General features: G+C 71.3%; 59 protein-coding genes and 1 pseudogene (2 of these 60 cut by a window edge). 20 read left to right on the top strand and 40 right to left on the bottom strand.

All coding sequences use genetic code 11. The features are described 5' to 3' along the window. The 7 genes in view from IE244_RS33020 to IE244_RS32990 are tightly spaced (at most 13 nt apart) and all read right to left on the bottom strand, a layout consistent with a single transcriptional unit that may run on beyond the window. Window positions 1-1069, bottom strand: partial view of an NADH-quinone oxidoreductase subunit G gene (locus tag IE244_RS33020; RefSeq protein WP_191877242.1) — the 5' end (the start) only. It extends 1436 nt beyond the left edge of the window; only the first 1069 of its 2505 coding nucleotides appear in the window; the start codon lies at window positions 1067-1069; its stop codon lies off the left edge, out of view. Beyond that, window positions 1066-2412, bottom strand: a complete 1347-nt coding sequence (gene nuoF / locus IE244_RS33015; RefSeq protein WP_373305801.1) for an NADH-quinone oxidoreductase subunit NuoF — start codon at window positions 2410-2412, stop codon at window positions 1066-1068. The genes IE244_RS33020 and nuoF overlap by 4 nt, the downstream gene beginning before the upstream one ends. Continuing rightward, the gene (gene nuoE / locus IE244_RS33010) at window positions 2412-3278 is read right to left on the bottom strand and encodes an NADH-quinone oxidoreductase subunit NuoE (protein ID WP_031166884.1); all 867 of its coding nucleotides are present in this window, start codon (window positions 3276-3278) and stop codon (window positions 2412-2414) included. Before nuoE ends, nuoF begins: the two co-directional genes overlap by 1 nt. Continuing rightward, window positions 3275-4600: an NADH-quinone oxidoreductase subunit D gene (locus tag IE244_RS33005; protein ID WP_031166882.1), complete on the bottom strand. Its 1326-nt coding sequence runs from the start codon at window positions 4598-4600 to the stop codon at window positions 3275-3277. Before IE244_RS33005 ends, nuoE begins: the two co-directional genes overlap by 4 nt. Then, a complete protein-coding gene (locus IE244_RS33000; RefSeq protein WP_373305800.1) occupies window positions 4597-5388 on the bottom strand; it encodes an NADH-quinone oxidoreductase subunit C in 792 nt (263 codons plus the stop codon). Before IE244_RS33000 ends, IE244_RS33005 begins: the two co-directional genes overlap by 4 nt. Further along, on the bottom strand, window positions 5385-5939 hold the full coding sequence (locus tag IE244_RS32995; RefSeq protein WP_009190037.1) for a NuoB/complex I 20 kDa subunit family protein: 555 nt from the start codon (window positions 5937-5939) through the stop codon (window positions 5385-5387). The genes IE244_RS33000 and IE244_RS32995 overlap by 4 nt, the downstream gene beginning before the upstream one ends. A 13-nt stretch (window positions 5940-5952) precedes the next feature. Continuing rightward, window positions 5953-6312 (bottom strand): NADH-quinone oxidoreductase subunit A, encoded by a 360-nt coding sequence (locus tag IE244_RS32990; protein ID WP_003992243.1) that lies wholly within the window; start codon window positions 6310-6312, stop codon window positions 5953-5955. 750 nt (window positions 6313-7062) lie between these two features. Between IE244_RS32990 and IE244_RS32985 the strand changes: the two genes are divergently transcribed. Beyond that, a complete protein-coding gene (locus IE244_RS32985; protein WP_191877240.1) occupies window positions 7063-7887 on the top strand; it encodes a C40 family peptidase in 825 nt (274 codons plus the stop codon). 150 nt (window positions 7888-8037) lie between these two features. After that, the gene (gene def, locus IE244_RS32980) at window positions 8038-8664 is read left to right on the top strand and encodes a peptide deformylase (RefSeq protein ID WP_191877239.1); all 627 of its coding nucleotides are present in this window, start codon (window positions 8038-8040) and stop codon (window positions 8662-8664) included. Between the two features lie 26 nt (window positions 8665-8690). Here def and IE244_RS32975 read toward each other — a convergent pair whose 3' ends face one another. After that, window positions 8691-9983 (bottom strand): geranylgeranyl reductase family protein, encoded by a 1293-nt coding sequence (locus IE244_RS32975; RefSeq protein ID WP_191877238.1) that lies wholly within the window; start codon window positions 9981-9983, stop codon window positions 8691-8693. A 97-nt stretch (window positions 9984-10080) separates the two neighbouring features. Between IE244_RS32975 and IE244_RS32970 the strand changes: the two genes are divergently transcribed. Continuing rightward, window positions 10081-10608, top strand: a complete 528-nt coding sequence (locus IE244_RS32970; protein WP_191877237.1) for a GNAT family N-acetyltransferase — start codon at window positions 10081-10083, stop codon at window positions 10606-10608. Between the two features lie 109 nt (window positions 10609-10717). Continuing rightward, a complete protein-coding gene (locus IE244_RS32965; RefSeq protein ID WP_229854501.1) occupies window positions 10718-11026 on the top strand; it encodes a PASTA domain-containing protein in 309 nt (102 codons plus the stop codon). Between the two features lie 30 nt (window positions 11027-11056). Here IE244_RS32965 and IE244_RS32960 read toward each other — a convergent pair whose 3' ends face one another. From IE244_RS32960 to IE244_RS32935, 6 genes are all read right to left on the bottom strand, one after another. Next, complete coding sequence (locus IE244_RS32960; RefSeq protein ID WP_191877235.1) at window positions 11057-11752, bottom strand: demethylmenaquinone methyltransferase; 696 nt, start codon at window positions 11750-11752, stop codon at window positions 11057-11059. Between the two features lie 162 nt (window positions 11753-11914). Continuing rightward, on the bottom strand, window positions 11915-12514 hold the full coding sequence (locus IE244_RS32955) for a hypothetical protein (RefSeq protein ID WP_191877234.1): 600 nt from the start codon (window positions 12512-12514) through the stop codon (window positions 11915-11917). A 17-nt stretch (window positions 12515-12531) separates the two neighbouring features. Then, window positions 12532-13731: a cyclic dehypoxanthinyl futalosine synthase gene (gene mqnC, locus IE244_RS32950; RefSeq protein ID WP_191877233.1), complete on the bottom strand. Its 1200-nt coding sequence runs from the start codon at window positions 13729-13731 to the stop codon at window positions 12532-12534. Window positions 13732-13803: 72 nt separating this feature from the next. Next, window positions 13804-14604: a prepilin peptidase gene (locus IE244_RS32945; protein ID WP_191877232.1), complete on the bottom strand. Its 801-nt coding sequence runs from the start codon at window positions 14602-14604 to the stop codon at window positions 13804-13806. A gap of 31 nt (window positions 14605-14635) precedes the next feature. Beyond that, window positions 14636-16582 (bottom strand): serine/threonine-protein kinase, encoded by a 1947-nt coding sequence (locus IE244_RS32940; RefSeq protein WP_191877231.1) that lies wholly within the window; start codon window positions 16580-16582, stop codon window positions 14636-14638. A gap of 132 nt (window positions 16583-16714) precedes the next feature. Continuing rightward, on the bottom strand, window positions 16715-17563 hold the full coding sequence (locus IE244_RS32935; protein WP_191877230.1) for a menaquinone biosynthetic enzyme MqnA/MqnD family protein: 849 nt from the start codon (window positions 17561-17563) through the stop codon (window positions 16715-16717). 286 nt (window positions 17564-17849) lie between these two features. Here IE244_RS32935 and IE244_RS32930 point away from each other — a divergent pair, with 286 nt between their 5' ends. Further along, a complete protein-coding gene (locus tag IE244_RS32930) occupies window positions 17850-18053 on the top strand; it encodes a cold-shock protein (protein WP_003992177.1) in 204 nt (67 codons plus the stop codon). A 142-nt stretch (window positions 18054-18195) separates the two neighbouring features. Here IE244_RS32930 and IE244_RS32925 read toward each other — a convergent pair whose 3' ends face one another. Next, on the bottom strand, window positions 18196-18759 hold the full coding sequence (locus tag IE244_RS32925; protein ID WP_191877229.1) for a helix-turn-helix domain-containing protein: 564 nt from the start codon (window positions 18757-18759) through the stop codon (window positions 18196-18198). Between the two features lie 68 nt (window positions 18760-18827). Between IE244_RS32925 and IE244_RS32920 the strand changes: the two genes are divergently transcribed. Continuing rightward, entirely contained in the window at window positions 18828-19517 is a 690-nt protein-coding gene (locus tag IE244_RS32920; protein ID WP_031166849.1) for an AzlC family ABC transporter permease, read from the top strand. Beyond that, entirely contained in the window at window positions 19514-19828 is a 315-nt protein-coding gene (locus IE244_RS32915; RefSeq protein WP_191877228.1) for an AzlD domain-containing protein, read from the top strand. Before IE244_RS32920 ends, IE244_RS32915 begins: the two co-directional genes overlap by 4 nt. Here IE244_RS32915 and IE244_RS32910 read toward each other — a convergent pair. After that, window positions 19825-21441, bottom strand: a complete 1617-nt coding sequence (locus IE244_RS32910; protein WP_191877227.1) for a serine/threonine-protein kinase — start codon at window positions 21439-21441, stop codon at window positions 19825-19827. The genes IE244_RS32915 and IE244_RS32910 overlap by 4 nt on opposite strands. 84 nt (window positions 21442-21525) lie before the next feature. Between IE244_RS32910 and IE244_RS32905 the strand changes: the two genes are divergently transcribed. Next, window positions 21526-22176 (top strand): class I SAM-dependent methyltransferase, encoded by a 651-nt coding sequence (locus tag IE244_RS32905; protein ID WP_191877226.1) that lies wholly within the window; start codon window positions 21526-21528, stop codon window positions 22174-22176. Between the two features lie 17 nt (window positions 22177-22193). Here the strand turns inward: IE244_RS32905 and IE244_RS32900 are convergent, their stop codons facing one another. Together IE244_RS32900 and IE244_RS32895 are read right to left on the bottom strand one after the other, a co-directional pair. After that, window positions 22194-23084: a LysR family transcriptional regulator gene (locus IE244_RS32900; RefSeq protein WP_191877225.1), complete on the bottom strand. Its 891-nt coding sequence runs from the start codon at window positions 23082-23084 to the stop codon at window positions 22194-22196. Window positions 23085-23279: 195 nt separating this feature from the next. Beyond that, on the bottom strand, window positions 23280-25220 hold the full coding sequence (locus IE244_RS32895) for an AMP-dependent synthetase/ligase (protein WP_191877224.1): 1941 nt from the start codon (window positions 25218-25220) through the stop codon (window positions 23280-23282). A gap of 334 nt (window positions 25221-25554) precedes the next feature. On the opposite strand from IE244_RS32895, the pseudogene IE244_RS32890 reads away from it, so the two are divergent. Next, a pseudogene (locus tag IE244_RS32890) lies at window positions 25555-26388 on the top strand (MaoC family dehydratase); the annotation flags it as partial. A gap of 66 nt (window positions 26389-26454) precedes the next feature. On the opposite strand, the gene IE244_RS32885 reads toward IE244_RS32890, so the two are convergent. The 9 genes from IE244_RS32885 to IE244_RS32845 all read right to left on the bottom strand — a co-directional run bounded on the left by IE244_RS32885 (window position 26455) and on the right by IE244_RS32845 (window position 33572). Continuing rightward, window positions 26455-27102, bottom strand: coding sequence for a TetR/AcrR family transcriptional regulator (locus tag IE244_RS32885; RefSeq protein ID WP_191877223.1), 648 nt, complete (start codon window positions 27100-27102; stop codon window positions 26455-26457). Window positions 27103-27150: 48 nt separating this feature from the next. Further along, window positions 27151-27450 (bottom strand): DUF4229 domain-containing protein, encoded by a 300-nt coding sequence (locus tag IE244_RS32880; RefSeq protein WP_031166831.1) that lies wholly within the window; start codon window positions 27448-27450, stop codon window positions 27151-27153. A 75-nt stretch (window positions 27451-27525) separates the two neighbouring features. Then, a complete protein-coding gene (locus IE244_RS32875; RefSeq protein WP_191877222.1) occupies window positions 27526-28050 on the bottom strand; it encodes a GNAT family N-acetyltransferase in 525 nt (174 codons plus the stop codon). Between the two features lie 16 nt (window positions 28051-28066). Next, complete coding sequence (locus IE244_RS32870) at window positions 28067-28729, bottom strand: UdgX family uracil-DNA binding protein (protein WP_191877221.1); 663 nt, start codon at window positions 28727-28729, stop codon at window positions 28067-28069. 31 nt (window positions 28730-28760) lie between these two features. Continuing rightward, a complete protein-coding gene (gene mqnE / locus IE244_RS32865) occupies window positions 28761-29924 on the bottom strand; it encodes an aminofutalosine synthase MqnE (RefSeq protein ID WP_191877220.1) in 1164 nt (387 codons plus the stop codon). A 38-nt stretch (window positions 29925-29962) separates the two neighbouring features. After that, on the bottom strand, window positions 29963-30418 hold the full coding sequence (locus tag IE244_RS32860; protein ID WP_031166822.1) for an Lrp/AsnC family transcriptional regulator: 456 nt from the start codon (window positions 30416-30418) through the stop codon (window positions 29963-29965). Between the two features lie 76 nt (window positions 30419-30494). Continuing rightward, window positions 30495-31142, bottom strand: coding sequence for a UbiX family flavin prenyltransferase (locus IE244_RS32855; protein ID WP_191877300.1), 648 nt, complete (start codon window positions 31140-31142; stop codon window positions 30495-30497). 79 nt (window positions 31143-31221) lie between these two features. Next, window positions 31222-32124 carry a menaquinone biosynthesis prenyltransferase MqnP gene (gene mqnP, locus IE244_RS32850; protein ID WP_191877219.1) on the bottom strand — a complete coding sequence of 301 codons (903 nt, stop codon included), beginning with the start codon at window positions 32122-32124 and terminating at the stop codon, window positions 31222-31224. Next, window positions 32121-33572 (bottom strand): menaquinone biosynthesis decarboxylase, encoded by a 1452-nt coding sequence (locus tag IE244_RS32845; protein WP_191877218.1) that lies wholly within the window; start codon window positions 33570-33572, stop codon window positions 32121-32123. Before IE244_RS32845 ends, mqnP begins: the two co-directional genes overlap by 4 nt. A gap of 88 nt (window positions 33573-33660) precedes the next feature. Here IE244_RS32845 and IE244_RS32840 point away from each other — a divergent pair, with 88 nt between their 5' ends. Then, on the top strand, window positions 33661-34227 hold the full coding sequence (locus IE244_RS32840) for a TlpA family protein disulfide reductase (RefSeq protein ID WP_191877217.1): 567 nt from the start codon (window positions 33661-33663) through the stop codon (window positions 34225-34227). 7 nt (window positions 34228-34234) lie between these two features. On the opposite strand, the gene IE244_RS32835 is transcribed toward IE244_RS32840, so the two are convergent. Continuing rightward, on the bottom strand, window positions 34235-34723 hold the full coding sequence (locus IE244_RS32835) for a DUF3515 family protein (RefSeq protein WP_191877216.1): 489 nt from the start codon (window positions 34721-34723) through the stop codon (window positions 34235-34237). Window positions 34724-34837: 114 nt separating this feature from the next. On the opposite strand from IE244_RS32835, the gene IE244_RS32830 reads away from it, so the two are divergent. Next, entirely contained in the window at window positions 34838-35116 is a 279-nt protein-coding gene (locus IE244_RS32830) for a PLD nuclease N-terminal domain-containing protein (RefSeq protein WP_031166810.1), read from the top strand. Window positions 35117-35234: 118 nt separating this feature from the next. Here the strand turns inward: IE244_RS32830 and IE244_RS32825 are convergent, their stop codons facing one another. Further along, window positions 35235-35558: an ArsR/SmtB family transcription factor gene (locus IE244_RS32825; protein ID WP_191877215.1), complete on the bottom strand. Its 324-nt coding sequence runs from the start codon at window positions 35556-35558 to the stop codon at window positions 35235-35237. Window positions 35559-35680: 122 nt separating this feature from the next. On the opposite strand from IE244_RS32825, the gene IE244_RS32820 reads away from it, so the two are divergent. The 3 genes from IE244_RS32820 (at window position 35681) to IE244_RS32810 (ending at window position 37844) form a co-directional block, all read left to right on the top strand. Continuing rightward, the gene (locus IE244_RS32820; RefSeq protein ID WP_191877214.1) at window positions 35681-36655 is read left to right on the top strand and encodes a quinone oxidoreductase family protein; all 975 of its coding nucleotides are present in this window, start codon (window positions 35681-35683) and stop codon (window positions 36653-36655) included. Between the two features lie 131 nt (window positions 36656-36786). After that, a complete protein-coding gene (locus IE244_RS32815) occupies window positions 36787-37494 on the top strand; it encodes a DUF6232 family protein (protein WP_229854499.1) in 708 nt (235 codons plus the stop codon). After that, on the top strand, window positions 37491-37844 hold the full coding sequence (locus tag IE244_RS32810; RefSeq protein ID WP_191877213.1) for a hypothetical protein: 354 nt from the start codon (window positions 37491-37493) through the stop codon (window positions 37842-37844). Before IE244_RS32815 ends, IE244_RS32810 begins: the two co-directional genes overlap by 4 nt. A 20-nt stretch (window positions 37845-37864) precedes the next feature. Here the strand turns inward: IE244_RS32810 and IE244_RS32805 are convergent, their stop codons facing one another. Continuing rightward, window positions 37865-39793 (bottom strand): serine/threonine-protein kinase, encoded by a 1929-nt coding sequence (locus tag IE244_RS32805; protein WP_229854497.1) that lies wholly within the window; start codon window positions 39791-39793, stop codon window positions 37865-37867. A 40-nt stretch (window positions 39794-39833) separates the two neighbouring features. After that, a complete protein-coding gene (locus IE244_RS32800) occupies window positions 39834-40574 on the bottom strand; it encodes an LppU/SCO3897 family protein (RefSeq protein WP_229854494.1) in 741 nt (246 codons plus the stop codon). 87 nt (window positions 40575-40661) lie between these two features. Here IE244_RS32800 and IE244_RS32795 point away from each other — a divergent pair, with 87 nt between their 5' ends. The 4 genes from IE244_RS32795 (at window position 40662) to IE244_RS32780 (ending at window position 44298) form a co-directional block, all read left to right on the top strand. Continuing rightward, the gene (locus IE244_RS32795) at window positions 40662-41255 is read left to right on the top strand and encodes a TetR/AcrR family transcriptional regulator (RefSeq protein ID WP_191877212.1); all 594 of its coding nucleotides are present in this window, start codon (window positions 40662-40664) and stop codon (window positions 41253-41255) included. 51 nt (window positions 41256-41306) lie between these two features. Next, window positions 41307-41756, top strand: coding sequence for a nucleoside deaminase (locus IE244_RS32790; RefSeq protein WP_191877211.1), 450 nt, complete (start codon window positions 41307-41309; stop codon window positions 41754-41756). Next, complete coding sequence (locus IE244_RS32785) at window positions 41749-42714, top strand: isopenicillin N synthase family dioxygenase (protein ID WP_191877210.1); 966 nt, start codon at window positions 41749-41751, stop codon at window positions 42712-42714. Before IE244_RS32790 ends, IE244_RS32785 begins: the two co-directional genes overlap by 8 nt. A gap of 168 nt (window positions 42715-42882) precedes the next feature. Beyond that, window positions 42883-44298: a condensation domain-containing protein gene (locus tag IE244_RS32780; protein ID WP_191877209.1), complete on the top strand. Its 1416-nt coding sequence runs from the start codon at window positions 42883-42885 to the stop codon at window positions 44296-44298. 16 nt (window positions 44299-44314) lie between these two features. Here IE244_RS32780 and IE244_RS32775 read toward each other — a convergent pair whose 3' ends face one another. The 8 genes from IE244_RS32775 to hemL all read right to left on the bottom strand — a co-directional run bounded on the left by IE244_RS32775 (window position 44315) and on the right by hemL (window position 52503). Continuing rightward, window positions 44315-44791, bottom strand: coding sequence for an SRPBCC domain-containing protein (locus IE244_RS32775; RefSeq protein WP_229854488.1), 477 nt, complete (start codon window positions 44789-44791; stop codon window positions 44315-44317). A 25-nt stretch (window positions 44792-44816) separates the two neighbouring features. After that, window positions 44817-45899, bottom strand: coding sequence for a c-type cytochrome biogenesis protein CcsB (gene ccsB / locus IE244_RS32770; protein WP_191877208.1), 1083 nt, complete (start codon window positions 45897-45899; stop codon window positions 44817-44819). Then, entirely contained in the window at window positions 45896-47602 is a 1707-nt protein-coding gene (resB, locus tag IE244_RS32765; protein WP_191877207.1) for a cytochrome c biogenesis protein ResB, read from the bottom strand. The genes ccsB and resB overlap by 4 nt, the downstream gene beginning before the upstream one ends. A 3-nt stretch (window positions 47603-47605) precedes the next feature. After that, window positions 47606-48373, bottom strand: coding sequence for a cytochrome c biogenesis CcdA family protein (locus IE244_RS32760; RefSeq protein ID WP_031166783.1), 768 nt, complete (start codon window positions 48371-48373; stop codon window positions 47606-47608). 1 nt (window position 48374) lies between these two features. Beyond that, window positions 48375-48965 carry a TlpA family protein disulfide reductase gene (locus tag IE244_RS32755; protein ID WP_191877206.1) on the bottom strand — a complete coding sequence of 197 codons (591 nt, stop codon included), beginning with the start codon at window positions 48963-48965 and terminating at the stop codon, window positions 48375-48377. Window positions 48966-49068: 103 nt separating this feature from the next. Then, on the bottom strand, window positions 49069-50331 hold the full coding sequence (locus IE244_RS32750) for a polysaccharide deacetylase family protein (RefSeq protein ID WP_191877296.1): 1263 nt from the start codon (window positions 50329-50331) through the stop codon (window positions 49069-49071). 148 nt (window positions 50332-50479) lie between these two features. Further along, window positions 50480-51139, bottom strand: a complete 660-nt coding sequence (locus IE244_RS32745; RefSeq protein WP_191877295.1) for a histidine phosphatase family protein — start codon at window positions 51137-51139, stop codon at window positions 50480-50482. 47 nt (window positions 51140-51186) lie between these two features. Further along, window positions 51187-52503 (bottom strand): glutamate-1-semialdehyde 2,1-aminomutase, encoded by a 1317-nt coding sequence (gene hemL / locus IE244_RS32740; protein WP_191877294.1) that lies wholly within the window; start codon window positions 52501-52503, stop codon window positions 51187-51189. A gap of 571 nt (window positions 52504-53074) precedes the next feature. Here hemL and IE244_RS32735 point away from each other — a divergent pair. Both IE244_RS32735 and IE244_RS32730 read left to right on the top strand, forming a co-directional pair. Beyond that, complete coding sequence (locus IE244_RS32735) at window positions 53075-53512, top strand: hypothetical protein (RefSeq protein ID WP_003974483.1); 438 nt, start codon at window positions 53075-53077, stop codon at window positions 53510-53512. A gap of 121 nt (window positions 53513-53633) precedes the next feature. Continuing rightward, window positions 53634-54488, top strand: a complete 855-nt coding sequence (locus IE244_RS32730) for a patatin-like phospholipase family protein (protein WP_191877205.1) — start codon at window positions 53634-53636, stop codon at window positions 54486-54488. A gap of 81 nt (window positions 54489-54569) precedes the next feature. Here IE244_RS32730 and IE244_RS32725 read toward each other — a convergent pair whose 3' ends face one another. After that, window positions 54570-55509: the 3' portion of an NAD(P)H-quinone oxidoreductase gene (locus IE244_RS32725; RefSeq protein ID WP_191877204.1), read on the bottom strand. The gene runs 26 nt beyond the window's last position; only the last 940 of its 966 coding nucleotides appear in the window; the start codon falls outside the window, past its right edge — the gene reads right to left on this strand; its stop codon occupies window positions 54570-54572.

Raw genomic sequence — 55509 nt, 5'->3', positions numbered from 1 at the left:
TGTCGAGCGCCACGCGCGCGAACTTGCTGTACGCGTAGGCGTCCTCGACGGTCAGCCGGCCGCCGACGAGCACGCCGGCCCGGGAGCGGGCGGCGCCGAGGCCGCGCGCGGCCGCCTCCAGCGCCTCCGGCCACGAGGCGGGCTCCAGGACCCCGTCGGCGCTGCGGACCAGCGGGGTGTCGAGGCGGTCTTTGAGCTGCGCGTAGCGGAACGCGAAGCGTCCCTTGTCGCAGATCCACTCCTCGTTCACCTCGGGGTCGCTGGCCGCGAGGCGCCGCATGACCTTGCCACGCCGGTGGTCGGTGCGGGTGGCGCAGCCACCGGAGCAGTGCTCGCACACCGACGGGGAGGAGACGAGGTCGAAGGGGCGGGAGCGGAATCGGTAGGCCGCCGAGGTGAGCGCGCCGACCGGGCAGATCTGGATGGTGTTGCCGGAGAAGTACGACTCGAACGGGTCGCCCTCGCCGGTGCCGACCTGCTGCAGGGCGCCCCGCTCGATCAGCTCGATCATCGGGTCGCCCGCGATCTGGTTGGAGAACCGGGTGCAGCGGGCGCACAGCACGCACCGCTCGCGGTCGAGCAGGACCTGGGTGGAGATCGGTACGGGCTTTTCGTAGGTCCGCTTCTTGCCGTCGAAGCGGGACTCGGGGTTGCCGTGCGACATGGCCTGGTTCTGCAGCGGGCACTCGCCACCCTTGTCGCAGACCGGGCAGTCCAGCGGGTGGTTGATGAGCAGCAGCTCCATCACGCCGTGCTGGGCCTTCTCGGCGACCGGCGAGGTGAGCTGGGACTTCACCACCATGCCGTCGGTGCACGTGATGGTGCAGGACGCCATGGGCTTGCGCTGGCCCTCGACCTCGACGATGCACTGACGGCAGGCGCCGGCGGGATCGAGCAGGGGGTGGTCGCAGAACCGGGGGATCTCGATGCCGAGCTGCTCGGCGGCCCGGATGACCAGGGTGCCCTTGGGCACGCTGATCTCGGCGCCGTCGATCGTCAGCGTGACGAGGTCTTCCGGCGGGACCGCCGCCTCTCCGCCACCCGCGGGAGCGTTGGTGGTCACGGTCATGCGTTCACCTCCGGGCGGTCCGCCCAGGCCGTCGACTTGGCCGGGTCGAAGGGGCAGCCCCGGCCCGTGATGTGCTGCTGGTACTCCTCGCGGAAGTACTTCAGCGAGGAGAAGATCGGGGACGCGGCGCCGTCGCCGAGGGCGCAGAAGGACTTGCCGTTGATGTTGTCGGCGATGTCGGCGAGCTTGTCGAGGTCGGACAGGGTGCCCTTGCCGGCCTCGATGTCCCGCAGCAACTGCACCAGCCAGTACGTCCCTTCGCGGCACGGCGTGCACTTGCCGCAGGACTCGTGGGCGTAGAACTCCGTCCAGCGGGTCACCGCCCGCACCACGCACGTCGTCTCGTCGAAGCACTGCAGCGCCTTGGTGCCGAGCATCGACCCGGCGGCGCCGACGCCCTCGTAGTCGAGGGGGACGTCGAGGTGCTCGTCGGTGAACATCGGCGTCGAGGAGCCGCCGGGCGTCCAGAACTTCAGCCGGTGGCCGGGCCGCATGCCGCCGCTCATGTCCAGGAGCTGGCGGAGCGTGACGCCGAGCGGGGCCTCGTACTGGCCGGGGCTGGCGACGTGGCCGCTGAGCGAGTAGAGCGTGAAGCCCGGGGACTTCTCGCTGCCCATCGACCTGAACCAGTCTTTCCCGTTTTGCAGGATGGCGGGAACCGACGCGATCGACTCGACGTTGTTCACAACAGTCGGACAGGCGTAGAGGCCTTCCACCGCAGGGAAGGGGGGACGCAGCCGCGGTTGACCACGGCGGCCTTCGAGCGAGTCGAGCAGTGCGGTCTCCTCACCGCAGATGTACGCGCCGGCGCCGGCGTGCACGGTGAGGTGGAGGTCGAGCCCGCTGCCCAGGATGTTCTCGCCGAGGTAGCCCGCCGCGTAGGCCTCGCGCACGGCCTCGTGCAACCGCCGCAGAACGGGAACGACTTCACCACGCAGATAGATGAAGGCATGCGACGACCTGATGGCATAGCAAGCGATCACCATGCCCTCGATGAGGCTATGCGGGTTCGCGAAGAGGAGCGGGATGTCCTTGCAGGTCCCGGGCTCCGATTCGTCGGCGTTGACAACTAGATAGTGCGGTTTTCCATCACCCTGCGGAATGAACTGCCACTTCATTCCGGTCGGGAATCCCGCGCCGCCGCGGCCGCGCAGCCCGGAGTCCTTGACGTACGCGATCACGTCGTCCGGTGACATGGCGAGCGCCTTGCGGAGCCCCTCGTACCCCTCGTGCCTCCGGTAGACGTCCAGGGTCCAGGACCGGTCCTCGTCCCAGAAGGCCGACAGCACGGGTGCGAGCAGCTTCTCCGGGCTCGTGTCCTTCACCTCGGGTACCACGGTCATCACTCCCCCTCCTCGGCGGTAGGCCCTGCCGGGTGGGCTGGGTCGGAGGCCGATGTCTCCTGCGGCGCGTCATGGGAGCTGAGGTGCTCGGCCGGCGACGGCTCGTGCACCCTGTCCTGCTGCTCCTCATGCGGACCTCCGCGCGGATGGACCACGCGCGCGGGTGCGGCCTCTCCCCTTGCCAGGCGAAGGCCCACCAGTGACGCCGGTCCCGCACTGCCGCCCTCCTCGACGGCCCCTGGCCGCTCGTCGGGGAAGCCGGCCAGAATCCGCGCGGTCTCCTTGAAGGTGCACATCCGCGCCCCGCGCGTGGGCTGCACGGGCCGGCCCGCGCGCAGATCGTCGACCAGGTGCTTGGCGCTCGTCGGCGTCTGGTTGTCGAAGAACTCCCAGTTGACCATCACGACCGGCGCGTAGTCGCAGGCCGCGTTGCACTCGATGTGCTCCAGGGTGACCTTGCCGTCGTCGGTGGTCTCGCCGTTGCCGACGCCCAGGTGCTCCTGGAGGGTCTCGAAGATCGCGTCGCCGCCCATCACCGCGCACAGCGTGTTGGTGCACACGCCGACCTGGTAGTCGCCGGACGGCTTGCGCCGGTACATCGTGTAGAAGGTGGCGACGGCGGTGACCTCGGCCGTGGTCAGGTCCAGCATGTCCGCGCAGAACCGCATTCCGGTGCGCGTGACATGGCCCTCCTCCGCCTGCACGAGGTGGAGCAGCGGCAGCAGCGCGGACCGGGAGTCCGGGTAGCGCGCGATCACCTCGCGCGCGTCCGCCTCCAGCCGGGCCCGGACGTCGTCCGGGTAGGCGGGCGCGGGCAGTTCGGGCATGCCCAGGCTGACGCCCCGCTCCGAAGAAGAGGTGGTCACCGGTCGACGCCTCCCATCACGGGGTCGATGGACGCGACGGCGACGATGACGTCGGCGACCTGGCCGCCTTCGCACATCGCCGCCATGGCCTGCAGGTTGGTGAAGGACGGGTCGCGGAAGTGGACCCGGTAGGGGCGGGTGCCGCCGTCGGAGACGACATGCACGCCGAGCTCGCCCTTGGGGGACTCGACGGCCGCGTACGCCTGTCCCGGTGGGACGCGGAAGCCCTCGGTGACGAGTTTGAAGTGGTGGATCAGGGCCTCCATGGAGGTGCCCATGATCTTCTTGATGTGGTCGAGGGAGTTGCCGAGTCCGTCCGGTCCCAGGGCGAGCTGGGCGGGCCAGGCGATCTTCTTGTCGGCGACCATGACCGGGCCGGGTGCGAGCCGGTCCAGGCACTGTTCGACGATCCTGAGCGACTGGCGCATCTCCTCCAGGCGGACCAGGAAGCGGCCGTAGGCGTCGCAGGTGTCGGCGGTCGGGACGTCGAAGTCGTACGTCTCGTAGTCGCAGTACGGCTGTGCCTTGCGCAGGTCGTGCGGCAGGCCGGTGGAGCGCAGGATGGGGCCGGTGGCGCCGAGGGCCATGCAGCCGGCCAGGTCGAGGTAGCCGATGTCCTGCATGCGGGCCTTGAAGATGGGGTTCCCGGTGGCGAGCTTGTCGTACTCGGGGAGGTTCTTCTTCATCTTCTTCACGAACTCGCGGATCTGGTCCACGGCGCCGGGCGGCAGGTCCTGGGCCAGTCCGCCGGGGCGGATGTACGCGTGGTTCATCCGCAGGCCCGTGATGAGCTCGTAGAGGTCGAGAATCATTTCACGATCACGGAAGCCGTAGATCATGATCGTGGTGGCGCCCAGCTCCATGCCGCCGGTGGCGATGCACACCAGGTGGGAGGACATCCGGTTCAGCTCCATCAGGAGGACCCGGATGATCTTGGCGCGCTCGGTGATGTCGTCCTCGACGCCGAGGAGTTTCTCGACGGCGAGGCAGTAGGCGGTCTCGTTGAAGAACGACGTCAGGTAGTCCATGCGCGTGACGAAGGTGGTGCCCTGCGTCCACGTGCGGTACTCGAGGTTCTTCTCGATGCCGGTGTGCAGATAGCCGATGCCGCAGCGGGCCTCGGTGACCGTCTCGCCCTCGATCTCCAGGATCAGGCGGAGCACTCCATGGGTGGAGGGGTGCTGGGGACCCATGTTGACGACGATGCGTTCGTCGTCGGCGCGGGTCGCGGACTGGACGACCTCGTCCCAGTCGCCACCGGTGACCGTATATACGGTGCCCTCGGTGGTTTCCCGGGCGGCTGCTGACTGGGTGCTGCTCACGAGTACGACCTCCGCTGGTCCGGAGCCGGGATCTGGGCGCCCTTGTACTCGACGGGGATGCCGCCGAGGGGGTAGTCCTTGCGCTGCGGGTGGCCCTGCCAGTCGTCCGGCATCATGATCCGGGTCAGGGCCGGGTGACCGTCGAAGACGATGCCGAAGAAGTCGTAGGTCTCGCGCTCGTGCCAGTCGTTGGTCGGATAGACCTGGACCAGCGACGGGATGCGCGGGTCGCTGTCGGGGGCGCTGACCTCCAGGCGGATCAGCCGGTTGTGGGTGATCGAGCGCAGATGGTAGACGGCGTGCAGCTCACGGCCCTTGTCGTGCGGGTAGTGGACGCCGCTGACCCCGGTGCACAGTTCGAAGCGCAGGGCCGGGTCGTCGCGCAGGGTGCGGGCGACGCGGACCAGGTGCTCGCGTTCGATGTGGAAGGTCAGCTCGCCGCGGTCGACGACCGTCCTCTCGACGGCGTTGTCCGGGACGAGGCCCTGTTCCTCCAGGGCGCCCTCCAGCTCGTCGGCGACCTCGTCGAACCAGCCTCCGTAGGGACGGGTCGCGGGTCCCGGGAGCCGGACCGAGCGGGTCAGGCCACCGTAGCCGGAGGTGTCGCCGCCGTTCTCGGCGCCGAACATGCCGCGCTGGACGCGGATCTCCTCGCCGCCCTGGCCGCGCTGACCGGGGAGGTTGGAGGCGGAGAGGTCCTTCTCGGGGTTCACCCCGTTCGCGGAGCCGTTCACCCCGTTCGCGGAGCCGTTCACGCCGCCCGCGCCGTTGCCGTTCGCGTCGCTCACCGCAGCAGCCCCTTCATCTCGATCGTGGGCAGGGCCTTGAGCGCCGCCTCCTCCGCCTCGCGGGCCGCTTCCTCGGCGTTGACGCCGAGCTTGGTGGACTGGATCTTCTGGTGGAGCTTGAGGATCGCGTCCATCAGCATCTCGGGGCGGGGCGGGCAGCCCGGCAGGTAGATGTCGACCGGGACGATGTGGTCGACGCCCTGGACGATCGCGTAGTTGTTGAACATGCCGCCGGAGGAGGCGCAGACGCCCATGGAGATCACCCATTTCGGGTTCGGCATCTGGTCGTAGACCTGCCGGAGCACCGGCGCCATCTTCTGGCTGACCCGGCCGGCGACGATCATCAGGTCCGCCTGGCGCGGCGAGCCGCGGAAGACCTCCATGCCGAAGCGGGCCAGGTCGTAACGGCCGGCGCCGGTGGTCATCATCTCGATGGCGCAGCAGGCGAGGCCGAAGGTGGCCGGGAAGACGGACGCCTTGCGCACCCAGCCCGCGGCCTGCTCGACGGTGGTCAGCAGGAAGCCGCTCGGCAGCTTTTCTTCGAGTCCCATGTCGTAAGGCCCCTCAGTCCCATTCCAGGCCGCCGCGCCGCCATACGTACGCGTACGCGACGAAGACGGTGAGCACGAAGAGCAGCATCTCCACGAGCCCGAAGATCCCCAGGGCGTCGAAGGTGACGGCCCAGGGGTAGAGGAAGACGATCTCGATGTCGAAGACGATGAAGAGCATCGCCGTCAGGTAGTACTTGATGGGGAAGCGCCCGCCGCCGGCCGGCGTGGGGGTCGGCTCGATACCGCACTCGTAGGCCTCGAGCTTGGCGCGGTTGTACCGCTTCGGACCGATCAGCGTGGCCATGACCACGGAGAAGATCGCAAAGCCTGCCCCGAGGGCTCCCAGTACGAGGATGGGCGCATACGCGTTCACCGCTCCTCGCTCCTCTCAGTCGGCGCTGACTGCTGGCGGTTGCACTGGTGCACTGCGCTCACTTCCGCCTCACCGGTCCCACGAGTCCCGTCATCCCCAGCGAAGATCGAGAACATGTGAAGCAGGTCACAAGCCCAGTTGCCACGCATCTTATGCCCGTCGCTCTGTGATCTGCGACACGGGGTATTCCACAAGCTTTGTGATCTCCACCACCTGACGAAGGATCATGAAGTCGGATGATGAGTGATCTTCATACGCGAAGCGTTCAGTTGATCACCAGAAGTGACATTTTTGCTCGTCATCGCAGGCCGGAGGGGTCGTCTCAATATCAAGAGACTTCCGCTGCATGCAAATTGGCGCTGGACGCCGGTGCCTGGTAGAGGGCGGCGTTCACACATCAGTGGGAGGCGAGGGAGCGGTGTGGACGGGGGTGTGGGCACGTGCACGCGTTCACGAGCGCCGCGCGCACGGACGCCGCGGTTCCGGTGACCGTTCCGTGACCTCCGCCACATCGATGAGAGGTCCCTGAGAACCGGGCTTGGCCAACGACCGCAACCAGTGGTAGGTGGGGGGCAATCCGGACGTAATGATCAAAGGCCGTGATCAAGGCCTTGATCACCGACGTCCGGTTTGTCCGTTACGGCGTCAATAAAGAGCGACGCGCCCGGGATTCACGGTCTCGATTGAGCAACTGTGGCGCAGCACACGTTTCTTGAAGATATGAAGGAGCCCCTGGTACCGGTTGTTCCCATGTCCCACACCGCTCACATACGCAGCCACCGGAAGCCCCGCCGCAGCGCGTCGACCCTCGCGATGCGGGCCGGAGTTGCCGGTGGCGTCCTCAGCACCCTGGCAGTCGCCGGGGCGTCCGGCTCGGCGAACGCGGCCGAGCCGGTGACGCAGACCCTCGAACTGCCCACCCTGACGGCCGACCTGGCCGCTCAGGCGGCCAAGTCCGCGGACGCCACCCAGCAGGCCGCCGCGAACTACCAGCTGCAGGCCGAGCGTGACGCGGCCGCCGCAAAGGCCGCGAAGCAGGCCAAGGCGGACCTCGCCGAGGCGAAGCAGAAGGCCGCCGAGGCCAAGAAGAAGGCCGAGGAGGCCGCCCGCAAGGACGCCGCCGCCCGCGCCTCCCGCAACGCGGCGCGCACGACGCTCTCCACCACGTCGGACTCCGGCGGCACCTCCACGAGCACGTCCACGAGCACCTCCACGGCCACCGGTTCGGCCGCGGCCGTGATCTCCTTCGTGAAGGCGCAGATCGGCAAGGCGTACGTCTCCGGCGCCACCGGTCCGACGGCGTACGACTGCTCGGGCCTGGTGCAGACGGCCTTCAAGCAGGTCGGGATCAGCCTGCCCCGTGTCTCCCAGGACCAGTCGACGGCCGGCACCCAGGTGTCGCTGAGCAACCTGCAGCCGGGCGACATCCTGTACTGGGGCCCCGCGGGCAGTGCCTACCACGTGGCGGTGTACGTGGGCGACGGCATGTTCGTCGGCGCCCAGAACCCCTCCAGCGGCGTCGGGGAGCACCCGCTGTCGTACGACCCGCCGACCGGCGCCGTGCGGGTGCTCTGAGCACTCCCGCGCCTCTCAACGCGCGTAGGGCCGCAGCCGTTCGGGGGCAGCGGCCCTTGCGTCGTTCCCGGCACGCCAGGGCGGTGTTCCTGACATGCTCGGCACGGGCCGCCGCCCGGCGGTCCGTCCATGAGCGAAGGAGACCGCGCGATGCCACGCGTGTTCGTACAGGGAACGCCCGCCGACCACTACCCCCGCCACGCCCCCGAGGCCCGGCGCGGTGTGGTGCGCCGGATCACCGAGGTCGGCGAGGAGGTCCTGCACAAGCCGTGCCGGGACGTCACGGAGTTCGGCCCCGACCTCGCCGCACTCATCGACGACATGTTCCTCACCCTGTATGTCGCCGAAGGAGCGGGGCTCGCGGCCAACCAGGTCGGGGTCGATCAGCGTGTTTTCGTGTACGACTGCCCCGATGACGACGGTGTCCGGCATGTCGGACACATCGTCAATCCGGTGCTGGAAACGCCCACGAGCGGGCGACGGCTGCTGGACGAGAACGAGGGCTGCCTGTCGGTACCGGGTGCCGTGATGGCCGTGTCGCGGCCGGACCGGGCCGTCGTGCGCGGGCAGGACAAGAACGGCCGGCCGGTCGTCATCGAGGGCACGGGGTACTTCGCGCGCTGCCTGATCCACGAGACCGACCACACCGACGGGCACCTCTATCTGGACCGGCTCTCCAAGCGGGAGAAAAAGGACGCCCTGCGGCAGATGGCGGACCGGCGGGACGAGGTGTTCGCCCGCCGGGCCGCCAGGGCCGGGGAACTGAGCCGGGTCTAGGGGAGTGAGCAGGCTCTAGAGGGGCCTCACGCCTTCGGGGCCACCTTGCTCAGGCCGTTGATGATGCGGTCCATCGCGTCACCGCCGGTGGGGTCGGTGAGGTTCGCGAGGAGCTTGAGGGTGAACTTCATCAGCAGTGGGTGCGAAAGACCCCGCTGGGCGGCGATCTGCATGACTTTCGGGTTGCCGATGAGCTTCACGAAGGCGCGGCCGAGCGTGTAGTAGCCGCCGTAGGTGTCCTTGAGGACGCGTGGGTAGCGCTGCAGGGCGATCTCGCGCTGGGCGGGCGTGGCCCGCGCGTGGGCCTGCACGATGACGTCGGCGGCGATCTGGCCGGACTCCATGGCGTAGGCGATGCCCTCGCCGTTGAAGGGGTTCACCAGGCCGCCGGCGTCACCGACGAGCAGCAGCCCGCGCGTGTAGTGCGGCTGGCGGTTGAAGGCCATGGGCAGGGCGGCGCCGCGGATGGGGCCGGTCATGTTCTCGGGGGTGTAGCCCCAGTCCTCGGGCATGGATGCGCACCAGGCCTTGAGGATCTCGCGCCAGTCCAGCTCCTTGAAGGAGGCGGAGGTGTTCAGCACGCCGAGGCCGACGTTCGACGTGCCGTCGCCCATGCCGAAGATCCAGCCGTAGCCGGGCAGGAGGCGGTCCTGGGGGCCGCGCCGGTCCCACAGTTCCAGCCAGGACTCCAGGTAGTCGTCGTCGTGGCGGGGCGAGGTGAAGTAGGTGCGCACCGCGACGCCCATGGGACGGTCCTCGCGGCGGTGCAGGCCCATCGCCAGCGACAGGCGGGTGGAGTTGCCGTCGGCGGCCACCACCAACGGCGCGCGGAAGGTGACCTCGCGCTTCTCCTCGCCGAGCTTGGCGGTGACACCGGTGATGCGGCCGGTGCGGTCGTCGACGACCGGGCCGCTCACGTTGCAGCGCTCGTACAGCCGCGCCCCCGCCTTCTGGGCGTTGCGGGCGAGCTGCTCGTCGAAGTCGTCGCGCTTGCGGACGAGTCCGTAGTTCGGGTAGGAGGCGAGTTCCGGCCAGTCCAGCTGGAGGCGGGAGCCGCCGCCGATGATGCGCAGGCCCTTGTTGCGCAGCCAGCCGGCCTCCTCGGAGATGTCGATCCCCATCGACACGAGCTGCTTCACCGCGCGCGGGGTGAGGCCGTCGCCGCAGACCTTCTCGCGCGGGAACTCGGTCTTCTCCAGGAGAAGGACGTCGAGACCGGCCTTGGCGAGGTGGTAGGCGGTCGTGGAGCCGGCCGGCCCCGCGCCGACGACGATCACGTCGGCGGTGTTTTCGGAGAGGGGCTCCTTCACGACGGTCACGGCGGGATCTCCCCTGGTTCGAAATCTGCGTGCCGACCGGCACTGGACATGGGCAGTCTATTCAGCAGAATTGATCACCCGGCTGAAGGGCTGCCCTGTGAACCGACCTCTCCCCGCGGTACGGCTGCGCGTCCCCACCCACGAGGACGCGATCACCTGGCACCGGGTCTTCGACGACCCCGAGGTCATGGAGTTCTACGGCGGCGGTCCGGCCGCGCTGTCGGTCTACGAGGAACTCACCGCGCGCCAGCGGCGGCACGACGCGGTACTCGGCTTCTGCCTGTGGACCTTGCTGGACGAGGCCGGGGAGGTCATCGGCTTCACCGGGGCGCAGCCCTGGCGGCCCGGCTGGGGTCCGGTCGGCGAGATCGAGATCGGCTGGCGGCTGGGCCGGGCGCACTGGGGCAAGGGGTATGCCACCGCGGCCGCGCGCGAGACGCTCCAGCGGGTGCGGGCGGCAGGGGTGCCCGAGGTGGTGGCGATGGTCCGGCCGGGCAACGAGCGGTCGATCGCGGTGACCCGGCGGCTCGGGATGCGGCCGGCGCAGGGCTACCCGCATCCCACGCTGAACGAGTCGGCGCTCTGCTTCCGGCTGGCCCTCAACACACCCGATAACTCAGAGTAGTCGTCTGTCACAGAAAGACACGAACTTCTTCCGGCCGGGGCGCCCTGGAGTTACCCTTCCTGTACCGCTGGGGGTGACATCTGTGCGTATAACACCCAAAACACCCGAAGTGCGCGTGCCGCGGCTGGTCGGACTGATGGCCGTGGACGCGCGCGAAACGGCCCGGGCGCGCGGCCTGTTGCTCAGCGCGCCGGACCGCCCCGACTTCCACCTCACGGTCGTCGACTACGTCGTACGGCAGTACCCGCAGCCCGGCGCCGAGGTGCCGCGGGAGTCGATGGTGTACGTGTGGTTCGACTTCGGCGAGGGAGAGGGCGGCGGAGGCGTGCGCGAGCCACGCATCCCGCGGCCGCCCACGGGCGGACTCCGCCGTGAACTCGGTGAGCCCGGTGACGCCTACGAGATGATCAACCGGTGAGCCGGCGGCGGCGACCCACCGCCGGGGGGCTCAGCTCTCCTTGAAGCCGCGGTGCAGGGCGACCACGCCGCCGGTGAGGTTGCGCCACGCCACCTTCGACCAGCCCGCCTTGCGCAGCCGTTCGGCGAGGCCGGGCTGATCGGGCCAGGCGCGGATGGACTCGGCGAGGTAGACGTAGGCGTCCGGGTTCGAGGAGACCGCGCGGGCGACCGGCGGCAGCGCCCGCATCAGGTACTCGGTGTAGACGGTGCGGAACGGCGCCCAGGTCGGATGCGAGAACTCGCAGATCACGACGCGCCCGCCGGGCCGGGTCACCCGGTACATCTCCCGCAGGGCCGCGTCCGTGTCCTGCACGTTGCGCAGCCCGAAGGAGATCGTCACGGCGTCGAAGGTGTCGTCCTTGAACGGCAGTCTCGTCGCGTCGCCGGCCGTGAACGGCAGCCAGGTGTGCTTCCTCTTCCCGACCTGGAGCATCCCGAGGGAGAAGTCGCAGGGGACGACGTACGCGCCCGTCCGCGCGAAGGGCAGCGAGGAGGTGGCCGTACCGGCGGCGAGGTCGAGGATCTTCTGCGCGGGGCGCGCGTCGACCGCCTTCGCCACCTCCTTGCGCCAGCGCCGGTCCTGGCCGAGCGACAGCACGTCGTTCGTCAGGTCGTACCGTTCCGCCACGTCGTCGAACATCGAGGCGACTTCGTGCGGCTGCTTGTTCAGGGAAGCGCGGGTCACCCGCCCATTGTTGCAGCCCGGTCTCAGGGCAGGAGCCTCGGCTTCCTGCGTGCCGCGACGTCCTCCACCCAGCCGCAGAGCAGGACGAAGCCGCGAGGGACCGCAGCGGGGTGACGCAGAGTCCGGGGACCTTCGCGCGGGCGTTCGCGGGCTGAGCCGTGATCAGCGGCCGCGGTACACCAGCCTCCCGCCGATCACGGTCGCCACACAGGTCCCGGCGCCGCGCCGGACCAGTTCGGCGCGGTCCGCGACGTCGAACACGGCGAACCGGGCGGGACCACCTGGGACCAGCCCCGGCAACAGGATCAGCGGTGTCGGGGACAGCGCCGCCGGGCCCGGGAGCCGGTCCGGCCGCCGCCCCACCGCGAGTCCGGCCCGGCGCACCGCGTCGACCACCGCCCGCGACCGCAGTTCCCCGGCCACCGCCACCGTGCCGTGCGCCAGCATCCGCTGCACCCCACGCCGCGCGCTCGCACCGAGCCGCGCGGGGTCGGTGCGGAAGATCTCCCGGGCCCGCTCCCCACCGATGGGCTCGGTGCCGAGGTCATCGGCCTCGCGCGGGTCGGGATGGTACGTGGCCTCCAGCAGCTCCGGGCCGTACGGGTTCAGCAGTCCCGGGGTCAGGATGCCGGGCCAGCGCCGCACCCGCGCCCTCGGGTGACCGTCGGCCAGTTCCTGGTACCGGCCGACGGCGGCGACGGACGCCCCGTCGACCAGGACCGCCGCCTCGGGCGACCGCTCGGCGACGTGAAGTGTCAGCACGGGACTCCTGGTTCGTTCTAGTTCGACGCCAGCAGCTTCAGCTCGGGGTGGGCCGTGCCGCCCTCGATCGCCGTGGAGGAGATGTGGGAGACGACCCGGTCGTCGACGGGGTCGTTCGCCGGGTCGTCGTGGACGACGAGGTGCTCGTACGTCGTGGCGCGCTGCGCCGGGACCCGGCCCGCCTTCCTGATCAGGTCGATGATCTCCATACGGTTGGAGCGATGCCTGGCGCCGGCCGAGGAGACCACGTTCTCCTCCAGCATGATCGAGCCGAGGTCGTCCGCGCCGTAGTGCAGCGACAGCTGGCCGACCTCCTTGCCCGTGGTCAGCCACGAGCCCTGGATGTGCCGGACGTTGTCGAGGAACAGACGGGCGATCGCGATCATCCGCAGGTACTCGAACAGGGTCGCCTGGGTGCGGCCCTTCAGGTGGTTGTTCTCGGGCTGGTAGGTGTACGGGATGAACGCGCGGAAGCCGCCCGTGCGGTCCTGGACGTCCCGGATCATCCGCAGGTGCTCGATCCGTTCGGCGTTCGTCTCGCCCGTGCCCATCAGCATGGTGGAGGTGGACTCCACGCCCAGCTTGTGCGCGCTCTCCATGATCTCCAGCCAGCGCTCGCCGGACTCCTTCAGCGGGGCGATGGCCTTGCGCGGCCGCTCCGGCAGGAGTTCGGCGCCGGCGCCGGCGAAGGAGTCCAGGCCGGCCTCGTGGATCCGGGTGATGGCCTCCTCGACCGAGACCCCGCTGATCCGCGCCATGTGCTCGACCTCGGACGCGCCCAGCGAGTGGATCACGAGCTGCGGGAAGGCGTCCTTGATGGCCTTGAAGTGCTTCTCGTAGTACTCGACGCCGTAGTCCGGGTGGTGGCCGCCCTGGAACATGATCTGGGTGCCGCCCAGTTCGACGGTCTCCGCGCAGCGGCGCAGGATGTCGTCGAGGTCGCGGGTCCAGCCCTTGTCCTTGTCCTTGGGGGCCGCGTAGAAGGCGCAGAACTTGCACGCCGTGACGCACACGTTCGTGTAGTTGATGTTCCGTTCGATGATGTACGTGGCGATGTGCTCGACACCGGCGTACATACGGCGGCGTACGGCGTCGGCGGCGGCGCCCAGCGCGTGCAGCGGGGCCTCGCGGTAGAGGACGAGCGCCTCTTCCGGAGTGATCCGTCCACCGGCTGCGGCACGGTCGAGAACAGACTGGAGGTCGGCCTTCTCGGTCACCAGGGCGTCCCTTTCGTCAAGGGTTGTGGACGGACTGACTCAGCCTACGCCAGCCCCCGCGGCCGTCCGTCCTCAGGCCGCGTACGCGCCGATCAGCAGGCCGGTGAAGGCCCCGGCCAGCAGGAACGGGCCGAACGGGATCGCCGTCCTGCGGCCCGCGCGCCGTACGACGACGAGCGCACCGCCGTACAGGGCGCCGAGCAGGAAGCCGGCGAAGGTGCCGAGCAGGACCGTGGACCAGCCGTACCAGCCGAGTACGGCGCCCGCCCCGACGGCCAGCTTCACATCGCCGAAGCCCATGCCGGCCGGGTTGATGCGGTACAGCGCGTAGTAGCCGGCGCCGAGCGCGAGGGCTCCGTAGAGCGCGGTGAGCCAGTGGCCGGCGTGTTCGGGCAGCAGCGCGGCCAGGCCCAGCAGGGCGAGCGCGGCCACGGCGAGGGGCAGGGTGAGCGGGTCGGGCAGCCGCTGCACCCGGACATCGACCACGGCCAGCAGCACCCCGACGGGGGCGAGCAGCAGCCAGACCGCCAGTTCCGGCCGGGTGCCGGTGGCGGCGGCGAGCGCGGCGCAGGTCAGGGCGGTGAGGAGGGCGGCGGGCAGCACACCCGCGCGCGGCCCCGTCCCGGACCCCTGTGCCTGTTCCGCCCCCGGTCCGTGTCCCCGCCCCTGTTCCGTCCCCGGTCCATGTCCCGCTGCGCCGCAGGCGCCGCAGCCGGTCCGGCCGATCCAGCCCCGCAACGGGTGGCCGGCCGGGCAGCGCTCCCGCCACGGTTCACCGGAGGGGACGGCGAAGCGGTAGGCGGCACGCGGCAGCAGCGCGCCCGACAGGGCACCCCACAGCGCGGCGAGGGCCACCAGCGCCCCTGTGCTCATCCGGTTCCGCTCCCCGTCGCGTCCACGGTCCTCATCCCACCTTCGACATACGGGCCTGCGCGTTGCCCTCGGCAGCGCTGTCCGAGGTGAACCGCAGGTCGTCGCCGACCGGGGTCAGCTCGACCTGGCGCGGATCCGCCACGCAGTGCCCGGGGTTGTCCTTCGCGCCCACCGAGGTCGCCAGAAGCTGCGACTTCGTCACCCGCTTCAGGGTGAGGACGTCCGTGCACACGCTGCCGAGCTGGTCGGTGTTCCGGAGTCGTCCCAACTCCTCCCCCACGGCCGCCTGGTGGACGGTGATCCGGAAGGTGCCCGCCGGCAGCCCGAGTTCGCTGCCCTGCCCTTCCCAGGTCCCGAGGTAGCGGGCCGGGATCGCGCCGGGCCGGGCGCCTGAGCCGGGGACGCCGCCGGTCTCCGCACTCGGCGCCGGGGAGCGGGGGCCGGCGCTGCTCGCGCCCGCGTCCTCGTCGTTCTGGAACCAGGGTGCCAGCAGTGCGCCGAGCACCAGGGACACCGTGACCAGCGCTCCGGCGACCGCCAGCACCACCGTGCAGCTCAGCCGGCGGCCGCGGCCGGCCTCCGCCGGCGCGGAGGCCGCCGCCACGCTGACGGAGAGCCGGCCGGGCGGCGACGCGTCCCGCGGCGCGGGCACGACGGTCGGCACTCCCGCCGGAGCCCCCTCCACCCCCGTCGCCGTCCCGGCCGGCACCCCGTCCACACCGGTCGCCGCCCCGCCCGGGACCCGGTCCCCACCGGTCGCCGGCTCCGAGGAGGTCTGACCCGGGGGGCCGAGGGGCGGGACCGGGGTGCCCGCGGAGTTCATCACCGGCGCGGGCCCGAAGACCCCGGCCACGCTCGCGACGGGAGCCTGGGCCGGAGCCGGGGATGCGGCCGACGCCTGTTCCTGCCCCGAAGCCTGCGCCGGAACCGGAGCCTGGACGGAAGCCTGCTCCCGACCCGGAACCCGCCCGGCACCCTGCCCCGGAACCGGACCCCGCGCACCACCCTGCTCCCCACCCGGACCCGGTGGTTCCGGTGCCGAAGGGCTGTCGAAGGGAACGGGCCCCGAGTCCCCCGTCTCCCCCGTGTCCAGGTTGAGCAGGCGTACGGCGCTGCGGCTGACCTGTTCCACCAGGGCGCCGGGCAGCCAGCCGCCGGCGATCAGGCGGGGGGCGCCGTCCGGGGCGAGCCGTCGGCACACGTCGGCGGGAGCGGGCCGGGCCGCCGGGTCCTTGACCAGGCAGGCCGCGGCCACCTCCCGCAGCACGCCGTCGAGCGAGCCGAGTTCGGGCTCCTCGTGGACGACCTTGTAGAGCAGCGCGGCGGAGGAGTCACCGCGGAAGGGCGCTTCCCCCGTGGCCGCGTGGACGAGGACCGCACCGAGGGAGAAGACGTCGGCGGCACCCGTGACGCCCTTGCCGAGGATCTGCTCGGGTGACATGTAGCCGGGGGAGCCGATCGAGACACCGGTGGACGTCAGGGACGCCGTACCGTCCATGGCCCGCGCGATACCGAAGTCGATCAGCAGCGGACCGTCGAGGGTCAGCAGGACGTTGGACGGCTTCACGTCCCGGTGCACCAGGCCCCGTTCGTGTACGGCCGTCAGCGCCTCGGCGAGCCCCGCGCCCAGGGCCCGTACGGTGTGCGCGGGCAGCGGACCGGAGTCGGTGACGGCCGCGGCCAGGGACGGACCGGCCGCGTAGGCGGTGGCGACCCAGGGCACCGGGGCGTCCGGGTCCGCGTCCAGGACGGGTGCGGTCCAGGCGCCGCCGACCCGGCGGGCGGCCGCCACCTCGCGCCGGAACCGCGCGCGGAACTCCTCGTCCAGCGCGAAGTGCGGATGCACGATCTTCACCGCGACCGTACGGCCGCCCGCGCTGCGGCCGAGGTAGACCCGGCCCATGCCGCCGGAGCCGAGCCGGCCGAGCAGCCGGTAGGGCCCGACGGTGGCCGGCTCGTCCACATCCAGCGGCTGCATGGCGCGCTCCCCCCGACGTCGCTCCCCGGCGTCCTGCCCGGCGCACCGGAACCCGATGTGCCCGGCGCCCGATGTCGCCGACGCCCTCCGGTGCGGCGACGCCCTTGGCTCATCAAGCCTAGTGACGCGTGCTCAGTGGCGCAGCAGGTCCACCTTCACGTCCGCCGGGAAGCCGGTCGTCGGGCCGATCCGGCGGGCGAACTCGGCGACCGCCTCCAGCTGCGGGGCGCCGAAGCTGAAGTCGAGGGTGGTGAAGTACTGGGCGAGGGTCGCCTCGTCGAAGGCCTCCCAGCGGGCCGCCTGTTCGGCGACCTTGGCGACCTCCTCCAGGGAGAGGTTGCGGGATTCGAGGAAGGCCTCGTGGACCTTGCGGGTGATGTCCGGCTCGCGGCCTGCGTAGTCGCGGCGGGCCGCCCAGACCGCGAAGACGAACGGCAGGCCCGTCCACTCCTTCCAGAGCGTGCCGAGGTCGTGGACCTCAAGGCCGTAGCGCGGGCCGTCCAGCAGGTTCGCCCGCAGGGCCGCGTCACCGATCAGGACCGCCGCCTCCGCCTCCTGCATCATCAGACTGAGGTCGGGCGGGCAGGTGTAGTAGTCGGGCCGGACGCCGTAGCGGTCGGCGAGCAGCAGCTGGGCGAGGCGGACGGACGTGCGCGAGGTCGAGCCCAGGGCGACCCGGCGGCCGTCCAGCTGGTCGAGCGGGACCTGCGAGACGATCACGCAGGACATCACCGGGCCGTCGCACCCGACGGCGATGTCCGGGAAGGCGACCAGGTCGTCGGCGTTCTTCAGGAACTCGACGAGGGTGACGGGACCGATGTCGAGGTCGCCGCGCACGAGCTGCTCGCTGAGCTTCTCCGGGGTGTCCTTGGTCAGTTCGAAATCGAGGAGGGTGCCGGTTCTCGCGAGCCCCCAGTAGAGGGGGAGGCAGTTCAGGAACTGGATGTGGCCGACGCGCGGCCGGGTGCGAGCATTGTCCACATCGCGAGACTAGACCCCGTCCGGTACGGTGCCGCTACCGACCCCGCCGTCAAATGGCCCAACGGACGTTCAAACATCCGGGTGAAGTGATCTTGACCTCTATTGCTTTCGGCTGGCTGCGTGCTAGGCTCGCCGCAAGTTGCAGTTTGGTTTCCCTTGCAGTACAGAGCCTGCGGAGCATGTGACCGCGGGCTCTCGTCGTTTTCAGACGAATGCAGTTGTGCAGCACCGTTTCGCACGTGCAGGTTCTGGAGCAGGGCAACCCTTTTGAGCCCAAGGAGGGCTTATGGCTACCGGAACCGTGAAGTGGTTCAACGCCGAAAAGGGCTTTGGCTTCATCGCCCAGGAGGGCGGCGGCCCCGACGTCTTCGTTCACTACTCCGCGATCAACGCCTCCGGCTTCCGCTCCCTTGAGGAGAACCAGCAGGTGAGCTTCGACGTGACGCAGGGCCCGAAGGGTCCGCAGGCGGAGAACGTCACCCCCGTCTGATCACTGCCTGATCGCAGAACCTGAGTGCAGTACCCAAGGAGCCCCGCACCGTTCCGGTGACGGGGCTCCTGCCTTTTCCCGCGCCCGCCGCGCTTTCCCGCCCCACCCCGCCCCGGCCGCCGATGAATTCTGCGCGAATTCTCTACGTGTGCTGCATGACGAGGATGAAGGTGGTGCCCGGCTCCAGCGCCTCGTACGAGTGCGCGATGTCCCCCCGGTAGGTCATGTAATCGCCGGGGCCGAGTTCCGCCTCCTCCCCCGCCGGCCCCGCCTTGATCCGGCCCGAGCCCACGATCAGATGCTCGACCGTGCCGGGGATGTGCGGTTCCGACACCCGGGCCGCCCCGGGCTCGGCGCTCAGCCGGTAGATGTCCCGCCGGGCCGCTGGAGGGCTCGCAGACAGCAGGGTGGCGGCATAGTTCGCCTGCGCCGAGGCGACCGCCGGGCCCTCACCGGCCCGGATCACCTGGACGCTCGGCGCCGGGGGCTCCACCAGCGCGCTGAACGGCACCCCCAGCGCGACCGCGAGCGCCCACAGGGTCTCCACGTTCGGATTTCCGCTCGCCCCCTCCAGCTGGGAGAGCGTGGATTTCGCGATTCCGGCACGCTTGGCCAGCTCGGAGAGGGACAGGCCGGTGCGGGTGCGCTCGCGCTTGAGCGATGCGGCGATCCACTCCAGGGGAAGCCGGGCGGCAGGCTCGGACATGTCGTTCGCTCCATCGGTACGATCGTTCGGCTTGACGGACAGGACACCCACTGTTCATTGTAGAAAACATGCGTTCGCTTCTCCGAACACCCAGCGACCGTTCACTGATCCGTGACAGCTCCCTCGTCTGGCTGGCCAGCGGTGTCGTCGGCGTCTCCTTCGGTGCCGTCTCCGTCGCCGGCGGGCTGCCGGTGTGGGTACCTGTGCTGATGTCAGTGGTGGTGTACGCCGGATCGGCCCAGTTCAGCGCGGTCGGGGTCCTGCTCGCCGGCGGCGGGCCGGTCGCTGCCGCCGCGACCGGGCTCCTGCTGAACACCCGTACGGCCGCGTTCAGCCTGGCCGTCGCCGAGATCATCGGGTCCGGGCGGGCGGCCCGCTTCCTCGGCGCCCACCTGGTCACCGACGAGACCGTGGCCTTCGCCCTCGCCCAGCCCGATCCGGTACGCCGGCGCAGGGCGTTCTGGATCTCCGGGCTCGGCCTGTTCGCCGTGTGGAACACCGGTGTGCTGGCAGGCGCGCTCGCCGGGGGCGCGCTCGGGGACACGGCCCGCTACGGCCTCGACGCCGCGTTTCCCGCCGTACTGGTGGCGCTCGTCCTGCCCCAGCTGCGGGGGGATGCGACGGTGCGGCGGTGTGCCCTGCTCGGCGCGGTCATCGCCCTCGCGGCGACGCCCGCCGTACCCGCCGGGGTGCCGGTGCTCCTCGCCCTGGCGGGACTCTTCCTGCATCGCCGACAGCCTGTGGAGGCCACCGTATGAACGCCGCCGTCGTCGTGATCCTCGCGCTGGCCGTGGGCACGTACGCCTTCCGGCTGGTGGGGCCGGTGCTGCACGGGAGGGTCGAGGTACCCGCCCGGGCCCAGGAGCTGGCCTCGGCCGGGGCGGTGGTGCTGCTCGTCGCGCTGCTGGCCACCGGCGCGCTGACGGACTCCGGCGGTTTCGCGGGCTGGGCCCGGCCCGCCGGGGTCCTGGCCGGCGGCGTACTCGCCTGGCGCCGCGCGCCCTTCGCGGTGGTGGTCCTGGGGGCGGCGGCCACGACGGCCCTGCTGCGGGTGGCGGGCCTGGGCTAGGCCGCCTTCCGCCAGACCGTCAGTTCCCCCTTGAGGAAGGCGATGTCCGGCATCGCGGTCGACTTCGTCTGGATCACGAACAGGCCGATGTTCCCCCCGGCGTCCTTCACGCAGATCTCGGTGCCGTTCGCCGCAGCGGCCAGCGGAAGGGTGTGGTTCTTCTCGTGCGCGAGCATGAGACGGCACGTGTCCAGGGTGCCGTCGCCGGGCTTGCCGAACACCTGGAGGAACACGGCGGTGTCGCTCTCCAGCTCGCAGCCGGCCGTCCTGCAGCCGAAGCGGATGTCCCCCTCGCGGTTCTTCAGCGCGTCGTCCGGGTTCCGGAGGTTCACCGAGTTCTTCGCGTCCAGCCACACCAGGGGGTAGGGGGTGGCGACCGGCTCCCGGGGCGACGCCGAGGAGGACGGTGCGGCCCCGGACGTACCGGCGCCGGCCCCCGAGGCCGACGCGTGCGAGGAGCCAGGGGAAGCCGAGGAGGACGCCGAGGGGCGCGCGGCCGCTCCCGTGGAGGCCGAGGAGCCGGCCGCGGCCCGGTGCCCGGGCCCGCCCTTCGCGTCCATGACCGACCACGCCAGCGACGTCACCAGCAACGCGCCCGCCACCCCGCCGGCCGAGATCAGCGCCGTGCGCCGCCGGCGGGTCTTCCCGCCCTGCGGCACCGGCCGCGTCGGCACGAGCAGCGGCTGCGTGTGCACCGGGGCGAGAGGGGCGAGAGGGCCCGGCACCGCGACCTCGGGCCCGGTGATGTCCCGCCACACGGCCGGCCCACCGCCCGCGTCGGCGTGCCCCGCCAACCGCTGCCGGCACCACTCCACCACCTCCGCCGCGGTGACCCGCTCCGCCGGCTCGGCGGCCAGGCAGCGGGCGAGCAGCGGACGCAGGGGCTCCGGCAGCAGGGACAGGTCGGGCTCGGAGTGCACGATCCGGTAGAGCACGTTGATCGCCGGGCCGTCCCCGTAGAGCGGTCGGCCCAGCGCCGCGAACGCCGCCGTCTGGCCGAGCGCGAACACGTCGGTCGCCGCCGTGGCCTCGTCCCCCGACGCCTGCTCGGGAGCCATGAACGAGGGGGTGCCGATGGCGGCGCCCGTGGCGGTGTACGCGGTGCCGTCGGCCGCCGTCGAGATGCCGAAGTCGATGACCCGCGGCCCGTCGGCGGCCAGCAGCACGTTCGACGGCTTCAGGTCCCGGTGCACGATGCCCTCGGCATGGATGGCCTGCAGCGCCTCCGCCACGCCCGCCATCAGCCACAGCACCGCCGGCACCGGCAGCGGTCCGCGCCGGGCCACGGCCTCCGCCAGCGAAGGCCCCGGCACGTACAGCGTCGCCAGCCAGGGCGGCACGCCGTCCGCGTCCGCGTCGATCAGCTCGGCGGTGTACGCGCCCCGCACCCGCCGGGCCGCCTTGATCTCCCGGGCGAACCGCCGCCGGAAGTCCGGGTCGTCCGCCAGCTCCGGCCGCACCACCTTGATCGCCACCGGACGCCCGCCGTGCGTGTGCGACAGGTACACCCGGCCCATACCGCCCGCGCCGAGCCGCGCGGCGAGCCGGAAACCGGCCACCACGGCCGGATCGTCCGCCTGCAGTGGCTGGAAAACCTCCATCGCATGGGTCATCGGCCCACTTCCCCCCGTTCCGCCGAGTCGGCCAACCCCAGCAGCCTAAAGGGGTGTCAGTTCAGGCCGGTACGGTCCCTCCCCATGACCGACACCGAGGACTTCGTCACCGCCGCCCGCACCTTCTACGACACCATCGCCGACGACTACGACGACCGGTTCAAGGACGTGATGAGCCGTCTGCCGCTGGAGCGGGCCCTCCTCGGCGCCTACGCCGAACTCGTCGGCCCGGCCGGGACGGTGGCCGACCTCGGCTGTGGCCCCGGGCGGGTCACCGCCCTCCTCGCCTCCCTCGGTCTCGACGTCTACGGACTCGACCTGTCCGAGTCCATGCTGGCCGTCGCCCGCCGCGAGCATCCCGCTCTGCGGTTCGAGCAGGGCTCGATGCTGGACCTCGACCTGGCCGACGGCTCTCTCGCCGGGGTGGTCTCCTGGTACTCCAGCATTCACACACCGGTGGACGAACTCCCACGCCTGTTCGCCGAGTTCCACCGGGTCCTGGCCCCCGGCGGACACCTGCTGATCGCCTTCCAGGTCGGCGACCAGCCCCTGCACCTCGCCCAGCCCTTCGGGCACCCGGTGGCCCTGGACTTCCACCGCCGGCGCCCGGACCGGATCGCCGCGCTGCTCGGCGCCGCCGGGTTCGCGCTCGGCTCCACCACCGTGCGCGAACCGGACGAGGAGGCCGGGGAGTCGGTCGCGCAGGCCTGCCTGTTCGCCCGGAAGGAGGGCTGACCGGGCCGCGCTCCCCCTCAGCCCGCGGCGCGGAACTCCGCGACCGTGCTGGCGAACGCCCGGGCCGGAGGGCTGAGGGCGTCCCAGCGGCGGACGGCCCAGCCGACCGGGAGGGGGCGCAGGCCCGGCAGCGGGACGAGCCGCAGGTCGCCCTCGCCCGGCACCGGCAGCCCCGGCACGGCGGGTACGACCGCCCGGCCGACCCCCAGCTCGGCCAGCAGCAGCGCCGTGTCCCAGTCGGCGACGCTCGGGTCGTAGGTGAGCCGGACGCCCAGCTCGGCGCAGGCCGCGTCGAGGTGGACGGCGGAGGTGGAGTTGGGGGGAAGCCGGATCAGGCGGACGTCCCGCAGGTCGGCGGGGTCGAGATCCGGCCGTCCGGCCAGGGGGTCGTCGGCGCGGACGGCGAGCAGCCAGGGCAGTGCGGCGACCGTCCGCTGCTCGATGCCGCGCACCGGGGAGCCGACGGTGATCCAGGCGAGGTCCAGGGTGCCGTCGGCCAGCGCGTCGAAGGTGCCGCGTCCCGAACTGACCGTCCGGAACTCCAGGTTGACCTTGGGGTGGCGGCGGCGGAAGGTGACCACCGCGTCGGACATGAAGTGCCGGACCGTGGTGGCACCGGTGGCGACGCGGACGTGGCCGCTGTGGCCGTCGACGAGGTCGCGCAGCTGGCGTACCGCGAGGTCGAGGCCGGATATGCCCTCGGCCGCCGCCGCTTCCAGGATCCGCCCGGCCTGGGTGAGGGCGACTCCCCGCGGTTGCCGTTCCAGCAGCGCGACCCCTGTCTCCCGCTCCAGGCGCTTGACGTGCTGGCTGACGGCGGACTGGGTGCAGCCCAGGTCCCGCGCGACGGAGCTGAGGCTGCCGGCGCGGCACACGGCCACGAACACACGGAGGTCTTCGAGGGTCACAACCCTCAAGCTAACACTTGGGGTTGTCGAGAAAACCCAAGGATTGACTGGCTGTTGAGGCCGTACGAGGATCGATGGCGGGCCGCGATCGACCCAGGCGGCAACCCGCTCCCCGCCCCGCCGAGTCCGGACCGAGGCGGGATCAGCGAGGAGCGGGTGTCGACCGATCGCCGTGCCCCGCGCGGGCGTGCGGCCTCAGCTCCCGTACAGGCTCTCCACCTCGCGGGAGAAGTCCCGTGCGATCGCCTCGCGGCGGAGCTTCATGGAGGGCGTCAGGTGCCCTGCCTCCTCGGTGAAGTCCACGGGCAGCACGGCGAAGCGGCGGATGGACTCGGGGCGGGACACCAGCTTGTTGGCCTCGTCGATCGCGCGCTGCAGGACCGCTTCCAGCTCCGGGTCGCCCACGAGGAGTTCCGGTGGCACCGGGTGCTTGCCGATCATCTGTCGCCAGTGGGTGATGCCGTCGGGGTCGAGGGTGATCAGCGCGCTCACGTACGGGCGGGCATCGCCGACCAGCATCACCTGGGAGATCAGCGGGTGCTGGCGCAGCCAGTTCTCCAGCGGCGCCGGGGCCACCGACTTGCCGCCCGCCGTGATCAGCAGTTCCTTCTTGCGGCCGGTGATGGTGAGGTAGCCCTCGTCGTCCAGTTCGCCGAGGTCGCCGGTGGCCAGCCAGCCGTCCCTCGTGGCGGGGACGACGCCGCCGGCCTGCGGGTCCCAGTAGCCGCGCAGGACGTGATCGCCGGCGACGAGGATCTCGCCGTCGGCCGCGATCCGGACCCGGGTGCCGGGCAGCGGCCAGCCGACCGTGCCCAGGCGGGGTTTGAGGGGCGGGGTGACGGTCGTGGCGCCGGTGGTCTCCGTCAGGCCGTAGCCCTCGAAGATCTCGATGCCGGCGCCGGCGTAGAACGCGGCGAGGCGGCGGCCGAGCGGGGAGCCGCCGCAGATGGCGTACCGGACGCGACCGCCCATGGCGGTGCGGATCTTGCGGTAGACGAGCGGGTCGTAGAAGCTGCGGGCCGTCTTCAGGGAGCGGCTCGGGCCGCTGCCGCTGCCGGTCTGCCGGGCCTCCAGCGCCTCGCCGTAGCGCCGGGCGACGGCGGTGGCCCGGTCGAAGGCCGCGACCCGGCCGCCGGACTCGGCTTTCGCGCGGGCCGAGTTGTAGACCTTCTCCAGCATGTACGGGATGGTCAGCAGGGCGGTGGGCCTGAAGGCCGCGAGGTCCGGCAACAGGTCCTCGGCGGCCAGGCTCGGGGCGTGGCCGAGGCGGACCCGGGCGCGGACGCAGGCGATGGCCACCATGCGCCCGAAGACATGGGACATCGGCAGGAACAGCAGGACGGACGGCTCCTCGTCCTGGCCCTTGAAGACCGGGTGGAGCAGTTCGATGGCGTTGTCGACCTCGGCGAAGAAGTTGCCGTGCGAGAGGGCGCAGCCCTTGGGGCGGCCGGTGGTGCCGGAGGTGTAGATGAGCGTGGCGAGGGTGTCGGGGCCCAGCATGCCGCGCCGTACGGCGATCTCGGCGTCCGGCACCTGTACGCCGGCCTCGGCGAGCCGGGTCACGTGCCCCTTGTCCATCACCCACAGGTGGCGCAGGTCGGGCAGGTGCGGCAGTTCGGGGCCGATGGCGGTGGCCTGGGCGGTGGTCTCGGTGAGCAGGGCGACGGCGCCGGAGTCGTGCAGGATCCAGCGGGTCTGGAAGACCGAGGAGGTGGGGTAGATCGGCACGGTGACCAGGCCGGCGGCCCAGGCGGCGAAGTCGAGCAGCGTCCACTCGTACGTCGTGCGGGCCATGACGGCGATGCGGTCGCCCGGCACCAGCCCCTCGGCGATCAGCCCGTTGGCCACCGCGCGCACCTGCTCGGCGAAGTGCGCGGCGGTGACGTCCGCCCAGCGGCCGTCGGGCAGACGGCGGCTGAGCACGACGGAGGCGGGGGCCGTCTCCGCGTTGTCGAACGGCAGGTCCGCGAGGGAACCGTGCTTCACCGGGGCCGCGAACGGCGGTACCGACACCTCCCGTACGGCGCCGTCGAGCCGTTGCACCGAGGGTTCCACGAGGACCGGACGGCCGTCGTAGTCGGTGGCGGAGACGGGGGCGCCGGAGGAGGCGGGGTCGTGCGGGTACGGGGTGGACACGGGCGGCTCCTCTGGCGTGCGTGCACCTGCGGCGCCTTGACGGAAAGGGGTTACCGCAGGTTAGGGAGGTGATCGTACGGCTCCACCGTGAGGGGATTGTGCGGGTCCGGAGGTGGTCCGGGGCCGGGGGTGTGCAGCCTCGGGGGTTATGTGAGGGAGGTTCAACTTCCATGTCCAGAGGGGACTTCGACGGGCCCGTCTCGACCTCCCACCCCTGTGACGTAGGATTACCGGCGGTAACCTTACTTCAGAGTAAGCAGTGGGGGCAGGACATGGCAGACCACCATCCGCGCTTCACCGGCCGCACCGCGGGCCAGAGCCCGCCGGGGGCGTGATGACCGCCGTCACCCTGGCCGCCGCCCCCGCGCTGGCCCCGCTGCTGGCCCAAGGCGTCCTGCGCTCCCCCTTCAAACGCCCTTCCCCCGAGGCCGGCTTCCCGCGCACCCGTCTGGTGCTGCCCGGAGTGCGGCTCGACCTGGCCCGGCTGGCCGCCTACGAGCGCGTCTGCGGTTTCCCCACCGGCGACGACGCCCTCCCGGTGACCTATCCGCACGTCCTCGGCTTCCCGCTGGCCATGCGGCTGATGAGCGACCGGGCCTTCCCACTGCCCCTGCTGGGCCTGGTCCACACGTCGATCGAGATCACCGGGCACACGCCCCTCCCGGCGACCGGCGTGTACGAACTCGCCGTCCACGTCGAGGGACTGGCCCCGCACCGGCGCGGCACCGAAGCCACGGTGGTCACCGGGGTGCGGGCCGGCGGGGAGGTCGTATGGGAGTCGCGCAGCACGTACCTCGCGCGGCACCGGACCGACGTGTCCGGGCAGTCACCTGCCGCGCCGGCTCCGCCGCTTCCGGTGCGGGCCGAGTGGCGGCTCGCCGGGGACGTCGGCCGGCGGTACGGCGCCGCCTCCGGTGACCGCAACCCCATCCACCTGCATCCCTTCACCGCCCGCCTCTTCGGCTTCCCACGGGCCATCGCGCACGGCATGTGGACGGTCGCCCGCTGCGTGGCCGCCCACGGGGTCCCGGACAGGGCGGTGGTCCGGGCCTGGTTCCGGGCGCCGGTGCTGCTGCCCGCGACGCTGAGCTACGGTGCGGACGGCTCCGGCCGGTTCGAGCTGCGGGGGCCGGACGGGAGGCTCCACCTCTCCGGAGGGGCATGGCCACGGGGGGCGGAGGCGGTGGGCCAGACACCGCCCGCACCCGGCGACGGCGAGGCCCTCCCTGCGGCGCTAGACCTCCGCCGGCGGAACCCAGGGGCGCCCCCGCATCAGGTTTCCCAGGCCCGCCCAGGCGACGTTCATCAGGGTGACCGTCGCCGACCGGGCGGTGACTCCGGGCGTAGCGTTGGCCCAGGCGGCCAGTGACTCCGCCGCGCCGACCAGTGCCTCGGCGAGCCCCGCGACCTCGTGCTCGGCGAGATCGGGATCGCGGTGCGCCTCGCGTGCGGCGACGGCGACCAGCCGGGTCACGAACGCGACGATCTCCTCGCGCATCGCGGCGACCTCGCCCGCGAAGGGCTCCCCGTGCGTACGGGCCTGGAGGTGCAGCACCGACCAGGCGTCGGGGTGCTCGGCGGTGTGCGCGAAGAAGGCCTGGAGCCCGTCCCACAGCTGGCGGTCGACGGGCAGGTCGGTGCGGACCCCGGCGCGGACGGCCTGCGTCAGCGCGCTGGCCTCGCGCCGGATGCAGGCGGTGAAGAGGTCTTCCTTGGAGTTCAGGTACAGATAGACCAACGGCTTCGACACGCCCGCGAGTTCGGCGATCTCGTCCATCGAGGCGGCCATGTAGCCGCGTTGGCCGAAGATCCGCACGGCGGCGTCGAGCATCTGCTGCTCCCGCACCGCACGCGGCATCCGTCTGGTCTTCGCCCCACCCATGGGGGCAAGACTAATTGCGGCCCGGGGTGCCGGGAGCCGTCCCGTCGGTCAGGAGGGCTGGCCCTGTGCCCGGGCGGTGTCGTCGGCGAGGTCCTCCTGGTTGCGGTTGGCGTCCAGGTTCGCCTTCATCCGGTCCACGCGGTTCACGATGTGCACCGAGGCCCGGTCCCGCTCCTTGCGCAGCACCACCCAGCTGATCGGCGCCGACAGCACCAGCGACAGCAGCAGCACCCAGAGGAAGTTGGAGCTGCCGAAACCGCGCGGGAAGATGCCGGAGTAGACGGCTCCCCAGACGACCACGAGGCAGCCGGCGAAGATGCCGAGGCGCATCAGCGTGTAGCGGAGCATCTCAATCCACTCGTCCGATTCCAAAAGGGGTCATCGTCCAGTGAAGCACGCCCGCGACGGGATCTTGCAAGGGGGTCAGCCGAGGGGCAGCAGCATGATCACGTCGTCCCGGTCGTCGCCGTGCGCCACCCGGATGGCGCCCGGCACCCGGCCGACCTCCTTGTAGCCGCAGGAGCCGTAGAACCGCTCCAGGCCCACACCGCCCCGGCAGGTCAGCCGTATCGCGTCGACGCCGTCGAAGGCGCGGGCCGCGTCCGCGGCGGCCGCCAGCAGGTCGCGGCCGTACCCCTTGCCCTGGTGCCTGGGGTGGACCATCACCGTGTACAGCCACACCCAGTGCTTCTGCAGCCGGTGCGTGTTGAAGGAGAAGAAGGCGGTCGCGGCCGGCTCGCCCGTCTCGTCGCAGCCGACGAGCAGCCGGTGGCGGCCCTCGGCCATGGCCACGAAGTGCTTCACCAGTTCCGGCCGCACGTCCTCCCGGCCGACCGGCGGTACGAAGCCGACGGCGCCGCCCGCGTTGGAGACGTCCGTCCACAGGTCGAGGACGCCGTCGCGCAGGGCGGGAGTGATGGCGGGGTCCAGAGTGAAGGTAAGTGGCATTTGGTCACTGTACCTATTACCCAAGGGCGCGCGCAGCCACTTTCAGATCGGCGACGAGCCCCTGGTACGCGGCCTTCCTGTCCTCGTCGTCCTGCGTCCGCAGCACCGACGACGGGTGCACGGTCGGCACCAGCCGCTCCGGCCGCCCGTGGATCTCCTCCTCCAGCACCGTCCCGCGCACCTCGCCCACCCGGAACGACGACCCCAGCAGCGCCTTCCCGGCGGTCGCGCCCAGCACCACGATCAGCTCGGGCTCGACCAGCGCCAGCTCCGCCGCGAGCCACGGCCCGCACGCGGTCATCTCCCGCAGGCTCGGCGCCTTGTGGATCCGGCGCTTGCGGGGCTCGGCCCGGGTGAACTTGAAGTGCTTGACCGCGTTGGTGACGTACGCGTCCGCCGGGTCCAGGCCGGCCTCCTCCAGGGCGCGGTCGAGCAGTCTTCCCGCGGGGCCGACGAACGGCTTGCCCTGGCGGTCCTCCTGGTCACCGGGTTGTTCCCCGACGAGCATCACGCGTGCGTGCGCGTCGCCCGCGCCGAACACCGTCTGCGTGGCGTCCCGGTGCAGGGGGCAGCCCCGGCAGCCGGCCGCGGCCCTGCGCAGGGCGGGCAGACCGGCGCCCTCCGGGACGAAAGGCGCCGCCGTGTAGGCGTCTTCGGGGGCAGTCGTACGGGAACTCACCGCCCCCGGGTACCCCCTCAGGACGCCCTGTTCACACCCGCATGGGCTGGGGGGACTCGCGGCGCTCCGGGTCGGGGCCGTCGTACTCGCGGATGATCTCGTACCGCGTGTTCCGCTCCACCGGGCGGAAACCGGCGTCCCGGATCAGGTCCAGCAGGTCGTCACGGGTCAGCTTGTTCGGCGTGCCGTAGTTGTCCGCGTCGTGCGTGATCTTGTACTCGACGACCGAGCCGTCCATGTCGTCCGCGCCGTGCTGCAGGGCCAGCTGGGCGGTCTGCACGCCGTGCATGACCCAGAAGACCTTCACGTGCGGGACGTTGTCGAACAGCAGCCGGGAGACCGCGAAGGTCTTCAGCGCCTCCGCGCCGGTCGCCATCTGGGTACGGGCCTGAAGGCGGTTACGGATCTTGCCGTCCTTCATGTCCACGAAGTCGTGCTGGTAGCGCAGCGGGATGAAGACCTGGAAGCCGTTCGTCTCGTCCTGCAGCTCGCGGAGCCGCAGAACGTGGTCGACGCGGTGCCTCGGCTCCTCGATGTGCCCGTAGAGCATGGTGCACGGGGTCTTCAGACCCTTCTCGTGCGCCAGGCGGTGGATCCGGGACCAGTCCTCCCAGTGGGTCCTGTGGTCCACGATGTGCTGCCGGACCTCCCAGTCGAAGATCTCGGCTCCGCCGCCGGTGAGGGACTCCAGGCCCGCGTCGATCAGCTCGTCCAGGATCTCCGAGGCCGACAGACCGCTGATCGTCTCGAAGTGGTGGATCTCCGTCGCCGTGAAGGCCTTCAGGGAGACGTGCGGCAGGGCGGCCTTCAGCTCGCGCAGGGAGCGCGGGTAGTAGCGCCACGGCAGGTTGGGGTGCAGGCCGTTGACGATGTGCAGCTCGGTGAGGTTCTCCGACTCCATCGCCTTGGCGAGCTTGACGGCCTCCTCGATGCGCATCGTGTACGCGTCCTTCTCCCCCGGCTTGCGCTGGAAGGAGCAGTAGGCGCAGGAGGCCGTGCACACGTTGGTCATGTTCAGGTGCCGGTTGACGTTGAAGTGCACGACGTCACCGTTCTTGCGGGTGCGCACCTCGTGGGCGAGGCCGCCGAGCCACGCCAGGTCGTCCGACTCGTACAGCGCGATGCCGTCCTCGCGAGTCAGCCGCTCACCGGAGCGGACCTTCTCCTCCAGCTCGCGCTTGAGCCCGACGTCCATACCCACACCTTTCTACGACAGCCCGACCAACCGTATCCCTAGACCTCTTCGGGCAGCTCCCCGACCCGGTTCTCCCACTTCGTGGACAGGACGATGGTGGTCCGGGTGCGCGAGACGCCCTTGGTGCCGCTGAGCCGCCGGATGGTCCTCTCCAGACCGTCCACGTCGGACGAGCGCACCTTGAGCATGTACGAGTCGTCGCCGGCGATGAACCAGCAGTCCTCGATCTCGGGCAGGTCCCGCAGCCGCTGGGCGACGTCCTCGTGGTCGGCCGCGTCGGAGAGCGAGATGCCGATCAGCGCGGTGACGCCGAGGCCGAGCGAGGCCGCGTTCACCGTCGCGCGGTAGCCGGTGATGACACCGGCCGCCTCCAGCCGGTTGATGCGGTCGGTGACGCTCGGGCCCGACAGGCCGACGAGGCGCCCCAGCTCCGCGTAGGAGGCCCGGCCGTTCTCCCTCAGGGCCTGGATGAGCTGCCTGTCCACCGCGTCCATGCGATCGAAGCCTTCCGCTGAAGAGTTCCGAGTTGATGAGAGGTACTGCGACGTGCCCGGTCGAACCGCTGGTCCGTCAGTCCGCCGAACCGCCGCCCAGCTCGCCCCGCCACCGCCGGTACAGGCCGTGCGCGACACCGGCCGCGTCCAGCACCCGTCCGGCGACGAAGTCCACCAGGTCCTGGATGTGCGTGGCGCCCGCGTAGAAGGCGGGCGAGGCCGGTACGACGGTGGCACCGGCGTCGTCCAGCGCGACCAGGTGGCGCAGGGTCTGCCCGTTCAGCGGCGTCTCCCGCACCGAGACGACCAGCGTCCGGCGCTCCTTCAGGGTGACGCTCGCCGCACGCTGCAGCAGGTCCTTGGAGAGCCCGAGCGCCACACCGGCCACGCAGGCGGTGGAGGCGGGCACGATGAGCATCCCCTTCGCCGCGTACGACCCCGAGGACGGACCGGCGGCGAGGTCACCCGCGCTCCAGTACCGCATCCCGCTGATGTCCACGTCGAAGGTCCCGGGCTTGCCGTCGGCACCCCGGGCCAGCCATTCCCGCAGGTCGTCCTGCCAGTGGGCGTCGCGGAACGAGATCCCCGTCTCGTCCAGCAGCGTCAGCCGCGAGGCCCGGCTGACCACCAGGTCGACCGCCTCGCCCGCCTCCAGCAGCGCCCGCAGCACGGCTGCCGCATACGGCGTCCCGGAAGCACCGGACACCCCCACGATCCAAGGCACGCGCTGCGTTTCTCCTGCGTTCACACCTTGAGCGTACCGGTCGGTCGGGAGTTGCTCAGGCCGGGTGGCCCGGGGTTCGTCAGACGGTCAGACCGCGCACCAGGAGATCAAGCAGGGCGCACACGAACAGGGCAATGCCGATGAAGCCGTTGACCGAGAAGAACGCCCTGTTGAGGCGGGACAGGTCGTGGGGGCGGACGATGCGGTGTTCGTAGACGAAGGCGCCTGCGACGATCAGCAGGCCCAGCCAGAAGAAGGCACCGGCTTCCGTGGCCACCGCGTACCAGACGAAAAGGGCCGTGGTGATCGTGTGGCAGGCCCGCGCGCCCCAGATCGCCGCCGGGATGCCGAAGCGGGCCGGGACCGACAGGACGCCGGTCTCCCGGTCGGTCTCGACGTCCTGGCAGGCGTAGATCAGGTCGAAACCGCCGATCCAGACGCCGACCGCGAGGCCGAGGATCACCGCGTCCCCGTTCCAGGAGCCGGAGACGGCGAGCCAGCCGCCGACGGGGCCCATGGCCTGGGCGAGACCGAGGATGGCCTGCGGGAAGTTCGTGAAGCGTTTGCCGTAGGGGTAGACCACCATCGGGATGACGGCCACCGGGGCGAGGGCCAGGCACAGGGGGTTGAGCAGGGCGGCCGCGCCCAGGAAGACCACCAGGGCGATCAGGGCGCCCGTCCAGGCGTGCCGGACCGACATCGCGCCGGTCACCAGTTCCCGGTGGGCCGTGCGCGGGTTACGGGCGTCGATCTCGCGGTCGATGATCCGGTTGACCGCCATCGCGAACGTGCGCAGACCCACCATGCACACGGTGACCAGCAGCAGCCGGCCCCAGTGGATGTTCCGGTCCCCCTCGTACATCGCCGTGAGGGAGGCGATGTAGGCGAAGGGCAGCGCGAAGACCGAGTGCTCGATCATCACCAGGCGCAGGAAGGCTTTGGTGCGTCCCGGCTGCGGGATCGCTGCGGAGGCGCTGCTCACAGGCCGTACTCCTTCCAGCGGCGGTCCACCAGGGCCGCCGTGTCGGGGTCGGAGAGGACCATGTCCGGCCAGCCGCCGTCCCGGGTGTAGCCCTCCTCCGGCCACTTCTTCGTGGCGTCGATCCCCGCCTTGCCGCCCCAGAACTGCTGGTAGGAGGCGTGGTCGAGGTGGTCGACGGGGCCTTCGACGACCGTGAGGTCACGGGCGTAGTCGGTGTTGCCGAGGGCCCGCCAGGCGACCTCGTGCAGGTCGTGCACGTCGCAGTCGGAGTCCACGACCACGATCAGTTTGGTCAGGGACATCATGTGCGCCCCCCAGACCGCGTGCATCACCTTCTGCGCGTGCTTCGGGTACTTCTTGTCGATCGAGACGATCGCGCAGTTGTGGAAGCCGCCGGCCTCGGGCAGGTGGTAGTCCACGATGTCCGGGACGATGACCTTCAGCAGGGGCAGGAAGAACCGCTCCGTCGCCCTGCCCAGCGGGCCGTCCTCCGTGGGCGGGCGGCCCACGACGATCGACTGCAGCAGCGGGCGCCTGCGCATCGTCACGCAGTCGATCTTCAGCGCCGGGAACGGCTCCTGCGGGGTGTAGAAACCGGTGTGGTCGCCGAAGGGGCCCTCGGGCAGCATCTCGCCCGGCTCCAGCCAGCCCTCCAGGACGACCTCGGCCTGGGCCGGCACCTGCAGGGGCACCGTCTTGCAGTCGACCATCTCGATCCGCTTGCCCGCGATGAACCCGGCGAAGAGGTACTCGTCGATGTCGCCGGGCAGCGGGGCGGTGGAGGCGTAGGTGACGGCCGGGGGGCAGCCGAAGGCGATGGCGACGGGCAGCCGCTCCCCCCGGCGCGCGGCCACCTGGTAGTGGTTGCGGCTGTCCTTGTGGATCTGCCAGTGCATGCCGATGGTGCGCCGGTCGTGGCGCTGGAGGCGGTACAGCCCGAGGTTGCGGATGCCCGTCTCCGGGTCCTTGGTGTGCGTGAGGCCCAGGTTGAAGAAGGAACCGCCGTCCTGGGGCCAGGTGAACAGCGCCGGGAGCCGGTCGAGGTCCACCTCGTCCCCGTGCAGGACGACCTCCTGGACGGGAGCCTCCTTGACCTTCTTCGGCGGCACGTGCGTCATCGCGCCGAGCTTGCCGAAGGCCTCGCGCACACCGACGAAGCCGTGCGGCAGCTCGGGCCGCAGCAGGCCGCCGATCTTCTCGGAGATCTCGCCGTACGACTTCAGGCCGAGCGCCTTCAGCAGCCGCCGGTCGGTGCCGAAGACGTTCATCGCGAGGGGCATCGCCGAGCCCTTCACGTTCTCGAAGAGGAGGGCCGGACCGCCGGACTTCTGCACCCGGTCGACGATCTCCCCGACTTCCAGACAGGGGTCGACCTCGGCCTTGATGCGCTTGAGGTCGCCCTCGCGCTCCAGCGCCCGCAGCAGGGAGCGAAGATCGTCGTAAGCCATGGGGTCAAGTATCGCCGACCTACCCCTTCGTCCCTGCGCCCACCCCTGCCGGGCCGGGGGTGCGGCGCGGCTGGGATACTCGGCGATCATGAGACGTCGTCGCGTGTTACGGCTCCTGGTCCCGCTGTTCGCGCTCGCCGCGTGCGCGCCCCCGCAGGACACGGCCGGCTCCGCCCCGTCCCCGGTGCGCCGCTTCGCGGCCGCCGACCGTGAGGCCGCCCCCGACCTCGCCGGCACCGCGCTCGACGGCGGCCGGATCAGGCTGTCCGACTATCGCGGCAAGGTCGTCGTCCTCAACGTCTGGGCCGCCTGGTGCGGCCCCTGCCGTGCCGAGGCGCCCGAACTCTCCGAGGCCCAGCGGCACCTGGCGGCCAAGGGCGTCCAGGTGCTGGGCGTGGACACCGACGCCGACCGGTCCCAGGGCCGGGCGTTCGCCGGCGATCACCGGCTGGCCTACCCGAGCCTGCACGACCCCGGCAGCCGGCAGCTCGTCCACCGGCTGCCCGCCAAGTACCAGACGTCGACGCTGCCGTACACGCTGTTCATCGACCGGGACGGGAAGGTCGCCGCGCAGGGCCTGGTCAGGCTCAGCGAGGCGGACGTGCGCACGATCACGCGCCCGCTGCTCGCCGAGAAGACGCACCGGACGCGCTGAGCGCGGCTCAGTGGGCGGCCAGGCAGTGGTCGGTCTGCCGCACCGGCGCGACCAGTCGGCTCAGCCGCATCAGCACGGTGTCGGTCTGCCGTACCGAGTCCGCGAGCGTGATCTCGACGGCGGGCCGGCGGCCGTAGGTGACGAGGAGGTCGTGTCCGTCGCGCGCGGCGGTCTCGCGCAGCACCCAGTCGACGCCGTTCACGGCGATGCACGGGTCCTTCGTCCCGGCGGGCGGGTTGAGGCCGCAGCGCAGGCGCACCCGCCCGTGGCCCCAGGCCGTGAGTCCCTCGTAACTGACCGGGTCGCGCCGGTCGCCGTCCAGGCGGTCCGGGTAGTGCGCGGCGATCCGGGCGCATGCCGGGTCCTTCGCCAGCGGCCCCTGCCGCATGCCGAACACCGGCGAGGCCAGCTCCCGGGCGACCAGCACACCGCCGAGGGCCAGCCCCCCGGCGGCCAGCGCGGCCGCCGCCCGCCTCCTGCGCGCACGCGTCCTCATCGCAGCCGCCTCTCCCCCGGTCCCCGGGCAGCGATCATGAAGCATCCATCATGGCCACCCGCTACCCTGGCCCGGTCACCGGGGCCGTCTCACTTCGTCGGGGGATCCCACGCCATGCTCAGGTATCTGCCGTTCCTGCTGGTCCTGGCCCTGTGGATCTACGCCTTCGTGGACTGTCTGAACACCCCCGAGGAAGAGGTGCGGCATCTGCCGAAGGTGGTGTGGGTGGTCGTCATCCTGCTCTTCGGCGAGGTGCTGGTCGGCCCGGTCGCCTGGCTGATCACCGGCCGGGCGCGGCAGGCCCGGCCCGGCGGTTCCGCCGCCGCCTGGGTCGCGCCCGACGACAATCCCGAGTTCCTCAAGTCCCTCGGCAAGGACGACCGGGACACCTGATTGGAGCTGACGGCGCTGAAGCCGGCGGAGTTCGTGGCGTTCGGCACGATCGAGGCCACCGAGCGAGTGGGCCCGTCGGCGCCGCCGATGCCCGTGGCTCAGCCGCCCGGCCGCCGGGTCAGTCGTCCCGGAGGACCAGGTCCAGCAGCCCGGGGAAGCGGGCGTCGAACTCCGCCCGGCGCAGCCGGTTGACCCGCTTGGGGCCCTCGTCGCGCTGTTCCACCAGCCCGGCGCCGCGCAGCACCGAGAAGTGGTGGCTGAGGGCGGCCTTGCCCACCGGTACGTCGAAGCTGCCGCAGCTGCGGCTCCAGTCGGCGGAGCCGGCCAGCTCCCTGACGAGGACGAGGCGTACGGGGTCGGCGAGGGCGGCCAGGGCCGTCTGCACCGGGACGTCGTCGGGGTGGGTGTGGTCCGGGGCGGTCCGGTGACTGCTGGCGGTCACGTGCGTCCCCTCCCTCTTTCTCCGTCGTCCCCGTGCGGGGGCTTGCCGAGTGTTCGATGAAAACCATACACTCACGGGTGTTCGCTTTTGATTGAACAGTCGAGTGGAGCCGGGAGTACGGCATGCGCGCGGTGGAGTTCCAGGAGTACGGCGGTCCCGAGGTGCTGCGGCTGGTGACGGCCCCGGCGCCGGAGCCCGGCCCCGGGCAGGTGAGCATCGACGTGGCCTATACCGGGGTGAACTTCGCCGACCTGAAGGCCCGTTCCGAGGGCTACCGGGTACCCGCGCTGCCCTACGTCCCCGGCGTGGAGGTCTCCGGCCGCGTCCGCGCGCTCGGCGCCGGCGTCACGGACCTCACCGTCGGCCAGGAGGTGATGGCGCTCACGGAGGGCGGCGCCTACGCGGAGGTGACGGTGACCGAGGCGGCCACCGTCTTCCCGGTCCCCTCCGGCCTGGACCTGCGCACCGCCGCGACCCTGCCCGCGGTGCTGCCCACGGCGTACGCCCTCGTCCACACCGTCGGCCGGCTCCAGCCCGGCGAGTCGGTCCTGGTGCAGGGCGCGGCCGGCGGCATCGGCACGGCGGTCGGCCAACTGGCCCGCGCCGCGGGCGCCGGGGCGGTGTACGGCGTGGTGTCCTCGGCCGCGAAGGCCGCCCACGCCAAGGACCACGGGTACGACGAGGTGTTCGTCGGCGCCTTCCAGGAGCGGGTGCGCGAGGCGACCGGCGGACGGGGCGCCGACCTGGTCCTGGACCCCGTCGGCGGCGACACCCTGCGCGCCGGACTGGCCTCGCTGGCCGTCTTCGGGCGCCTGGTCTCCTTCGGCAACGCGAGCGGAGCCGAGCCGTGGAGCGTGGGCCAGCCCGAGCTGTACCCGCGCGGCGTCTCGGTGTCCGGCTTCTCCATCCTGACCCTGGCCGGTACGGCGCCGGACGTGCTGCGCCGGCTGTCGGAGCAGGCGTTCGCCAAGGCGGCCGACGGGACGGTGACACTGCCGGTGACGGCCGAGTTCCCCCTGGCGGAGGCGGCGCGGGCGCACCGGCTGATGGGGGGACGGTCGAGCACGGGGAAGCTGCTGCTGCGGGTCACGGACTGAGCCGGCCTCAATTCCCCTCGCACAACCGGCACTTGCTGACCACTGACGGCTTGCCATCACGCACCCGGGGCGTTGTTAATGGTGGTCAGTGAGTTGCCAGGGACCGCCTGACCACTGGGGGACAGAAGCAGATGCAGACCGGCCCGCCACCCGAGCGCCCGACCCAGGATCCGCCGACCGCACCCGCCCCGCCGCAGGAAGCGCCCGCTGCACCGCCCGCGGCGCCCGGCGCCACGCCGCACCCGCCGGACGTCCCCGCGCCGCCGGCCCGTCCGGGTCCTTCCCGGCTCGATCTGCGGGTCAGCAAGCGGATCCTGTGGATCGGCGCGGCTGTGTACCCGCTGGCGAACATCGCCCGCGTCTACACCTTCGTCCTGCAGCCCAGGCGCAAGGAGGCGGTGCTGCGGTTCCTGCGGTACACCGCGGGGACGCTGGCCGTCGGGTTCATCGCGATGCTGCCCAGCCTGCCCGCCCGCGTGCTGGACAACGGCGGGGAACAGACCTCGCAGCACTCCAGCATGGCCGGCTATGTCACCTTCGTGTGGATCGCGGCGATCCTCGCCGAGATCTTCTTCCTCATCGACATGCTCTCCGTCCTGTTCGCGGCCCCGCACCACGTCCTCGCGGTCGAGACCTCGGGCACGTCCACCGCGCTGGTCACCAGCAGGGACCCGCGCTATCTGGACCAGATCGTCGGCCAGATCTCGTACGCCATCGATCATCCGGACACCGAGTTCAAGGTGCTGGTGGAGAGCCTCACCGTCTCGCCGAAGAACTACTACTTCGGCGACAACGTCAACATGTACGGCGGCAGCGGAAACGTGGGGATCGGCGCATGAGCGGCACCAACCACTACTACGGCGACAACGTGAACATGTACGGCGGCCGGAACAACCAGGGCATCGTCAAGAACCAGGGCGGCCCCGGAGCCGGGCAGCAGGACCCGGCCCTGGCCGCCGCCCTGGCCGAACTGAACGGTCTGGTCGCCCGGTTGCGGACCCAGGTACCGGCGCCCGACGCCCAGCTGCTGGACGAGTCCCTGCCCGCCGTCAGTCCCGACGCCGCCGTGCCCGCCCAGGAGCGGCACCGGGCGCTGATGGCGATCGCCGGGATCGCCGCCACCGTCGGAGCCGTGGGCCGGCCGGTGGCCGAGGCCGTACGCGCGGTCATCGGGATGATCAGCGGATAGCCGCCACGGCGGCGGCAGCGTCAGGTCCGGGCCCAGCGCTGCGAGGACGCCCCCGACTGGCAGCTCGCCTCGGCCACGCCGCCGCCGAACGCGAGGTCGAGACAGCCGCCGTCGAAGACCGTGCGCAGCGAGGCGCCGGAGCCGGTCGTCCAGCGGAGGTTGCCACCGCCCTGCGCGCAGTCGCCGGCGAAGACGGCCTGGCCGTTGCCGTTGGCACTCAGGCAGGCGCCGGTCGAGACGTTGACGACCTTGACGCTGCCGCCGGCGGCGCTGCGGAAGGTCCAGCGGGCCGTCGAGTCGGAGCAGTCGCCGAGGGCCGAGGAGCCGTAGACCTGGATCAGGCACTTGCCGTTCTCGCCGTTCTTCAGCCGGAACGCGCCGGAACCACCGCCCCCTCCGGTCGAGCCACCGGACCCCCCGGAGCTGCCGGAGCCGCTTGACCCACCGGAGCTGCCGGAGCCGCTTGACCCACCGGAGCTGCCGGAGCCGCCGGGCCCCGGTCCGGAGCCGCCGCCCTCGCCGCTCCTGTCACTCCCCGCGCCCCCTGCGCCGGCTCCGCTCCCTCCGCTCCCGGTGCCGGATCCGCCACCGGAGCCGCCCGTCCCGCTCTGCCGGTCATCCGTGGTGCCGCCCTTCGCCCCGTGCGCCCCGCTCTCCCCGTGCTTCTTCTCCGCGCCCGCCGGTGCGGCGGAGCCCTTCTTCCCCGCGCCCCTCCCGCTCGGCCCGGGCGTCCCGGAGGGGCTCGCCGAGGAGGTGCCGGGGGCAGGATCGGCCGGGGCGGAGACGGAGGCGCCCGGGGTGCCGGCGGCACCGGCGCGGTGAGCGTCCGTGGCGTACGGCGCCAGCTGGAAGGCGAGGGTCGCGACACCGGCGCCGGCCACGATCGGCACGACGGCGACCAGCACGCGCCGGCCGCGCCGCTCCCGCTCGCGGCGGCGCCCACCGGGCCGCACGACGACCTCACCCTCCGCACGCCCACCGCCCGGCCCAGCCCCCTCGGAGCCCGGCCCGGCTTCCCCGTCCGGGTCCGGCTCCGGAACCCGGGTCGCGAAGTCCGTCCGGGACGTGAGGAGTTCGGTGAGGCCCGTGGGCCATCGGGGCGGCCCGGAGGGGGCGTGGCCGGCGGTCAGGTCGAGGAGTTCGGCCGCGCTGGGCCGGCCCTCGGGGTCCTTGTCCAGGCAGGAGGCGACCACGGACGCCAACTCCGGGTCGAGGGCGCGCAGTTCCGCCAGGTCGGGCCGCTCGTGCACGATCCGGTACAGCACCCCGTGCCCGGACTCGTCGCCGAACGGCGGCCGTCCGCTCCCCGCGTACGCCACCACGGACCCGAGCGCGAAGACGTCCACGGCGCCCGTCAGCCGGCGGGCGCCGGAGGCCTGTTCGGGAGACATGTAGGCCGGGGTGCCGACCACCATGCCGGTCCGGGTCAGCCGGCTCTGCTCGGCGGCCCGCGCGACCCCGAAGTCGATGAGGGTGACCCCGTCGAGGGTCAGCATGACGTTGGACGGCTTCACGTCCCGGTGCACCATGTCCAGCCCGTGCACCGCCGCCAGCCCCACCGCCGCCTCCCGCAGCAGCAGCCACAGCGACTCGGCCGGCAGCGGCCCGCCGTGCGCCTCGACCGCCTCGCGCAGCGTCAGCCCGGGAACGTACGCGGTGGCGAACCACGGCGGCCGGGCGTCCCGGTCCCCGGCGAGCAGCGGCGCGGTGGCCCCGGCGGGCAGCCGCGAGAGGTTGTCCAGCTCGTGCCCGAAGCGGCGGACGAAGTCCTTGTCCTCGCCGACGACCGACGGCAGGACCTGCTTCACGGCGGCGTACCGCCCCTTGTGCACACCGAGGTAGACCCGTCCCATGCCACCGGCCCCGAGCCGCCCGACGAGCGGGATCGGTCCGATCCGCCGGGGATCGCCCTCCTCCAGCGGCTCGACCCCGTACTGTTCCCCGTTCAACTCTTTCCCCCATAGGTCGGCCGGCTTCCTGCACGCTGCTTCAGCGGGCGTACGACCCGAGGCCGACCAGGCAGTAGACGTACTCGTTCATGGTCGCCCCGTTGATCGTGTAGCGGGAGGAGAAGGCGTACTCGGTCCGGGGGTTGTCGTTGCAGCGGCTCATGTCCGAGGTCAGCGGGATGGTCTCGATCACCTTGTAGTGCGCGTCGGACGCGGAGCAGGAGACCTCATCCACGCCGCTGACCGACTGCGCGGTGGTGGAGTCGGGCAGGGTGCCGTTGAGGCAGGTGCCCGAGGTGTAGGGGCTCGGGTCCGGGCTCGGGGTGCCATAGGGGTCGTCGGTGCCGTACGGGTCGCCGCTGTACGGGTCGCTCGTGTCCGGAGCGCTGCTGTACGGCTCGCCGGTCGCCGTGGCGGTCGGGTACGACGGTGAGTACGGCGACGAGCTGAGCGTGTCCCCTGCCGTGTCGTCGCCGCTGCCGCGGTTCGTGAGGACCAGCAGCAGCACGACGACGGCGACGACACCGATCACACCCAGGCAGGCGAGGCCCTGCTTCTTCTCGGAGCCCGCTCCGGCGGCGGCCGGCGTGACGCGGATCCGCAGGTGCACCTCGCGGTCGCCGGTGCGCAGCCGCACGAGGTCGCCGTCGCGGACCGGAGGTATGCGCACGGGCGGTACGCCCGCGCCCGGCGGCAGTCTGAGGACCGTTCCGGAGGCGGCCTGCTGCGGGGTGAGAGAGACGGGGATCTCGGGGATTCCTTGGTTCTCGGATGACGACACCAGCCGCTCCTGGATGTGAGGATGAGACAACCAGTGTGGGCCAACAGCCCACAGAACTAAAATATCTTTCTAGAAAAGCACTTCAGTATGAGCCCCAAGCAGCAGCGTGGCGAGGCCACCGTCGAACAGCTCCTGGACGCCGCCCTGCGGGTGTACGCCGAGTCGGGCGAGCAGGGGCTGACGGTCGCTGCGCTCACCCGCGCGAGCGGGGTGAGCCTCGGCAGCCTCTACCACCACTTCGGCAGCGTCGACGGGCTGATGAACGCCCTGCTCACCCGCTGGCTCGGCCGGCTGCTCGGCGAGCTGGTCGCGGCGCTGGAGCACACCCGTACCGCCCACACCGGTATTCGTGCCCTCGTCAGGACCTACCTGAACTTCGTCCAGGAACACCGGGAGGCGGCGCTGCTGCTGCACTCCTCGTACGCCGACCGGCAGGGAATGGCCGACGGCAAACGCCTCCGGGACGCCCAGGAGGCCCGGCTGTCGCCGCTCGCCGAGTGGGCGGGGCGGTACGTGGACTCCGGCGACCTCGCCCCGCTGCCGGCACCGCTGCTGGAGTCCCTGATCCTCGGTCCGGTCATCGGGGTCGCCCGCCGGTGGCTGTCCGGCATCGACGACGTGGACCTGGACCAGGCGGCGGTGCTGCTCCCGGAGCGGATCTGGCGGGCCGTGGCGCTCTAGCGCGGGGCCTGCCCCGTTGCCCCCCACCCGTCCGGCCAGCACAGTGAAGCCATGGATGAACGACAGGCCCGCGCCTGGCTCGCCACCGCCGTCGACGAGGCCCGCGCCGGACTGGCCGAGGGCGGGATCCCCATCGGCGCCGCGCTCTACGCCCCCGACGGCACCCTCCTCGGCCGCGGCCACAACCGCCGCGTCCAGGACGACGACCCCTCGGCGCACGCGGAGACGGCCGCGTTCCGCGCGGCGGGACGGCAGCGCTCGTACCGCGGCACGACCATGGTCACCACGCTCTCCCCGTGCTGGTACTGCAGCGGCCTGGTCCGCCAGTTCGGCATCTCCCGGGTGGTGATCGGCGAGGCCGCCACCTTCCACGGCGGCCACGACTGGCTCGCCGGGCACGGTGTGGAGATCGTGCTGCTCCAGGACCCCGAGTGCGTCGCGATGATGCGCGCCTTCGTCAAGGACCACCCGCTGCTGTGGAAGGAGGACATCGGTGACTAGCGCACGCGTTCCCACCATCGATCTGGGGCCGTGGCTGGGCGGTGCCGGAAAGGCCCGTGCCGCGCTGGCCCGTACCGTCGACCAGGCGCTGCAGACCGCCGGGTTCCTGCTGGTCACCGGGCACGGGGTGGACCCCGGGCTGCGGGCCGGGATCCGGGCGGCCGCGCGCGAGTTCTTCCTGCTGCCCGCCGAGGCCAAGCAGGCGTACGCGGCGAAGGTCGGCGGCCGGGGCTGGCTCGGGCCCGGCGCCGAGGCCAACGGGTACGCGGAGGGCACCGAGACCCCGCCCGACCTGAAGGAGTCGCTGACCTTCGCGACGGACGAGCCCTTCGAGGACCCCGTCGTCAACGCGGAGTGGTACGCGCCCAACGTGTGGCCCGCCGAGGTCCCCGCACTGCGGCCGCTCTGCACCCGGTACCTGGCGAGGATGGCCGCCCTGGAGAAGGAACTGCTGTCGCTGCTGGGCTACGCGCTGGGGCTGGAACCCGACTTCTTCTCGCGGCACATGGACCATCCGACGTACGGCTTCAACATCAACTGGTACCCGGGCACGGAGGTGGTGGGCGAGCCGCTGCCGGGGCAGTTCCGGATCGGGCCGCACACCGACTTCGGGACCGTGACCATCCTCGACCGGCAGGCCGGGAAGGGCGGACTGCAGATCCACACCGACGCGGGCGGCTGGCAGGACGCGCCGTACGACCCCACCGCGTTCACCGTCAACGTCGGTGATCTCCTGGCCCGCTGGACCGGCGACCGGTGGCGGTCCGGGCGGCACCGGGTGCTGCCGCCGCCCGCCGACGCGCCCGCCGAGGAACTGATGTCGCTCGTGTACTTCGGCGAGTGCACCCCCGGCACCCGGGTGGAGTCCGTGCCGGCGCCGGTGGGCCGGGTGGCGTACCCGCCGGTCGACTCGCACGTGTACCTGCGCGAGAAGCTCGACTCGATCACCGTCGGCTGACGCCACCTCTGCCCCACCGGTCACCGTCGGTTATTCACTTCCGCGTTCGGCCCGCCACCCGATCCGTTGAATTGGAGCGGGCGGGCATGTCCCGGCCGCGTCCCACGGCATTGCCTTCACGGGGGGCCCGCATTCAGGGCCCCCCTTTTTTTTGCCGATAGGAGACGCGTGCGAATCACTGACATCCAGCGCTGCGAGGTCCGGCCGGGACGGCTCGTCGAGTGGACGCTGAGCCCGGCGACCGTGGCGGCGGCGACGGCACTGCCGGAGGACTCCCGGCCGCCCGCCTACATCCAGGAGTCGCACATCAGGACGGCCAGGTGCGTCCGCGAGGACGGGCTGTTCGTGCCGACCTGGCTCGGCACCGCCTTCGACCTGCCGGGGCCGGTCGACCTCGACGCGCTCCAGGAGGCGCTGCGCGCCTGGACGGTACGGCACGAGACGCTGCGCAGCGGCTTCCGCTGGGCCGGACCCTCGGGAGACGAACTGCGCCGGTTCACGCTGGACGCCGCGGACGTCTCCCTGCACCGGGAGGAGGCGGGCGACTTCGGCGACGCGGACGAGCTGGTCCAGCACCTCCAGGACCGCTTCGACACCGTCGCGGACGCGCTGCGCTGGCCGAACCTGATCTACACGGCGGTCGTACGGGACGACGGCGCCAGCGTGTACATGGCGTTCGACCACAGCAACGTCGACGCCTACTCCCTGACCCGGATCGCCGCCGAGATCCACGAGCTGTACACGGCGACCCTGGCCGGCACCGAGCCCGGCCCCCTGGCGCCCGCGGCCAGCTATGTCGACTTCTGCGAGATCGAGCGGGCCGACGCGGACGGCATCGACGGCCGGCACGCGGTCGTCGACCGCTGGCGGGCGTTCATCCGGCGCTGCGACGGCACGCTGCCGGGCTTCCCGGTCGACCTCGGCGTGGTGCCGGGCGCCCCGCTGCCGAGGCAGCGGATGCTGTGCGAGCCGCTGGCGGACGCGCAGGAGGCGGCGGCGTTCGAGGCGTACTGCAGGCCGTACGGCGGCAGCATGGTCGGTCTGCTGGCCGCGACCGGGCTGATCGTGCACGAGCTGGGCGGGCAGTCGGTGTACCGGACGGTGGTGCCGTTCCACACCCGGGTGAAGTCGCGGTGGAACGACTCGGTGGGCTGGTACGTGGGCGGCGCCCCCATCGAGGTCCCGGTCGGCCGTACGGCGGGCTTCCCCGACACCCTGCGGGCGGTGCGCGCCGAGCTGCAGACCAACCGGTCCCTGGCCCGGATGCCGCTCGCGCGGGTGCTGCGGCTGCTCGGCGCGGACTTCCGGCCGACCTCCCCGGACCTGTACTCGATCGTCTCCTACGTCGACACCCGGGCCGTACCCGGCGCCGAGCACTGGGCCGGGCAGCGGGCGCACGCGCTGCTGCGGGTGTCGTACGGCGACCAGGTGTGCGTGTGGGTGAACCGGCTGCACGAGGGGCTGTGGCTGGCGAGCCGGTACCCGGACACGGACGTGGCGGCGAAGAACCTGCGGCTGTACGTGGAGCGGCTGCGCGACCACATCGCCTCGGTGGCCCACGGAAGCCTCTCGGCGGTGTCCTGACGCGGCCGCCGCGGGCCTAGGTGAACTGGCCGGGGAGGGGCTCCACGGGCTCCTGCCCGGAAAGGTCCTGTGGCGCGGATCCGGAAGGGCTCCGCGGGGACTCCAGGCGCGCCGTCAGCTGCTCGAACCGGGCACGCCAGCCGGCTTCCGACTCGCGCTCCCCCTGGAACTCGTGGGTGAACCGCAGCACGCAGCTGTCGTCGCCGCCCCGTTCCAGATGGAACCGGATCCGGCCGCCGTCGCCGAGGGTGTACTCGGCGACCCGGTCCACGTCCCACGCGGTGACCCGCCCCGCCCCCACGTCACGCAGGGCGACCGCGCCGTCGAGCCTGGGTTCCAGCACGTCGACGGCGGTGAACCAGCCCCCGAGTCCCTCGGGGGTGGCCACCGCCGCCCAGACGTCCTCCATGCGTCGCGGGAGCCGCACCAGGAAGTGGAGTATGTGCGTGTTCCCGTGGGTCTGACTGGTGCCCTGTTCGATGGAACCGCTCATGACACCAGTGTCACCGACCCCGGGCTCACACGCCCGCGTAGGAGTGCTTGCCGCTGACGAAGATGTTGACGCCGTAGTAGTTGAACAGCCAGCAGCCGAAGGCGATCATCGCCAGGTAGGCGGCCTTGCGGCCCTTCCAGCCGGCCGTCGCGCGGGCGTGCAGGTAGCAGGCGTAGGCGACCCAGGTGATGAAGGACCAGGTCTCCTTCGGGTCCCAGTTCCAGTAGCGGCCCCAGGCGTCGCCCGCCCAGATCGCGCCCGCGATGATCGTGAACGTCCACAGCGGGAAGACGGCCGCGTTGACGCGGTAGGCGAACTTGTCCAGCGAGGCGGAGGCGGGCAGCCGCTCCAGCACCGAGGTGGCGAACGCGCCGGGCTTGCCGCCGGTCTGCAGCTTGGTCTCGTACGCGTCCTTGAACAGGTACAGGATCGTGGCGACCGCGCCGACGTAGAAGACCGCGCCGCAGAAGATCGCGGTGGAGACGTGGATGTACAGCCAGTACGAGTGCAGCGCGGGCACCAGCTGGTCGCTCGCGGTGTACAGGACGGTGACGGCCAGACCCAGGTCGAGCAGGACCGTGGTGATCAGGAACAGCCCGAGCCAGCGCACGTTCTTCCGCAGCGCCAGCAGCGCGAGGTACACGCCGACGGCCACCGTGGAGAAGGTGATGTTGAACTCGTACATGTTGCCCCACGGCGCCCGCTGCACGGAGGCCGCGCGGCAGACGACACCCACCAGCTCCACGAGGAACGCGAGCACGGTGAGCGAGACGGCGATACGGCCGTAGAGGTCGCCCTGGACGTCACCGCCGTGCGCGCCGGGCCCGTCCGGCACGTCCCGGGCGCCCGACGCCGACCGCACGACGACCTTGGGCCGCTCCAGCACGGCGGTTCCCCCGCCGGACTGCTTGACGGTGACGGCCGGGCCCTGGGCGGCCCCGGCCTCCGCCGTGAGCGCGGCGGCCGTGCGGGCCACCTTGCTGCGGCTGCCGAAGAGCCACTCGGCGATGTGGGCGAAGAAGGCCAGGGTGTAGACGGCCATCGACGAGTAGATCAGCGTGTTGCTGATGCTGGCGAGGTGTTCGTTGGTTGCGGCGGCGAGAGTCACTTCTCAGCCCCTTCGGCAGGTACGACTGGTGTGTCGGGGGATTCTGCGGAGTCGTCGTCGGGTTCGGGTGTCCCCGGCGCCTGGTCGTAGAGGGTTCCGGCGAGTTCGCCCAGTTCCTCGGGCACCTTGGCGGACTCGCCGCGGCCGAGCCCGGCCATCTCGACCACCGTCACGCCGTCCGCGCCGCGCACTGCCCGCACCCACACACGGCGGCGCTGGATGAACAGGGACGCGGCCAGACCGAAGATCGCGGTGAGGGCACCGCCGAGCGCCCAGCCGCCGCCCGGCTCCTGGACGATCTCGAAGCCGGCCCATTCCTTGATGTTCTTCTCGAAGGTGACGGACCCGGCGCCGTTCGGCAGCGTGAGCGTGTCGCCCGGCAGCAGGAGCTTCTTCAGCAGCTGGCCCTTGCCGTCCTTGAACGCCTTCATGTGCGTCTTGTCCAGCTGGTACACGTTCTGCGTGCCGCTGTCGACGCCGAGGTCGCCGTGGTAGGCGTTCACCGCGAGCAGCGGGTTCACCAGTGCCGGGAACTGCGAGAGCATCGTGCCGCTCTTCGGGTCGAAGGTCGGCACGAAGAAGGCCTGGAAGCCGAGCTGCTCCTTCTGGCCCTGTCCGTTGCGGTAGCCGTCCATCACCTTGACCACGCCGTTGGAGGTGACGTTGCCGTCGAGCGGCAGCAGCGGTGTGGCGGCACGGTAGACGACCTTGCCCTTGCCGTCGCGGACCGTGATGACGGGCGCGTAGCCGTGGCTGACGAGGTAGACCTTGGCGTCGCCGATGTGCAGCGGCTCGTTGACCTTGATCGTGGTCGGCTTCCGCCTGCCGTACGCCCCGACGCTGTAGTCGATCTTCGCCTGGTAGGTGCGCGGCGTGCCCTTGTTCGGGCCGGTGAGCTCGTAGGTGCCCTTGAAGTCCTTCAGGTCGAAGCTGAACGGCACCAGGTCGTCGTTCTGGAACAGGCTGCCGGACTTGAAGTCGTCGTACATCGGCAGCGCGTTGGAGAAGCCGTCGCCCTCGACCATCAGCTTGGTGCCGTCCGACTTGTACAGCTGGCCGGAGGCGAAGGCGACGAGCAGCACGATCAGCGCGATGTGGAAGGCCAGGTTGCCGACCTCGCGCAGGTAGCCCTTCTCGGCGGCGACGGCGTCACCGGCGAGATGGGCGCGGAAGCGGCGCTTCCTCAGCAGAGCGAGCGCGGCCTCGCGGACCTGCTCGGGGTCGGCCTCGGTGCGCCAGGTGGTGTACGCGGGCAGCCGGGTCAGCCGCCTGGGCGCGCCCGGCGGCCGGCCGCGCAGCTGGCCGACGAACTGCCAGGTGCGCGGGACGATGCAGCCGATGAGGGAGACGAACAGCAGGATGTAGATCGCGGAGAACCACACCGAGCTGTAGACGTGGAACAGGCCGAGCTTGTCGTAGATCGGGCCGAGCGTCTTGTGGGCCTTGCGGAAGTCGTCGACCTTGTTGAGGTCGGCGCCGGTCTGCGGGATCAGCGAGCCGGGGATCGCGCCGAGCGAGAGCAGCAGGAGCAGCAGCAGCGCGACCCGCATGGAGGTCAGCTGCCGCCAGAACCAGCGGGCCCAGCCGATGACGCCGAGGCCGGGCACGGAGGAGAGTTCCTCCCGCGGCGCGGTGGACAGCTGGGAGCCGGCCGCGCCGAGATCCTCCTGGTCCTGGCTCTTGTCGGTTTCGGTCTTGCTCATCGGTCAGATCCCCACATCGAAGCCGCCGGACCAGATCTGCAACTGCTGCACCATGCTGCTCCACGCACCGGTCAGCAGCAGCACTCCGGTCACGATCATCATCGAGCCGCCGACGCGCATCACCCAGGCGTAGTGGCGCTTGACCCAGCCGAAGGCGCCGAGCGCCTTGCGGAAGGCGACCGCGGTGAGGACGAAGGGGATGCCCAGACCGACGCAGTAGACGACCAGCAGGAGTGCGCCGCGCCCGGCGCTGGACTCGGTCATGGCGAGAAGGTTCACCGACGACAGGGTCGGTCCGAGACAGGGTGTCCAGCCGATACCGAAGAGCGCACCCAGCAGGGGCGCGCCCATCAGGCCGGTCACCGGCCGCCGGTGGAAGCGGAACTCGCGCTGGGTCAGGCCGGGCAGCAGCCCCATGAAGAACACGCCCATGAGGATCATGAGCACGCCGAGCACCTTGGAGAGGGTGTCCTGGTAGTCGACCAGGTTGCGGCCGAAGTAGCCGAACAGCGCCCCGCTGGAGACGAACACGGCGCTGAAGCCGAACACGAACAGGGAGGCCCCGGCGACCATCCGCCCGCGCCGGGCCTGGGCCAGGTCCGTGCCGGCGACTCCGGTGACATAGGAGAGGTAGCCGGGGACGAGGGGCAGGACACAGGGCGAGAAGAAGGAGACGAGCCCGCCGAGCAGGGCGATCGGCGCGGCGATGAACAGGGCGCCGTGCATCACGGTCTGGTTCTGGCCCAACGCCAGCGTCAGCGTCGCGCTCACGTCACTTCTCCGCCAGGACCGGCTTGAGCATCTTCAGCAGGGAGGTGTCGTCGAGCGCCTCCAGGGCCCGCGCGGCGACCTTCCCGTGCTTGTCGATGACGAGCGTGGAGGGGATCAGCTGCGGGTTGAGCGTGCCCTTCTTGAAGCGGAGCATCAGTCTGCCCGTCGGGTCGTACAGGCTCGGGTAGCCGATCCCGTGCTCCTTCTCGAAGGCGATCGCCGGGGTGGTGCTGGTGTCCCGGGTGTTGATGCCGACGAACTGCACGCCCTTGCCCTGGTACTGCTTCGACACCGTGGAGAAGTACTGCGCCTCCTCGCGGCAGGGGCCGCACCACGAGCCCCAGACGTTGATGACGACGACCTGGCCCTTGTAGTCGGCCACGTCCAGCGTCCTGCCGTCGATGGTCTTGCCGGACAGGTCCGGGGCCGGGGCGCGCTTGCCCGGGGCGGCGGTGGCGATGCCGTTGTTGCCGGTGACGAAGTTGGTGTTGCCACCGCCGCCGGAGGTGCCGCCGTCGCCACACGCGGACAGCGTCAGGGCCAGGGCGGCGGCCACGGCGCTGAGCAGGACGGCGCGGCTACGGGTACTCATGTGAAAAGTTTCGCATGCCGTTTCCGGGGATCTCGCGCGCCCCCCTGCCGGGCGGAAAACCGCATTTCAGGAGCTATTTACACGGGACATATCCGGCAACGTGCTAGGCGAGGAACTGCTTCCAGCCACCGGCGGGCTGCCGCCCGACCTCCAGCGTGCGCAGCTTGGCGAGCACCTCGGGCTTCTGTACGTCCATCCAGTCGACGAACTGCCGGAAGGAGACCATCCGCACGTCCGCGCCCTTCTCCTTCTCGCGCGCGATGTGCTTGAAGGCCTCCTCGACGGAGTCCATGTAGATGCCGCCGTTCCACTGCTCGAAGTGGTTGCCTATGAAGAACGGCGCCCGGTTTGTCTCGTATGCCCGCTGGAAGCCCGCTATGTACGCCTGCGCGGACTGCTTGCGCCAGCCCGGGTAGTTGTAGGCGGGCGCCTTGGTGGAGTTCACGGACTGGTTGGCGAGCATGTTGTAGTCCATCGAGAGCACCTCGAAGGAACGTCCGGGGAAAGGTATCTGCTGCAGCGGCAGGTCCCAGATGCCCAGCTTCTTGTCCGGCCACACCTGACGGCCGCCCGGCGAGGACGCGTCGTAGCGCCAGCCCAGCTCACGGGCGGTGGGCAGCAGGTTGTTCTGGCCGAGGAGGCAGGGCGTGCGGCCGCCGACCAGCTCCTTGTCGTAGTCGAAGGGCAGCGAGGGCAGGTCGTGCCAGCCGGTGTTGGTCCGCCACTGCTTCACGAACGCCTTGGCCTGCTCGATCTCGCTCTTCCACTGCTGCGCGGTCCAGTTGCCGACGGTGCCGTGGCCGGAGCAGAAGTGCCCGTTGAAGTGGGTGCCGATCTCGTGGCCCTCCAGCCACGCCCGGTGCACGTTGGCGAGCGTCGCCTTGATGTGCTCGTCGGTGAGGTAGCCGATGTCGGAGGCGCCACGCGGGTTGTTCGGGGGCTCGTAGAGCCGCTTCTTCGACTCGGGCAGCAGATACAGCCCCGAGAGGAAGAAGGTCATGCTCGCGCCGTGCTGCTTGGCGAGGTCCAGGAAGCGCGGGAAGAGTCCGTTGCCGACCTCACCGGCGCCGTCCCAGGAGAAGATGACGAACTGCGGCGGGGTCTGGCCCGGCTGCAGCGGCTCGGGCTTGGCCGGCTGGTGCGCCTGCTTGCCCGTGAACGACGTGGAGCCGTCCCCGATCGGCTTGCCCGGGTGCGAACCGCTCCCGCCGCCCTGGCCGTTCTTCCCCTGCCCGGAACCGTTCGGGTGCCCGGCACCGTCGGATGACGTGTGGCTCCCGCAGCCCGCCAGGGTGGCGGCGGCCGCCGCACCCGCGCCGAGGCCGAGCATTCCCCTGCGGGAGAGGTTCCGGGAGACGGTGCGCATGGAGATCCCCGATTCGTCGCGCCTACTGATGGTCACCCAGTCAGAGGGCGCGACGAACGAGGAGGTTCCGCTGATTTGTATGGTTTTCGTAACGGATACCGAAAAAGCGCGCTAAGACACACCAAACGGACCGTCAGAAACCCCTGTCTCAGGCCCCGAAGGCCTTCCCCTGAGCGGTGCCCTTGCCCTTCTGCGGCTTGGCACCGGCCCGCAGATGGGCCGGGACGAGATCGATCGCGGGCTCGCTGTAGCCGACCGACACGATCCTGTCGCCCAGATATGTGAAAGTCGTCAGGGAGGCGAGCGTGCACTGCCGCTTGCGCGGATCGTGCCACAGCCGCCGCCGCTCGACGTAGGACCGCACGATCCAGATCGGCAGCTGATGGCTGACCAGCACCGCCTCGTGCCCGCGCGCCTGGTCCTTGGCCGCGTTCAGCGCGCCCATCATCCGCACCACCTGGTCGACGTACGGCTCGCCCCAGGACGGCTTGAACGGGTTGACCAGGTGCTTCCAGTTCTCGGGCCGCTGCAGGGCACCGTCCCCGACGCCGAACGTCTTGCCCTGGAAGACGTTGTCGGCCTCGATGAGCCGCTCGTCGGTGTCCAGGTCGAGACCGTGCGCCTTGGCGATCGGGGTGGCCGTCTCCTGCGCCCGCTCCAGCGGCGAGGCGCAGACGTACGTGACGTCCCGCGCGGTGAGGTGCTCGGCCACCCGGTCGGCCATCTGCCGGCCCAGCTCGGACAGGTGGTACCCGGGCAGCCGCCCGTAGAGGATCCCGTCCGGGTTGGCGACCTCACCGTGCCGCATGAGGTGGACGACGGTGACGTCCTTGTCCCTGCTGCCGTTGCTGATGCTCACGCGGTGGCCTCCGCAGCCGCCCGGGCCGCCGCCGGAAGGGCGTCGGCGATCTTCTGGATGGCCCGCTCGTCGTGGGCCGTGGACACGAACCAGGACTCGAAGGACGACGGCGGCAGGTAGACGCCGTTCGACAGCAGCGAGTGGAAGAACGCGGTGAAGCGGTACGACTCCTGCCGCTTGGCGTCCTCGTAGGTGCGCACCTGCCGGTCGGTGAAGAACACCGAGAACATGTTGGAGGCGGTCTGCAGCCGGTGCGCGACGCCCTCCTTGCTCAGCGCCTCGCCGACCAGGGACTGGATCTGCGCGGAGACCGCGTCGACCTTCTCGTAGGCCGCGTCGTCCAGCAGCCGCAGCTGGGCGAGCCCGGCGGCGGTGGCGACGGGGTTACCCGAGAGGGTGCCGGCCTGGTAGACGGGACCGGCGGGGGCGAGGTGGGCCATCACATCGGCGCGCCCGCCGAAGGCCGCGGCCGGGAAGCCGCCGCCCATGACCTTGCCGAAGGTCATCAGGTCCGGCTTGACCCCGTCGATCCCGTACCACCCGGCGCGGCTGGTACGGAAGCCCGTCATCACCTCGTCGGAGATGAACAGGGCGCCGTTCTTCCGGCAGGCGTCCCGCAGCCCCTGGTTGAACCCGGAGGCCGGCGGTACGACGCCCATGTTGCCCGGCGAGGCCTCGGTGATCACGCAGGCGATCTCACCGGGGTGCCGGTGGAAGGCCTCCTGCACGGCCTCCAGGTCGTTGTACGGCAGCACGATCGTGTCGCCGGCCTGGGCACCGGTGACACCCGGGGTGTCGGGCAGCGCGAAGGTCGCGACGCCGCTGCCGGCCGAGGCGAGCAGCGAGTCGACGTGACCGTGGTAACAGCCGGCGAACTTGATCACCTTGGACCGCTGGGTGAACCCACGGGCGAGCCGGATGGCGCTCATGGTCGCCTCGGTGCCGCTGCTGACGAGCCGCACCTGCTCCACGGGCTCGACCCGGGCGACGATCTCCTCGGCCAGCGCGACCTCGCCCTCGCCGGGCGTGCCGAAGGACGTGCCGCGGGCCACGGCCTCCTGGACGGCGGCGATGACCTCGGGGTGCGAGTGCCCCAGGATCATGGGCCCCCAGGAACAGACCAGGTCGACGTACTCCCGCCCGTCGGCGTCGGTCAGGTAGGCCCCCTTCCCCGACACCATGAACCGGGGCGTGCCGCCGACGGCGCGGAAGGCGCGCACCGGCGAGTTCACGCCGCCGGGTGTGACGGCGGAGGCACGGTCGAAGAGCGCCTGGGAGGCCGGCGCGTCGTAGGGATAGGGCGTTTCGCTCAGGGCACTCATGACCTGCTGCTTCTCCGGCTTCTCGGACTCCGGCTGCTTGGGGGACCTCCTCAGGGTAGGCCGCGGCCCGGCGGGCGCGTGGCCCGCCTCAAGATCCAAGCGCCGTCATCCGCCATCTGCGAGACTGAGCCCTGATACACACAGCTCTTACGCACGTAATGATCAGAGGCCGGACAAGAACCCGTGGACTGTTGTTCCACCGCACGTTTCGGCGGGCGGCCGTGGGGGAGGTCACTGACACGATGATCGGGTTGCGCGGCGGGGGCCACGCGTCCTAGAAAAGCAGTCGGGTGGAGATATGCATCGCGGTGGCGGACTGGGCGAGGGGACTGATGACCTGGGTCCTCGACGTGCCCGGCGGGGAAGGCACCGGCGCGACGCGGAGGAATCGACCGAAGCGCGGCAGAGCGACGCACGTCGGACACAGGATGTACCGAGCGAGCCCGAGCGGCACGACCGGCAGGGTGATCGGCAGCTGGACCGCCAGCTGGAGCGACCGGTCGACCGCCGTTCGGACCACCGGGCCGACCGCCTGACGGCGGGGAGCAGGAAGGGTGGTCGGGTGGGGGTGACGTACAAATACTTCGGCGCGCCTGACGGCGCGACCGCGGCACGCGTTCCCATCTCGATGCGCCCCGAGGAACTCGGTGGCGACGAGCTGGGCATGAACGGCATGTTCACCAAGATCAAGCCGGAGACGATGGCCGCGATGGTCCTGACCGGCATCGAGGGCGTCCCCCTGCACAAGGTGCCGCCCCTGGAACTGGTCGTCCTGCACCCCGACTACGCGGTCGTCAAGCTCCCCATGACCGTCGTCGACCCCCTGCGCGGCATCGGCGAGGAGGCGGTCGGCGCGGCGGCCTTCATCTGGTCCACGGTCCCGGACCGCGGCGGGCCGCGCGATGCGTTCAACGTGTATCAGCTGCTGCACGAGTGGCAGGACTTCTCGCATCGGCTGCATGAGGCGGGGCATCAGCCTTATTGCTTGGTTTGGCCCTGAGCTGGTGTTTCGTCGGGTGTGGGCGGGGTTTTCGGACCCCGCCTTTTTCATGCGCCTTTCATGCGCCGGGGCTGGTTGATCGTTTTAGGGTGGGATCGCCACAGCAGCGGATGGGGGAACGATGCATTCACGGGACAGTGCGCTCGTGCTCGGCCCGGGCGGGCTCGTGGGCACCGCCTGGATGGTGGGACTCGCCCAGGGCCTGCGCGGCCTGGGCGTCGACCTGGGCGCGGCGGATCTGGTCGTCGGCACCTCGGCCGGCGCGATCGTGGGCGCCGCGCTGGCCACGGGCCAGGGCCTCGCACACTTCGCCGACCCCGCCGGCAGCGGCGGCGAGGGTCCCCGGCCGCCGCGGGCCGATCCGCAGCGCATGGGTGAGGTCTTCGCGGTCCTCGGTGCCGGCCTGCCACCGGAGGAGGCCCGTCGGCGGGTCGGGCGGATCGCCCTCGACTCGGCCGATCCGGAGGCCGAGCGGGCCTTGGTCGCGGTGCGACGCCGGCTCGTCGGCACGGACGCCTGGCCGACCGAGCGTCGCCTGCTCATCCCTGCCGTGGAGGCGGGAAGCGGCGAGCCGGTGGTCTGGGATCGCGACAGTGGCGTTCCACTGGCGGCTGCTGTCGCGGCCTCCAGCGCGTTCCCGGGCGCGGCGCCTCCCGTCTCGATCGGTGGGCGCCACTTCATCGACGGCGCGCTGCGGGCAGGCACCAACGTGGACCTCGCGGCCGGTGCACGTACGTTGGTCGTCGTGGAGCCGATGGCGCGTCAGGCTCCCGGGCAGGAAGCGTTGGCTGCGCTGGGCGCGGAGACGGTGGTGTCGCTGTTCCCGGACGAGGCATCGGCGGCGGCGCTCGGCACGGACCCGACGGACCCGTCGGCGTGGGTGCCCGCGTTCCAGGCGGGGCGGCTGCAAGCCGCTGCCGCGCGGAAGCAGCTGGCCGGCTCCTGGGCGCCGGTGAGAGGCGAAAGCTTGGCATGAACGCCTTCCCGGGCACGTGCCTTGAGGGCACATCCAGGGCGTTGTTGAATCCGCCGCTTCGGGTGCGGGGCCGGGTCGGCGTCACGCGGTGTCGGTGTTGACCAGGACGATCTTGCCGATGTGGTGGGCGTCCAGGATCCGGTGCGCCTCGGCGGCCTCCGCCATGGGCAGGGTCCGGTCGATGACCGGCTGTACGGAGCCGTTCTCGATCAGGGGCCACACGTGCTCCTGGACCTCGGCCACGATGGCCGCCTTCTGCGCGGTCGGGCGGGAGCGCAGGGTGGTCCCGTGTACGGACGCGCGTTTGAAGAGGAGGTCGGCGAGGTCGAGTTCGGCCTCCAGGCCGTTCTGCAGACCGATGATGACCAGTCGCCCGTCGGGGGCCAGGGAGCGGACGTTGCGCTGGAGGTAGTGGCCGCCGACGACGTCGAGGATCACGTCGTAGGGAGCGTGTTCGGCGAAGTCCTCGGTGCGGTAGTTGATCGCGAGGTCGGCGCCGAGCTCCCGTACCCTGGCGGCCTGGTCGGGGCCGCCGACCGTGGTGACGACGCGGGCACCGCGGGCCTTGGCGAGCTGGATGGCCATCGTGCCGATGCCGCCGGCTCCGCCGTGCATGAGGAAGGTTTCGCCCGCCTTGAGGGCACCGGTCATGAAGACGTTCGACCAGACCGTGGCGGCGGCCTCCGGAAGGGCCGACGCTTCGACGAGGCTCATCCCCTTGGGCACCGTGAGCAGCTGCCCCGCAGGGACGGCGACCTTCTGCGCGTACCCGCCGCCGGTGAGCAACGCGCACACCTCGTCGCCCGGTTGCCACTGGGTGACGCCCTCACCGACGGCGCTGATCCGGCCGGAGACCTCCAGCCCCGGGTAGGGCGACGCTCCCCGCGGCACGGGGTACCACCCCATCCGCTGCGCGACGTCCGCTCGGTTCACCGCGCCGGCCACCACGTCGACGACGACCTCGCCCGCGGCCGGGGCCGGGTCCTCGGCCTCGGTCCACTCCAGGACCTCCGGGCCTCCG

This window comes from Streptomyces filipinensis (assembly GCF_014649495.1).
In the GTDB taxonomy this organism is placed as follows: domain Bacteria; phylum Actinomycetota; class Actinomycetes; order Streptomycetales; family Streptomycetaceae; genus Streptomyces; species Streptomyces filipinensis.
This window is presented reverse-complemented; position numbering and strand designations above follow the sequence as displayed.

What these genes read in the sequence shown, in the direction of transcription:
- IE244_RS32750 (WP_191877296.1), bottom strand. Translation starts at nt 50,331, where the DNA reads ATGCGCACCGTCTCCCGGAACCTCTCCCGCAGGGGAATGCTCGGCCTC.
- IE244_RS32985 (WP_191877240.1), top strand. Translation starts at nt 7,063, where the DNA reads ATGTCCCACACCGCTCACATACGCAGCCACCGGAAGCCCCGCCGCAGC.
- IE244_RS32790 (WP_191877211.1), top strand. Translation starts at nt 41,307, where the DNA reads ATGGATGAACGACAGGCCCGCGCCTGGCTCGCCACCGCCGTCGACGAG.
- nuoF (WP_373305801.1), bottom strand. Translation starts at nt 2,412, where the DNA reads ATGACCGTGGTACCCGAGGTGAAGGACACGAGCCCGGAGAAGCTGCTC.
- IE244_RS32915 (WP_191877228.1), top strand. Translation starts at nt 19,514, where the DNA reads ATGAACGCCGCCGTCGTCGTGATCCTCGCGCTGGCCGTGGGCACGTAC.
- IE244_RS32905 (WP_191877226.1), top strand. Translation starts at nt 21,526, where the DNA reads ATGACCGACACCGAGGACTTCGTCACCGCCGCCCGCACCTTCTACGAC.
- IE244_RS32830 (WP_031166810.1), top strand. Translation starts at nt 34,838, where the DNA reads ATGCTCAGGTATCTGCCGTTCCTGCTGGTCCTGGCCCTGTGGATCTAC.
- IE244_RS32840 (WP_191877217.1), top strand. Translation starts at nt 33,661, where the DNA reads ATGAGACGTCGTCGCGTGTTACGGCTCCTGGTCCCGCTGTTCGCGCTC.
- IE244_RS32745 (WP_191877295.1), bottom strand. Translation starts at nt 51,139, where the DNA reads ATGCGGCACGGTGAGGTCGCCAACCCGGACGGGATCCTCTACGGGCGG.
- IE244_RS32885 (WP_191877223.1), bottom strand. Translation starts at nt 27,102, where the DNA reads ATGGGTGGGGCGAAGACCAGACGGATGCCGCGTGCGGTGCGGGAGCAG.
- IE244_RS32835 (WP_191877216.1), bottom strand. Translation starts at nt 34,723, where the DNA reads ATGAGGACGCGTGCGCGCAGGAGGCGGGCGGCGGCCGCGCTGGCCGCC.
- mqnE (WP_191877220.1), bottom strand. Translation starts at nt 29,924, where the DNA reads ATGGACGTCGGGCTCAAGCGCGAGCTGGAGGAGAAGGTCCGCTCCGGT.
- IE244_RS32775 (WP_229854488.1), bottom strand. Translation starts at nt 44,791, where the DNA reads ATGAGCGGTTCCATCGAACAGGGCACCAGTCAGACCCACGGGAACACG.
- IE244_RS32795 (WP_191877212.1), top strand. Translation starts at nt 40,662, where the DNA reads ATGAGCCCCAAGCAGCAGCGTGGCGAGGCCACCGTCGAACAGCTCCTG.
- resB (WP_191877207.1), bottom strand. Translation starts at nt 47,602, where the DNA reads ATGAGCAAGACCGAAACCGACAAGAGCCAGGACCAGGAGGATCTCGGC.
- IE244_RS32755 (WP_191877206.1), bottom strand. Translation starts at nt 48,965, where the DNA reads ATGAGTACCCGTAGCCGCGCCGTCCTGCTCAGCGCCGTGGCCGCCGCC.
- IE244_RS32925 (WP_191877229.1), bottom strand. Translation starts at nt 18,759, where the DNA reads ATGTCCGAGCCTGCCGCCCGGCTTCCCCTGGAGTGGATCGCCGCATCG.
- IE244_RS32810 (WP_191877213.1), top strand. Translation starts at nt 37,491, where the DNA reads ATGAGCGGCACCAACCACTACTACGGCGACAACGTGAACATGTACGGC.
- IE244_RS32875 (WP_191877222.1), bottom strand. Translation starts at nt 28,050, where the DNA reads ATGCCACTTACCTTCACTCTGGACCCCGCCATCACTCCCGCCCTGCGC.
- IE244_RS32860 (WP_031166822.1), bottom strand. Translation starts at nt 30,418, where the DNA reads ATGGACGCGGTGGACAGGCAGCTCATCCAGGCCCTGAGGGAGAACGGC.
- IE244_RS32945 (WP_191877232.1), bottom strand. Translation starts at nt 14,604, where the DNA reads ATGAGCACAGGGGCGCTGGTGGCCCTCGCCGCGCTGTGGGGTGCCCTG.
- IE244_RS32940 (WP_191877231.1), bottom strand. Translation starts at nt 16,582, where the DNA reads ATGCAGCCGCTGGATGTGGACGAGCCGGCCACCGTCGGGCCCTACCGG.
- IE244_RS32910 (WP_191877227.1), bottom strand. Translation starts at nt 21,441, where the DNA reads ATGACCCATGCGATGGAGGTTTTCCAGCCACTGCAGGCGGACGATCCG.
- IE244_RS32815 (WP_229854499.1), top strand. Translation starts at nt 36,787, where the DNA reads ATGCAGACCGGCCCGCCACCCGAGCGCCCGACCCAGGATCCGCCGACC.
- IE244_RS32995 (WP_009190037.1), bottom strand. Translation starts at nt 5,939, where the DNA reads ATGGGACTCGAAGAAAAGCTGCCGAGCGGCTTCCTGCTGACCACCGTC.
- IE244_RS32845 (WP_191877218.1), bottom strand. Translation starts at nt 33,572, where the DNA reads ATGGCTTACGACGATCTTCGCTCCCTGCTGCGGGCGCTGGAGCGCGAG.
- IE244_RS32730 (WP_191877205.1), top strand. Translation starts at nt 53,634, where the DNA reads ATGCATTCACGGGACAGTGCGCTCGTGCTCGGCCCGGGCGGGCTCGTG.
- def (WP_191877239.1), top strand. Translation starts at nt 8,038, where the DNA reads ATGCCACGCGTGTTCGTACAGGGAACGCCCGCCGACCACTACCCCCGC.
- IE244_RS32920 (WP_031166849.1), top strand. Translation starts at nt 18,828, where the DNA reads ATGCGTTCGCTTCTCCGAACACCCAGCGACCGTTCACTGATCCGTGAC.
- IE244_RS32820 (WP_191877214.1), top strand. Translation starts at nt 35,681, where the DNA reads ATGCGCGCGGTGGAGTTCCAGGAGTACGGCGGTCCCGAGGTGCTGCGG.
- IE244_RS32880 (WP_031166831.1), bottom strand. Translation starts at nt 27,450, where the DNA reads ATGCTCCGCTACACGCTGATGCGCCTCGGCATCTTCGCCGGCTGCCTC.
- IE244_RS32930 (WP_003992177.1), top strand. Translation starts at nt 17,850, where the DNA reads ATGGCTACCGGAACCGTGAAGTGGTTCAACGCCGAAAAGGGCTTTGGC.